Source organism: Paraburkholderia sp. GAS334, from assembly GCF_050436625.1.
In the GTDB taxonomy this organism is placed as follows: Bacteria; Pseudomonadota; Gammaproteobacteria; order Burkholderiales; family Burkholderiaceae; genus Paraburkholderia.
In genome coordinates this window covers 173,014-230,055 of record NZ_JBNDMO010000008.1, presented here as the reverse complement: position 1 = coordinate 230,055, position 57,042 = coordinate 173,014, and the positions used below count along the sequence as shown (strand labels likewise).

Annotated in this window: 52 protein-coding genes (2 of these 52 cut by a window edge); 35 read left to right on the top strand and 17 right to left on the bottom strand. The window is 64.2% G+C overall.

Features of this window, described 5'->3' with window-relative positions; translation table 11 throughout:
- Positions 1-435, top strand: partial view of an alkyl hydroperoxide reductase subunit C gene (ahpC, locus tag P3T21_RS17180; RefSeq protein ID WP_429257124.1) — the 3' portion only. It extends 129 nt beyond the left edge of the window; 435 of the gene's 564 nt are visible here — the last part of the coding sequence; its start codon lies off the left edge, out of view; the stop codon is at positions 433-435.
- A 156-nt stretch (positions 436-591) separates the two neighbouring features.
- Positions 592-2,187: an alkyl hydroperoxide reductase subunit F gene (ahpF, locus tag P3T21_RS17175; RefSeq protein ID WP_429257123.1), complete on the top strand. Its 1,596-nt coding sequence runs from the start codon at positions 592-594 to the stop codon at positions 2,185-2,187.
- 163 nt (positions 2,188-2,350) lie between these two features.
- Here the strand turns inward: ahpF and P3T21_RS17170 are convergent, their stop codons facing one another.
- Both P3T21_RS17170 and P3T21_RS17165 read right to left on the bottom strand, forming a co-directional pair.
- Positions 2,351-3,208, bottom strand: coding sequence for a 3-keto-5-aminohexanoate cleavage protein (locus tag P3T21_RS17170; protein WP_429257122.1), 858 nt, complete (start codon positions 3,206-3,208; stop codon positions 2,351-2,353).
- A complete protein-coding gene (locus P3T21_RS17165) occupies positions 3,205-4,062 on the bottom strand; it encodes a helix-turn-helix transcriptional regulator (protein ID WP_429257121.1) in 858 nt (285 codons plus the stop codon). Before P3T21_RS17165 ends, P3T21_RS17170 begins: the two co-directional genes overlap by 4 nt.
- 400 nt (positions 4,063-4,462) lie before the next feature.
- Between P3T21_RS17165 and P3T21_RS17160 the strand changes: the two genes are divergently transcribed.
- From P3T21_RS17160 to P3T21_RS17150, 3 genes are read left to right on the top strand one after another with little or no spacing between them, the layout of a single operon-like run.
- Positions 4,463-6,199 (top strand): FAD-dependent oxidoreductase, encoded by a 1,737-nt coding sequence (locus tag P3T21_RS17160; protein ID WP_429257120.1) that lies wholly within the window; start codon positions 4,463-4,465, stop codon positions 6,197-6,199.
- Between the two features lie 16 nt (positions 6,200-6,215).
- Positions 6,216-6,602, top strand: coding sequence for a c-type cytochrome (locus tag P3T21_RS17155; RefSeq protein ID WP_429257119.1), 387 nt, complete (start codon positions 6,216-6,218; stop codon positions 6,600-6,602).
- A 15-nt stretch (positions 6,603-6,617) separates the two neighbouring features.
- Positions 6,618-7,055: a nuclear transport factor 2 family protein gene (locus P3T21_RS17150; RefSeq protein ID WP_429257118.1), complete on the top strand. Its 438-nt coding sequence runs from the start codon at positions 6,618-6,620 to the stop codon at positions 7,053-7,055.
- Between the two features lie 271 nt (positions 7,056-7,326).
- On the opposite strand, the gene P3T21_RS17145 is transcribed toward P3T21_RS17150, so the two are convergent.
- The gene (locus P3T21_RS17145; protein ID WP_429257117.1) at positions 7,327-9,420 is read right to left on the bottom strand and encodes a pyridoxamine 5'-phosphate oxidase family protein; all 2,094 of its coding nucleotides are present in this window, start codon (positions 9,418-9,420) and stop codon (positions 7,327-7,329) included.
- Positions 9,421-9,637: 217 nt separating this feature from the next.
- Entirely contained in the window at positions 9,638-10,540 is a 903-nt protein-coding gene (locus tag P3T21_RS17140) for a LysR family transcriptional regulator (protein WP_429257116.1), read from the bottom strand.
- A gap of 201 nt (positions 10,541-10,741) precedes the next feature.
- On the opposite strand from P3T21_RS17140, the gene P3T21_RS17135 reads away from it, so the two are divergent.
- From P3T21_RS17135 to P3T21_RS17125, 3 genes are all read left to right on the top strand, one after another.
- Positions 10,742-11,134 (top strand): hypothetical protein, encoded by a 393-nt coding sequence (locus tag P3T21_RS17135; RefSeq protein WP_429257115.1) that lies wholly within the window; start codon positions 10,742-10,744, stop codon positions 11,132-11,134.
- Positions 11,135-11,180: 46 nt separating this feature from the next.
- Positions 11,181-11,561 carry a DUF5594 family protein gene (locus P3T21_RS17130; protein ID WP_429257114.1) on the top strand — a complete coding sequence of 127 codons (381 nt, stop codon included), beginning with the start codon at positions 11,181-11,183 and terminating at the stop codon, positions 11,559-11,561.
- 75 nt (positions 11,562-11,636) lie between these two features.
- Entirely contained in the window at positions 11,637-11,945 is a 309-nt protein-coding gene (locus P3T21_RS17125) for a hypothetical protein (RefSeq protein WP_429257113.1), read from the top strand.
- Between the two features lie 121 nt (positions 11,946-12,066).
- Here the strand turns inward: P3T21_RS17125 and P3T21_RS17120 are convergent, their stop codons facing one another.
- Genes P3T21_RS17120 through P3T21_RS17110 form a run of 3 tightly spaced genes read right to left on the bottom strand, consistent with a single transcriptional unit; the run spans position 12,067 to position 15,448 of the window.
- The gene (locus tag P3T21_RS17120; RefSeq protein ID WP_429257112.1) at positions 12,067-12,804 is read right to left on the bottom strand and encodes an SDR family oxidoreductase; all 738 of its coding nucleotides are present in this window, start codon (positions 12,802-12,804) and stop codon (positions 12,067-12,069) included.
- A gap of 23 nt (positions 12,805-12,827) precedes the next feature.
- Complete coding sequence (locus P3T21_RS17115) at positions 12,828-15,005, bottom strand: malate synthase G (protein WP_429257111.1); 2,178 nt, start codon at positions 15,003-15,005, stop codon at positions 12,828-12,830.
- Between the two features lie 38 nt (positions 15,006-15,043).
- Entirely contained in the window at positions 15,044-15,448 is a 405-nt protein-coding gene (locus tag P3T21_RS17110; protein WP_429257110.1) for a heme-binding protein, read from the bottom strand.
- A 492-nt stretch (positions 15,449-15,940) separates the two neighbouring features.
- Here P3T21_RS17110 and P3T21_RS17105 point away from each other — a divergent pair, with 492 nt between their 5' ends.
- Both P3T21_RS17105 and mctP read left to right on the top strand, forming a co-directional pair.
- Positions 15,941-16,138, top strand: a complete 198-nt coding sequence (locus P3T21_RS17105; RefSeq protein ID WP_429257109.1) for a DUF3311 domain-containing protein — start codon at positions 15,941-15,943, stop codon at positions 16,136-16,138.
- Complete coding sequence (gene mctP, locus P3T21_RS17100; RefSeq protein ID WP_429257108.1) at positions 16,135-17,628, top strand: monocarboxylate uptake permease MctP; 1,494 nt, start codon at positions 16,135-16,137, stop codon at positions 17,626-17,628. The genes P3T21_RS17105 and mctP overlap by 4 nt, the downstream gene beginning before the upstream one ends.
- Positions 17,629-17,735: 107 nt before the next feature.
- Here the strand turns inward: mctP and P3T21_RS17095 are convergent, their stop codons facing one another.
- The 3 genes from P3T21_RS17095 to P3T21_RS17085 form a co-directional block, all read right to left on the bottom strand.
- Positions 17,736-18,122: an SgcJ/EcaC family oxidoreductase gene (locus P3T21_RS17095; protein ID WP_429257107.1), complete on the bottom strand. Its 387-nt coding sequence runs from the start codon at positions 18,120-18,122 to the stop codon at positions 17,736-17,738.
- Between the two features lie 280 nt (positions 18,123-18,402).
- A complete protein-coding gene (locus tag P3T21_RS17090; RefSeq protein WP_429257106.1) occupies positions 18,403-18,564 on the bottom strand; it encodes a DUF1328 family protein in 162 nt (53 codons plus the stop codon).
- A 235-nt stretch (positions 18,565-18,799) separates the two neighbouring features.
- Positions 18,800-19,213: a diacylglycerol kinase gene (locus tag P3T21_RS17085; protein WP_429257105.1), complete on the bottom strand. Its 414-nt coding sequence runs from the start codon at positions 19,211-19,213 to the stop codon at positions 18,800-18,802.
- Positions 19,214-19,605: 392 nt separating this feature from the next.
- Here P3T21_RS17085 and bcsB point away from each other — a divergent pair, with 392 nt between their 5' ends.
- Genes bcsB through P3T21_RS17040 form a run of 9 tightly spaced genes read left to right on the top strand, consistent with a single transcriptional unit; the run spans position 19,606 to position 34,461 of the window.
- Positions 19,606-21,996, top strand: a complete 2,391-nt coding sequence (gene bcsB / locus P3T21_RS17080; protein ID WP_429257104.1) for a cellulose biosynthesis cyclic di-GMP-binding regulatory protein BcsB — start codon at positions 19,606-19,608, stop codon at positions 21,994-21,996.
- Positions 21,997-21,999: 3 nt separating this feature from the next.
- Positions 22,000-23,223 (top strand): cellulose synthase complex periplasmic endoglucanase BcsZ, encoded by a 1,224-nt coding sequence (gene bcsZ / locus P3T21_RS17075; RefSeq protein ID WP_429257103.1) that lies wholly within the window; start codon positions 22,000-22,002, stop codon positions 23,221-23,223.
- On the top strand, positions 23,223-27,113 hold the full coding sequence (locus P3T21_RS17070) for a cellulose synthase subunit BcsC-related outer membrane protein (protein ID WP_429257226.1): 3,891 nt from the start codon (positions 23,223-23,225) through the stop codon (positions 27,111-27,113). Before bcsZ ends, P3T21_RS17070 begins: the two co-directional genes overlap by 1 nt.
- 57 nt (positions 27,114-27,170) lie before the next feature.
- Positions 27,171-29,129, top strand: a complete 1,959-nt coding sequence (gene bcsE / locus P3T21_RS17065; protein ID WP_429257102.1) for a cellulose biosynthesis protein BcsE — start codon at positions 27,171-27,173, stop codon at positions 29,127-29,129.
- Complete coding sequence (locus P3T21_RS17060) at positions 29,129-29,335, top strand: hypothetical protein (RefSeq protein ID WP_429257101.1); 207 nt, start codon at positions 29,129-29,131, stop codon at positions 29,333-29,335. Before bcsE ends, P3T21_RS17060 begins: the two co-directional genes overlap by 1 nt.
- The gene (gene bcsQ, locus P3T21_RS17055; protein ID WP_429257100.1) at positions 29,332-30,102 is read left to right on the top strand and encodes a cellulose biosynthesis protein BcsQ; all 771 of its coding nucleotides are present in this window, start codon (positions 29,332-29,334) and stop codon (positions 30,100-30,102) included. Before P3T21_RS17060 ends, bcsQ begins: the two co-directional genes overlap by 4 nt.
- A complete protein-coding gene (gene bcsA / locus P3T21_RS17050) occupies positions 30,099-32,663 on the top strand; it encodes a UDP-forming cellulose synthase catalytic subunit (protein ID WP_429257099.1) in 2,565 nt (854 codons plus the stop codon). The genes bcsQ and bcsA overlap by 4 nt, the downstream gene beginning before the upstream one ends.
- Before the next feature lie 53 nt (positions 32,664-32,716).
- Complete coding sequence (gene bcsG / locus P3T21_RS17045) at positions 32,717-34,267, top strand: cellulose biosynthesis protein BcsG (RefSeq protein WP_429257098.1); 1,551 nt, start codon at positions 32,717-32,719, stop codon at positions 34,265-34,267.
- Positions 34,264-34,461 (top strand): hypothetical protein, encoded by a 198-nt coding sequence (locus tag P3T21_RS17040; protein ID WP_429257097.1) that lies wholly within the window; start codon positions 34,264-34,266, stop codon positions 34,459-34,461. The genes bcsG and P3T21_RS17040 overlap by 4 nt, the downstream gene beginning before the upstream one ends.
- A gap of 12 nt (positions 34,462-34,473) precedes the next feature.
- Here P3T21_RS17040 and P3T21_RS17035 read toward each other — a convergent pair whose 3' ends face one another.
- Positions 34,474-35,094: a LysE/ArgO family amino acid transporter gene (locus tag P3T21_RS17035; protein WP_429257096.1), complete on the bottom strand. Its 621-nt coding sequence runs from the start codon at positions 35,092-35,094 to the stop codon at positions 34,474-34,476.
- 98 nt (positions 35,095-35,192) lie between these two features.
- On the opposite strand from P3T21_RS17035, the gene P3T21_RS17030 reads away from it, so the two are divergent.
- Entirely contained in the window at positions 35,193-36,086 is an 894-nt protein-coding gene (locus P3T21_RS17030; protein WP_429257095.1) for a LysR family transcriptional regulator ArgP, read from the top strand.
- A 46-nt stretch (positions 36,087-36,132) separates the two neighbouring features.
- Here P3T21_RS17030 and P3T21_RS17025 read toward each other — a convergent pair whose 3' ends face one another.
- Together P3T21_RS17025 and P3T21_RS17020 are read right to left on the bottom strand one after the other, a co-directional pair.
- Entirely contained in the window at positions 36,133-37,377 is a 1,245-nt protein-coding gene (locus P3T21_RS17025; protein ID WP_429257094.1) for an MFS transporter, read from the bottom strand.
- Positions 37,374-38,444 (bottom strand): PRC-barrel domain containing protein, encoded by a 1,071-nt coding sequence (locus tag P3T21_RS17020; RefSeq protein ID WP_429257093.1) that lies wholly within the window; start codon positions 38,442-38,444, stop codon positions 37,374-37,376. The genes P3T21_RS17025 and P3T21_RS17020 overlap by 4 nt, the downstream gene beginning before the upstream one ends.
- A gap of 566 nt (positions 38,445-39,010) precedes the next feature.
- Here P3T21_RS17020 and P3T21_RS17015 point away from each other — a divergent pair.
- The 4 genes from P3T21_RS17015 to P3T21_RS17000 all read left to right on the top strand — a co-directional run bounded on the left by P3T21_RS17015 (position 39,011) and on the right by P3T21_RS17000 (position 42,026).
- Positions 39,011-40,393 carry an NCS2 family permease gene (locus P3T21_RS17015; protein ID WP_429257092.1) on the top strand — a complete coding sequence of 461 codons (1,383 nt, stop codon included), beginning with the start codon at positions 39,011-39,013 and terminating at the stop codon, positions 40,391-40,393.
- A gap of 140 nt (positions 40,394-40,533) precedes the next feature.
- Complete coding sequence (locus tag P3T21_RS17010; protein WP_429257091.1) at positions 40,534-40,953, top strand: ArsR/SmtB family transcription factor; 420 nt, start codon at positions 40,534-40,536, stop codon at positions 40,951-40,953.
- An 8-nt stretch (positions 40,954-40,961) separates the two neighbouring features.
- The gene (locus P3T21_RS17005; protein ID WP_429257090.1) at positions 40,962-41,291 is read left to right on the top strand and encodes an SRPBCC family protein; all 330 of its coding nucleotides are present in this window, start codon (positions 40,962-40,964) and stop codon (positions 41,289-41,291) included.
- Positions 41,292-41,312: 21 nt separating this feature from the next.
- Positions 41,313-42,026, top strand: coding sequence for a DUF899 domain-containing protein (locus P3T21_RS17000; RefSeq protein WP_429257089.1), 714 nt, complete (start codon positions 41,313-41,315; stop codon positions 42,024-42,026).
- A gap of 135 nt (positions 42,027-42,161) precedes the next feature.
- On the opposite strand, the gene P3T21_RS16995 is transcribed toward P3T21_RS17000, so the two are convergent.
- Together P3T21_RS16995 and P3T21_RS16990 are read right to left on the bottom strand one after the other, a co-directional pair.
- Positions 42,162-42,344, bottom strand: a complete 183-nt coding sequence (locus P3T21_RS16995; RefSeq protein WP_429257088.1) for a hypothetical protein — start codon at positions 42,342-42,344, stop codon at positions 42,162-42,164.
- A 136-nt stretch (positions 42,345-42,480) separates the two neighbouring features.
- Complete coding sequence (locus tag P3T21_RS16990) at positions 42,481-43,383, bottom strand: NAD-dependent epimerase/dehydratase family protein (protein ID WP_429257087.1); 903 nt, start codon at positions 43,381-43,383, stop codon at positions 42,481-42,483.
- 375 nt (positions 43,384-43,758) lie between these two features.
- Here P3T21_RS16990 and hutH point away from each other — a divergent pair, with 375 nt between their 5' ends.
- The 8 genes from hutH to P3T21_RS16950 all read left to right on the top strand — a co-directional run bounded on the left by hutH (position 43,759) and on the right by P3T21_RS16950 (position 52,959).
- Positions 43,759-45,279, top strand: a complete 1,521-nt coding sequence (gene hutH, locus P3T21_RS16985) for a histidine ammonia-lyase (RefSeq protein ID WP_429257086.1) — start codon at positions 43,759-43,761, stop codon at positions 45,277-45,279.
- A 12-nt stretch (positions 45,280-45,291) separates the two neighbouring features.
- Positions 45,292-45,987: a histidine utilization repressor gene (gene hutC / locus P3T21_RS16980; RefSeq protein ID WP_429257085.1), complete on the top strand. Its 696-nt coding sequence runs from the start codon at positions 45,292-45,294 to the stop codon at positions 45,985-45,987.
- 32 nt (positions 45,988-46,019) lie between these two features.
- Positions 46,020-47,708: a urocanate hydratase gene (gene hutU, locus P3T21_RS16975; protein ID WP_429257084.1), complete on the top strand. Its 1,689-nt coding sequence runs from the start codon at positions 46,020-46,022 to the stop codon at positions 47,706-47,708.
- A 3-nt stretch (positions 47,709-47,711) separates the two neighbouring features.
- Complete coding sequence (locus tag P3T21_RS16970; RefSeq protein WP_429257083.1) at positions 47,712-48,365, top strand: HutD/Ves family protein; 654 nt, start codon at positions 47,712-47,714, stop codon at positions 48,363-48,365.
- Positions 48,366-48,427: 62 nt separating this feature from the next.
- On the top strand, positions 48,428-49,648 hold the full coding sequence (gene hutI / locus P3T21_RS16965) for an imidazolonepropionase (protein WP_429257082.1): 1,221 nt from the start codon (positions 48,428-48,430) through the stop codon (positions 49,646-49,648).
- A 37-nt stretch (positions 49,649-49,685) separates the two neighbouring features.
- Positions 49,686-51,080: a formimidoylglutamate deiminase gene (locus P3T21_RS16960; protein ID WP_429257081.1), complete on the top strand. Its 1,395-nt coding sequence runs from the start codon at positions 49,686-49,688 to the stop codon at positions 51,078-51,080.
- An 80-nt stretch (positions 51,081-51,160) separates the two neighbouring features.
- The gene (hutG, locus tag P3T21_RS16955; protein ID WP_429257080.1) at positions 51,161-51,976 is read left to right on the top strand and encodes an N-formylglutamate deformylase; all 816 of its coding nucleotides are present in this window, start codon (positions 51,161-51,163) and stop codon (positions 51,974-51,976) included.
- Between the two features lie 314 nt (positions 51,977-52,290).
- A complete protein-coding gene (locus P3T21_RS16950; RefSeq protein WP_429257225.1) occupies positions 52,291-52,959 on the top strand; it encodes a hypothetical protein in 669 nt (222 codons plus the stop codon).
- Positions 52,960-52,974: 15 nt separating this feature from the next.
- On the opposite strand, the gene P3T21_RS16945 is transcribed toward P3T21_RS16950, so the two are convergent.
- Positions 52,975-53,826 (bottom strand): LysR substrate-binding domain-containing protein, encoded by an 852-nt coding sequence (locus tag P3T21_RS16945; protein ID WP_429257079.1) that lies wholly within the window; start codon positions 53,824-53,826, stop codon positions 52,975-52,977.
- 68 nt (positions 53,827-53,894) lie between these two features.
- On the opposite strand from P3T21_RS16945, the gene P3T21_RS16940 reads away from it, so the two are divergent.
- Positions 53,895-55,160, top strand: coding sequence for an aminotransferase class I/II-fold pyridoxal phosphate-dependent enzyme (locus P3T21_RS16940; protein WP_429257224.1), 1,266 nt, complete (start codon positions 53,895-53,897; stop codon positions 55,158-55,160).
- Positions 55,161-55,164: 4 nt separating this feature from the next.
- On the opposite strand, the gene P3T21_RS16935 is transcribed toward P3T21_RS16940, so the two are convergent.
- On the bottom strand, positions 55,165-55,713 hold the full coding sequence (locus tag P3T21_RS16935) for a hypothetical protein (RefSeq protein WP_429257078.1): 549 nt from the start codon (positions 55,711-55,713) through the stop codon (positions 55,165-55,167).
- Positions 55,714-55,831: 118 nt separating this feature from the next.
- On the opposite strand from P3T21_RS16935, the gene P3T21_RS16930 reads away from it, so the two are divergent.
- Entirely contained in the window at positions 55,832-56,725 is an 894-nt protein-coding gene (locus tag P3T21_RS16930) for a helix-turn-helix transcriptional regulator (protein WP_429257077.1), read from the top strand.
- Positions 56,722-57,042, top strand: the beginning of a protein-coding gene (locus P3T21_RS16925) for a DUF3857 domain-containing transglutaminase family protein (protein WP_429257076.1). The gene runs 1,575 nt beyond the window's last position; 321 of the gene's 1,896 nt are visible here — the first part of the coding sequence; its start codon is at positions 56,722-56,724; its stop codon lies beyond the right edge, outside the window. The genes P3T21_RS16930 and P3T21_RS16925 overlap by 4 nt, the downstream gene beginning before the upstream one ends.

Here is a 57,042-nt window from a genome sequence, read left to right as displayed (position 1 = left end):
ACGTTTGTGTGCCCGACCGAACTGGGCGATCTGGCCGATCGTTACGCCGAATTCCAGAAGCTCGGCGTCGAAATCTACAGCGTGTCGACCGATACGCACTTCACGCACAAGGCATGGCACGACACGTCGGACACGATCGAAAAGATCAACTATCCGATGATCGCTGACCCGACGCTGGCTATCTCGCGCAACTTCGACGTGCTGATCGAAGAAGAAGGCATGGCGCTGCGCGGCACGTTCGTGATCAACCCCGAAGGCGAGATCAAGCTGTGCGAAATCCATGACAACGGCATCGGCCGCGACGCAGGCGAACTGCTGCGCAAGGTGCAGGCCGCGCAATACATCGCGGCGCATCCGGGTGAAGTCTGCCCGGCCAAATGGACGCCGGGCGCTGAAACGCTGACCCCGTCGCTCGACCTGATCGGCAAGATCTAAGGCCGCCTGTGTTGTAACGCAGCACGCGCCGTTCAATGAACGGTGCGTGCCTGCGCGGGCCGCTTCGCGCTGTGTTACGAAGCGGCCCGCCCATCTTCGCCTTGCTCCGCGCAAGCGGACACCGCCAGCCACTCCTGTCACGGAATTCGTAGAACCATGCTCGACGCCAATCTCAAGACCCAGTTGAAAACGTACCTCGAAAAGGTCAGCCGGCCGATCGAGATCATTGCCTCGCTCGACGACAGCGCCAGGTCGCAGGAACTGATTGCGTTGCTGAGCGACATCGCTGCGCTGTCGGCTCGCGTCACGGTGATCGAACGTCGCGGCGATGCTGAACGCAAGCCGTCGTTTTCGATCGGCGAACCGGGCAAGGACACTGGCATCCGCTTTGCCGGCATTCCGATGGGTCATGAGTTCACGTCGCTGGTGCTGGCGCTGCTTCAGGTTGGCGGCCATCCGGTGAAGCTCGATGAACCCGTGATCGAGCAGATCCGCAATCTCGATGGCGACTATCAATTCGAAACCTATTTCTCGCTGTCATGCCAGAACTGCCCGGAAGTCGTGCAGGCGCTGAACGTGATGGCGCTGATCAATCCGCGCATCCGTCACGTCGCGATCGACGGCGCGCTGTTCCAGAACGAAGTCGAAGCGCGCCAGATCATGGCCGTGCCGACGATGTTCATGAACGGCGAAGTGTTTGGTCAGGGCCGCAGCGGCGTGAAGGAAATCCTCGCGAAGCTCGATAGCGGCGCAGGCGCACGCGCGGCGAAAGAACTGGAAAAGAAGCCGGTATTCGACACGCTGATCGTCGGCGGTGGCCCGGCGGGCGCGGCGGCCGCGATCTACTCGGCGCGTAAGGGCATCGTGACGGGCGTCGTCGCGGAGCGCTTTGGCGGTCAGGTGCTCGACACGCTCGCGATCGAAAATTTTGTGTCGGTGAAGGAAACGGAAGGACCGCAATTCGCGACCGCGCTCGAACAGCACGTGAAAAGCTACGAAGTCGACATCATGGACGTACAGCGTGCCGAAGCGCTCGTTCCGGGACGCATTCACGAGGTGCGTCTGGCGAACGGCGCGGTGTTGAAAGCGAAGACGATCGTGCTGGCCACCGGCGCGCGCTGGCGCGAAATCAACGTGCCGGGCGAGCGCGAATATCGCAATCATGGCGTGGCGTACTGCCCGCACTGCGATGGTCCGCTCTTCAAGGGCAAGCGCGTGGCCGTGATCGGCGGCGGCAATTCGGGCGTCGAAGCGGCGATCGATCTGGCTGGCATCGTGCGTGAAGTCACGCTGATCGAATTCGGCACGCAGCTGCGCGCCGACGAAGTGCTGCAACGCAAGCTGCGCAGCCTCGCCAACGTCACGATCGTGACGCAGGCACACACCATCGAAATCACGGGCGACGGCAAGAAGGTCAACGGCCTCGTCTATAAGGATCTGCGTTCGGGCGAACCGGCGCGCGTCGAACTCGAAGGCGTCTTCGTGCAGATCGGCCTCGTGCCGAATACGGAATGGCTGAAGGGCACAGTCGAACTGTCGAAGCACGGCGAGATCGTGGTGGACGCGAAGGGTGCAACATCGGTGCCGGGCGTATTCGCCGCCGGCGATGTGACGACCGTGCCGTTCAAGCAGATCGTGATCGCGGTCGGCGAGGGCGCGAAGGCATCGCTCGGCGCGTTCGACCATCTGATCCGCAACACGGTCGACGATGAAGTGGTGGTGCAAGGCGAAGAGGCCGCGCTCGTCGATTGATCGCGAAGCATATGAAGAACGCGGCGGGCTTCGGCGTGCCGTAACCAGGGCGTCTGACATGCGGTGGTGAACAACCATTGCATGTCAGACGCCTTTTTTCATGGCATACACCTTCATGCGGCCGCGCGGACGTTGACGCGAGCGAAACCGGCGAGCGTCCCTCTCACCTGGCGCCCGAGGCAGCGGATGCCTGATGCGCAGCCAGCCCTAACAGCGCGCGAGCCTGCGCTACGGTCGCGACGGTGCGCCCATGTTCCGGTAAAAGTTCAGCGACCTGCTGCACAAGCGCAGCATTGGATGGTGCGAGTGTATGTTTGTCGAGCCGCACATTGTCCTCGAGACCCGTCCGGCAGTGCCCGCCGAGTTCGAGCGACCAGCGCACGAGCGTGAGCTGATCGCGTCCAATGCCCGCGCCGGTCCAGGTGGCATCAGGCGCGAGCCGGTGTAGCGTGCGCACATAGAACTCGAACACGTCGCGATCCACAGGCATGGCGTTCTTGATGCCCATCACAAATTGCAGGTGCAACGGGCCGACGATCTTGCCGGCTTGCTGCATCGAAACTGCCTGAAAAATCATCGACAGGTCGAACGCCTCGATCTCCGGCTTGATGCCGTACGTCTTCATCTCTGCCGCGAGCCAGTCGATCAGGTCGGGCGAATTTTCGTAGACGCGCGTGGGGAAATTGACCGAGCCGGTTGCGAGAGACGCCATGTCCGGGCGCAGCGACAGCATCCCGCCGCGTTCATGGCCCGCTCCCGAGCGGCCGCCCGTGGATACCTGCGTAATGATCCCCGGCGCGTGTTTGCGGATGCCTTCGAGTACGCGCGCGAATCGCTCCGGATCGGAGGTCGGCGTCTCGTCGTCGTTGCGCACGTGCAGATGCACGAGCGTCGCGCCGGCTTCGAAGGCGGCCTGGGTGGACTCGATCTGTTCGGCCACGCTGACTGGCACGGCCTGATTGTCTTTCTTGCGCGGCAGCGAACCGGTGATAGCGACAGAAATAATGCAGGGTGTGGTCATGATTGATACCTCGCTTTCCGGACGCGCAGCGGCGTCATGCCCAGCCGTTCAGAGAACAGCGCCGTCATGTGTTGCTGCGATGAAAATCCACAGGAAACCGCCACGTCGCAAATCGAAAGACTGGTGTCACGCAGCAGCCGCTGCGCGAGGCTGATGCGCCGTTCCAGAACAAGCCGATACAGCGAATAGCCGGTTCGCGCCTTTACTCCGTCGAACACGACACGCACCGGCAGACCGAGCGCTGCCGCAATATCCGCGCACGTCACGCTGCACTCGAGGTTCTCGGAGAGGTATTCGTTGAGTCGCTCGAACTCCGCATCCGACATCTTGAGCTTGCGTTGCCCACCCGGGCCCTTCAGATGGCGGGTCGCCTCGAGATAGGTAAGCGTTGCGAGGCATTGCATTTCCCAAGGGCTAACGCCGCCGGCGGGTAGTGCCCGTCCGCGTGCATAGCGGACCAGATGCTTGATGCCGTCCCCACCGATGTTCTCGCGGCTTCCCGCGCAACGCAGCGCGCCGACGTCCTTGTCCGAGATGCCGCGCTGGAATTCGTCGGAGTAACTGAACGCGATGAACCCATGCCGGACGGTTTCGGCGTCGATGCGCATGCGGCTATATCGGGGATGAAACGCTGCGGTTTCCGAACGGAAGGTGAGCGGGTTCGCTGGACCGTCATCGTATTGGGTCTGCGAGACGATCTCGCCAAGGACGAGGCAGATCACGTCGGACGAATGCTCGAACTCGAGCGAATAGGGTTGCGCGCCCGAGACGCAATAGTCGAGGCCCGGTGCGCTGGCGACCATGCCGAATTGCTCCATCCCGCGGCGGTCTGCCTGGTGTGCGTTGTGACTCATCGTTGTCTCCTGCGATTGAGCCGCCTGTCCTCGATCTGCCGGGACGATGTCCGATGATGCCGCTCGCTTGAAGTATATGAGAGACCGCGGGCGCGCGGGTCGGCGGCAAACCAGCCGAGGGTCGGAATTCGCGAACGCGGCGTACGCCAAAGCAACGATAGTAGAAACACCTACATGGCCGCCCCAGCGGGCCTGCGGGCACCGTGACGCGCGCCGCCGGTCACGCCCGCGCACAGCCGCTTCATTCGTTGTGGCAGGAATCTGAAATCCCCGAAATCTGAAAGACCGGCCCGTGGCACACGGCTAGTCTGCGCTGCAAGGCCATAGCGGCGGACAAGATCCCGCGCTCACGCGAGCGATGCACGATCGATCGCCGCAAAACAGATCCCCGGAGACAATCATGACCCAGGACAACCGCTCAGAACAACGCGCCCACTCGCGCCGCACCTTCATCAAGGCCGCGGGCGCTGGCACGGTAGCGGCGGCATTCGGCGCCGTCACGCTGCCTGCCAGCGCCGCGGGCAACCTCAGGTTCGATGCCGAATACGACGTCGTCGTGTGCGGCGGAGGCGGCGGCGGCCTGCCTTGTGCACTCTTTTCACGCTGGCTCGGCAACCGCGTCGCGATCCTTGAGAAGGCGGGCAGCGTCGGCGGTACCGCGGCGAAGGCTGCTTTCTGGTACTGGGTGCCGAACAACGAGGCGATGAAGCGCGCCGGCATCGCCGACCCGAAGCCGGACTTCCTCAGGTATGTCGCGCGGCTGTCGCGGCCGGAACAGTACGACCCGTCGCTACCGAAGCTGGGCCTCTCGGACTGGGAGTATGAGATGTGCGAGGCCATTTACGACAGCGCGTCGCCGGCAGCGGAACTGCTCGCGAGCAAGGGCGCGCTGCCGTATCGCCACGAGGCTGCGGTCCCCGACTACTGGGCCGAACTGCCGGAGGACAAGGCGCCGCGCGGCCGTGTGCTGTTTCCGAAAGACGGGCTGCCGAGCATGTCCGACGGCGGCCGCGTCGCGATCCGGACGATGAGTACCGCAGCGAGACGGGACGGCGTTGAGATCCGCACCGGCTATCGCGTCCAGAAGGTGCTGCTGAACAGCGCGGGCGCCGTCATCGGTGTCGAGGCATTGACGGAAGAGGGTACGACGTTTCGTGCCCGGGCGAAGAAGGCCGTTGTCTTCGCGACCGGCGGCTTTACGCACGATCCTGAACTGCGAAAGAACTTTCTGCACGGCGCAGTGTACGGCGGCTGTGCGGCGCCGACCAACGAGGGCGACTTCGTGCGCATCTCCAGCGCGCTCGACGTGCAGTTGCGCAACATGAACTATTCGTGGATGGCGCCGATCTCGCTCGAGAAGGCAATCGCGAAGGACGGTTCGCTGTCAGGCATCTTCACGCCGACGGGCGATTCGATGATCTATGTGAACAGGCATGGCAAACGCGTGGTCAACGAAAAGCTCGCGTACAACGAGGTCTGCGCGACCTTTTCCGAATGGGATGGTGCAAAGGGCGAGTACCCGAACCTTGCGCTGATTTCGATCTGGGACCAGCAGGCGCAGGACAACTGCGCGAGCGACGACTACGGCAGCCTGATCGTGCCACCCGGCTCGAACGATCGTCACGTGATCCGCGGCAACACACTGGCGGAGCTTGCCACGGCGATTCGTGAGCGACTCGCCAAGTACCGGGGCGCGCTCGGCGGGCTGGACCTGAGCGACGCCTTCGTCGAAAACCTGCAGGTAACGCTCAAGCGATTCAACGGCTTTGCGCAGGCCGGCAAAGATAGGGACTTTCACCGCGGCGAACGCGTCGTCGAGAAGCTTTTCAACGGCCCGGTCAAAAAGAAGGCGAATCAGGGAAACGAAACGATGTGGCCCATCAGCGCGAAAGGACCGTACTACGCGGCGCTGATCGTCGCCGGCAATCTCGATACCAAAGGGGGGCCGAAGACCAATTCGAACGGGCAGGTGCTGGACGTCGGCGGCATACCGATCAAGGGGCTCTACGGGATCGGCAACTGCGTCGCGTCGGCCTCAGCGCGCGCCTATTGGGCTGGCGGCGGCACCCTGGGCCCGATCCTCGCATTCGCGTACCGGGCCGCCAACACCGCCCATACCGAATCTGCATCGACGTAACGACGGGAGACGAACCATGCGTCATATTCAAATCATGCCAATTGCGCTGGCGGCATGCCTTTCGCTCGCCACGGTCACCGCGCGTTCACAAGACGAGATCGCGCTGGGCAAAACACTGACGACGAACAACTGCGCCGTGTGCCATACGTTCGGTCAGGGCGAGCCGAACGGCCAGGGACCCAACCTGTTCGGGATCATCGGCAGGCCGTTCGCAGCGGTGCCCGGCTTCAAGTATTCGGCAGAGATGAAAGCTGCTGCAGCGGGCAGGGTGTGGGACGACAGGCTACTGGACCAGTGGCTCACGGACACGCAGGCGGTCGCGCCGGGCAACGCGATGACTTATTTTGAAGGCGACGAAGCAAGACGCACGAAGATCATTGCTTATCTGCGTACATTGCATTAACCGGGTGAGGTAATCATGGAAATCAGGACGATGACAGACGAGCAACGCAAGGCAATCGCACTCGAATACCTGCGCAGACTCGACCGCGGGCAATCCGTGTTCGATCTGTTCGACGATCATGCCGAGGTGTTCTTCCCGAAGTGGGGAATCGCCACGGGCAGGGCGGCGTTCGAAAAACTGTTTATGGACCTGGGCGCGATCGTAGCGAAATTCAAACACGACCTTGCCTATCTGAACGTGATCCAGCAAGGGGATACCGTGGTCGTCGAAGGCACCAGCTGCGGAACGAGCAAAGGCGGCGTCGACTGGCGCGCGGGCGTCACGCACGCAGGTCGCTGGTGCGACGTGTTCGAAATCCGCGATTTCAGAATCCAGCGCTGCTTTATATACCTCGACCCGGATTACGAAGACGCCGACACAGGACGATATCCGTGGCTTGCGGGCGGGCAGTAGGCGCTACAAATACCGACGCGCTTCGTTGTCTGGCGGCTGGGTTGAAGGCTGTGTTTTCGCCCGGTGCGGCGAGGTACACGAGATTGACGTCCGTACCTCGTCGCGCGGGCTAACGACGGTTGGCGTGTTTTCCGGGTTGTCGGCTCCCGCACGAAAAGGCAACTAACTGTCTACCTGGGCAAGCGCCCACCTTCGGGCGGCGACGAACAGGGGAGCGGTCAGACAGCCTTGAGTGCTTCGTTCACCGCAACCCGTCTGCCAGCGCCCCGGGTCAAAGATCGAGTTGAAGACGAACCGGTTCACCTGACCCGGATTCGGCCGCTGCGGGCACGGCACAGCAGATCAGCGCTTCATCGCTGGCCACTTCCGCGGACGGCGTCACGGGGTACGCGACCGCACCTTCCAGAATGCGCGTCGCGCACGTTCCGCAACTGCCGACACGGCAGCTGAATTCCGGCGCGAGACCACGCGCTTCCGCTAGTTCCAGCAACGTCCCCGATTCAGGTGTCCAGCGCGCTTCCTTGCCCGACTTCATGAACGCGACCGGCACGACGACCTGAGCCGGCCGCGTCGCGGGTGCAACCGGCGCACCCGCATCGGGCTTGCGCAGTAGCGAAGCGGGCCCGAACGCTTCCGCATGAACGCGTGCATCCGCAACGTTCAATCCGCGCAAGCCGTCATACACAGCCTGCATGAACGGCGATGGTCCGCACAGGTAAAAGTCGTAGTCGTTGAACCCAAGCGTGCGGCTCAACATCGCCATGTCGATGCGGCCGGCTTCGTCGTAATCCTGTGTTTCGACCGCATCGCCGGTCTGGCTTAGCACGCGGATCACGCGAACCGCGCCGTTGGCAGCGTGTTCGAGCGCTGCGATCTCGCGCTCGAATGCGCGTTCGGCTTTTGAGCGTGTGGCATAAAACAGGTACGTCGTCCGGATGCGTCGCGTGCGGATGCCTTCGTAGACGATCTGCCGCAGCATCGCGAGCATCGGCGTAATACCGACGCCCGCCGCAAGCAGCACGGCCGGCCGCCGTTCGGCGGCGTCGATCGTGAACCTGCCGGCGGGGGCGCGTGCTTCGATGACGTCGCCGATAGAAAGCGCGTCGTGCAGATGGGACGACACGCGTCCCTCGCGCTTCACGCTGATGCGATAGATGCCATCGGAAGGCGCAACCGAAAGCGTATAGGTGCGCCGAGCGGGCGTTGTTTCACCTGGCAGCGTCACGCGTACCGGCAGATGTTGACCCGCTACGTGCGGCACCAGCCCCGAGCCATCCGCCGGTTCCAGATGAAACGAACGGATCGTCGTACTTTCGTCGACGATGCGCGCGATCTTCATCGGCCGCCACGCATCGGCGAGCGATGCGGCCTTCAGACGGCTCGCGGCTTCGTCCCAGTTGCCCGTCAACAGCGAATTCGACGAAGCGCCGTCGCGACGCTTTTTCCAGCGCACCGGCAGCGCGCCGCTGCGAAACACCGCGCGCCGCGTCGTGAAGCGCCACAGGCGTTCGGCGCCCTGAAATGCGGCGATTTCCGGCGAGTCGAGCATGACTTCGGCATCGCCCGTCAGTTGCAGCAGGTCGCCGGTTTCGAAGTCGGCAAAGACGAGTCCCGCCTTCGGATTGACCAGAAAATTGCCGAGCGTGTTGAAGAACAGATTGCCGGCGAAATCAGGAATCGTCAGCACGCCGTCGTCGCCGATGCGCACGAAACCCGCCCTGCCGCCGCGATGCGACACGTCGACCTGCCGTTGCTTCACGCCGTCTTCATCGCGATCGACATACGAGGCGACGAAGAACGAATCGGCGCCGCGAATCAGGGCGCGGGCGCGGTCATCGAGGCCATCGGCGTAATCAGGCGCGACGGCAGCCGGGACGCCTGCGTCACGCGCGAACTCGTAATCGCGCAGCGTGATGTACTGCGGACAGTTGCCAAAACTCTGGCCGACGAGCAGATCGAACGCAGCCGCATTGTCACGCTGCACCGTGCCGTTCAGACGGTTACGTCGCCGTGTCGCGAGGTCGATGCCGAGCAGCGCGATGGCGTTGCCGTCCTCCATGCCGCTATCGGCCGGGTCCATCGCGTCGCGGGCGCTGCCGACGCGCAGACTGCCTTCGTCAGGCGAATGCATGAAGCCCGGCTTGCCGGCACGCAATGTCGCCCAGACGTCTCCCGCGGGATCGACCGCACCGAGCACGACGAACGGCAGGAGCGGATAGAACGCGCGATGCTGCTCCGGCAGAAAGTTGCGCAGAACACGTCGGCCGACATCGTCCATCCGTTTGTCGACACCGACCTTGCGCTGGATCGCAAGCTCACCGGCGTGCCACGGCGAGCGATGCTGCGTCTGGGCTGTTTCAGTCATGATGTCGGGTCCCGGCAAGGTGGGCGTTGCATGGGCGCGCGCCGCGCCCATGCTGGATGTGTCGAACGTGTCTGGTAGCGATTGCAGTCTAGGCGGCGTGACCGCGGGTTTGAATCCGTCGCGCGGAGAATTGATTATTCGCAAAACGAGAAGAGTGTGCGCAGCCCCGCTGGCGCTGGCGCTGCGGGCAGTGGGGCGGAGGAAACGGTCGGCGCGCCTACGTGTTTAGCGAGCGATCCGCCCGCAGCGTTTCGATCGCCAGGTCGAGAAAAGTCCGGACCTTGCGCGTGACGTGCCGTCCTTCGCGATGCATGACGTGGATCGGCAGCGGCGGCGGCTCGAAGTCCTCCAGCACGATCTGGAGCGTGCCTTCGCGCAGTTGCTGCGCGACCTGATACGAAAGCAGCTGCGTCAGCCCGAGACCGGCGACGACAGCGCCGATCGCCGAATCGTTGGTCGTCGTGGTCATGCGTGGTTTGACGCGCACCGACTGCCGGCGCTCGTCGGCGCCAAAACGCCATTCTGAAAGAGCCGACAGGCCGCTCGCCGATACGATCGCGCGCCTGGCCAGCTCGTCGGGATGCTGCGGCACGCCGTGCTGCGCCAGATACGCCGGCGACGCACACACGACGCGGCGAACCTGCCCCACACGCACCGCCTGCATCGACGAATCCGGCAGTTCGCCAAGCCGGATCGCTACGTCGATACCTTCGTCGACGATATTCACGATGCGGTCGAGAAACCAGCAGCTGATATCGACCTCCTGATAACGGCTGAGATATTCGGTGACGATGGGCGTCACGTAGATCTTGCCGAACAGCATCGACGATGTGATCGACAGCAGGCCGCGCGTAGTGCCGTGCATGCTGGTGGCCGACTGCTCGGCTTCCTCGATGTCGGCAAGAATGCGCCGGCAACGGTCGGCGTAATCGGCGCCGGTGTCGGTCACGCGCACCATGCGCGTCGTGCGGGTCAGGAGGCGCACGCCCATCGCGTCCTCGAGTTCGCCCACCATGCGCGTCACCACGGAAGGCGACACCTTCAGCTTGCGGGCCGCCGACGCGAAGCCACCGGTGTCCAGCACGGTCAGAAAGGCAGTCATGGCTTGCAGACGGTCCATAGGGTTCCTGTGGCAGCGCGGCGAAGGAAAGGGTTGGCAGGGCGCCCGATTTGAATTTCGCAAAGGATATCGCAGGCGGTGCCAGATCCGCGAGCCACGGCTTCCAGCGGAGCGATTGCGGCAACCCGGCGCCATCGTGGCGGTGCAGCAAAAACGTCATGCTACGATTTCCCGACCATCGCGCAACGCCGGAGGGCCGTCGTGACGAAAGACGACTTATGGAAGCAGTGGGACGCCGAAGGCGCGCCCGCCGCCCGTGCGCATATCGAATCTGCCGCGGCGAGCCCCGAATCGCGCGACTGGGCCCGCGAATGGATGTACCGGAAAATCGAGGCGCAACAGCAGGCAAAAGACAGCGAGCAGCGCGAACTGTCGTTCCGCTCACTGAGCGCGTCCGAACATTCGAGCGAAGCGGCGCGCGAATCCGCGCGGGCGTCTCATTCGGCGGCCGAGGCGTCGCAGCGTTCTGCGACGGTCGCGCGCTGGTCCGCGTTCTGGACGATGATCGCGGCGCTCGCGTCGCTGCTCGGTGTCGTCGTCAATGCGGCGCTCAACCTCGGCTGGCTCGACTGGGCGAAGCACGTTGCGCCCTGAGTCCCGATGAACGACACTGCCTGCCTGACGCCATGAGTGAACGCATATGAACCAGGAGACAGCGGCGCGCTTCGAACGCGAATTCGTGCCACGCATCACCGCCGCACTCGCGCGTTTTTTCAGTGAACGCGTACACCTCGAAGTGATTCCATACGGCGGCGCGCGGCATCCGACGCGGGTGCGTATCACCGCCGACCTGCTTTCGGCCGGCCACGGTTATACGTATCCGTTGAATATCTCGTTGACGTGGGATAGCGACGCCATTCAGGGGCTGCTGGAACCGGACGGCGAAGCCCGTTTTGCGCGCTATCTCGACGCCTTGTCGTGCAAACTCGGAAACTGGCAGGGTGGACGCGCGATCGATTTCGGGTCACGCTCGCAGGCAGAACCGTCCATACTGATTGGCGGCCTCGATTTCGATGCGTGACGGCCGGATGTTTCGCGCAGCCCGGCGGCGTGGCCGTCATGCTACGATTTCGTGGTCAGGACGATGGAGGTGGCTATGGCTACGTACGCTGTTGATGCCGTACGCATCAACCCTGCTAACGACCGCGTCACGCATGTGCGCTGGGCGCTCATCAACCCGAAAACGAACGAATGGCTGTCACAGCATGAGATCGTGGAGCTGGACGAAGTCGTCAGTGCGATCCGCGCGGGCAACCTCGTCTGGTCGCTCTACACGCTCGGCGGCATGCGGTTGCTCGGGCCGAAGATCAAGACCGTCTCGCACACGGACGGCCATGACGGCATCGATACTGACATCCCTGGCGGCCATGTCGAAAAATCGATCGACGATCTGCCGCGGGTCTGATCCTTCCGGTTTGACGATCTGGCTGGCCATCGCCGGCGTTGGGCGTCCGCGATGGCCCATCCTGCACTGGATCGTTGCCAACCGCCTGTTTAGCCGCCCGTCGAACCGCTCGTCGAGCTGATTAAAGCGCGCGGATGTCGGCGGTCGGTTCCTGCCCGAACGCCTCGCTCAATATGTAGTCGACCAGTTTCGCCGCCGAAGCTTCCGGCGACGCGAGCTGTCCGTTGCGCTTGAGGTCTTCGAACTTGCCGCGCAACGGAAACTTCTCCGTATCCACGTCGCGGATTTCCGCCTGCATACCCGTATCGACGACGCCCGGCGCGAGACTGCAGATGCGCAGTGCACGGTTCTCATCGAGCGCGACGGCGCGCGCATGATGATCGAGCGCCGCCTTGGTCGCGCAATAGATACTCCAGCCCGCATACGCATTGCGCGCCGCGCCGCTCGAGACATGCACGATCCGGCGATCGGTCGCGTCCGTGGCAGCCGCTGCGACCGCGCTTGCCATCATCAGCGGCGTCGCCACATTCAGGCTCACCGCGCTCGCAATCGCGGCAGCATCCTGTCCTTCGAGCGGACCGATCGGCTGCACCATGCCCGCATTGTTGACCAGCACGACGCGATCCGCACCTGCAACAAAGCTGCGCAACCCATCGCCCGCGATCCATGCGCCGACACGCGCGGTGTCGGCAAGATCGAGTTCGACCTGCGTGAGCGCTTCAGGAAAGCGTTGTGCGAGCGAAGGGTTCAGCGAGCGCGAGACGCCCAGCACGTCGATGCCGCGGCTGAGCAGTTCCGCCGCGAGCGCATCGCCGAGGCCACGCGTGTGGCCTGTGACGATGGCGCGGGTCGCAGACATCCCGGACTTCGTTGCCGATGCCGTCATGCGTGAGCCTTCTTCGCTTCGAGACGGAACTTGTGCAGCAGCGGTTCGGTGTAACCATTCGGCTGCTCGCGCCCTTCGAAGACGAGCGCGCACGCGGCCTTGAATGCCAGCGATCGATCGAAGTCCGGCGCCATCGGCTGATAGTGCGGATCGCCAGCGTTTTGCTGGTCGACGACCTTCGCCATCCGCTGCAGGGTTTCCTGCACGAGTTCGCGCGTCACCACACCGTGACGCAGCCAGTTCGCGATGTGCTGGCTGGAAATGCGCAGCGTCGCGCGATCTTCCATCAGACCGACATCATGAATGTCCGGCACCTTCGAACACCCGACGCCCTGATCGACCCAGCGCACGACGTAACCGAGAATGCCCTGCGCGTTGTTTTCGACTTCGCTGCGGATCTCGTCATCCGGCCACTGCGCCTTTTCGACGACCGGAATCGTCAGCAGGCCTTCGAGCAGTGCGTCGCGCGCGGCGGCGTAGGCGGTGCGTTCCATCTCCTGCTGAACGGCTTCTACGTCGACCTTGTGATAGTGCAGCGCGTGCAGCGTGGCGGCGGTCGGCGAGGGCACCCACGCGGTATTCGCGCCGGCCTTCGGATGCGCGATCTTCTGTTCGAGCATCGCGTGCATCAGATCGGGCATCGCCCACATGCCCTTGCCGATCTGCGCGCGGCCACGCAGGCCAGCGTCAAGACCTGCGAGCACGTTATTGCGTTCATACGCCGTGATCCAGCTCGACGACTTCATGTCGCCCTTGCGCATCATGGCGCCGGCTTCCATCGCCGAATGCATTTCGTCGCCGGTGCGATCGAGGAAGCCCGTGTTGATGAACGCGACACGCTCAGCGGCTGCAGCGATACACGCCAGCAGGTTCACGCTCGTGCGGCGCTCTTCGTCCATGATGCCCATCTTGATCGTGTTATGCGGCAGGCCGAGCAGCTGCTCGACGCGCGCAAACAGTTCGGCGGCAAACGCGACTTCCGCCGGACCGTGCATCTTCGGCTTCACGATATAGATCGAGCCGGTGCGCGAATTCAGCTTGTTCTGCAGATCGTGGATCGCGCAGAGCGTCGTGACGACGGCATCGAGAATGCCCTCGGGAATTTCACGGCCGTCGCGATCGGTGATGGCCGGGTTCGTCATCAGATGCCCGACGTTGCGCACGAACAGCAGCGAGCGGCCGTGCAGCTTGAACGTCGAACCATCGGTCTTGCGGTATTCGCGGTCGGCGTTCAGGCTGCGCGTGAACGTCTTGCCGTTCTTCGTGACTTCCTCGGTGAGCGTGCCCTTCATCAGGCCGATCCAGTTGCGATACAGCTGGACCTTGTCATCGGCGTCGACGGCGGCAACCGAATCTTCGCAATCGATGATCGTGCTCACCGCAGCTTCCATCAGCACGTCTTTGACATGCGCCGCGTCGGTCTTGCCGATCGGATGCGTGGCGTCGATCTGGATTTCGAAGTGCAGGCCGTTGTGCTTCAGCAGCACGGCCGAAGGCGCATTCGCCTCGCCCTGAAAGCCGATGAATTGCGCCGGTGTCTTGAGCGCGGTCGCGCCGTTCTTCAGCGTGACGACGAGTTCATTCCCTTCGACGCTGTAACGCGTTGCATCCTCATGCGAGCCGCTTGCGAGCGGTGCGGCCTCATCCAGAAACGCGCGTGCAAAGGCAATCACACGTGCGCCGCGCGCGGGATTGAACGTCTTCTGCTTTTCGGCGCCATCGGTTTCCGGAATCGCATCCGTGCCATAGAGCGCGTCATACAGGCTGCCCCAGCGCGCGTTCGCGGCGTTGAGCGCATAGCGCTGGTTCGACAGCGGCACAACGAGTTGCGGACCGGCCTGCGTGGAAATCTCGCTGTCGACGTTGCTCGTGGTCGCCTTGAATGCTGCGGGCGCGGGCACGATGTAGCCGATGCCTTCGAGGAACGTGCGATACGCGGCCAGATCGCGGACCGGGCCCGGATTCGCGCGATGCCAGTTATCGAGTTCGGTCTGCAGGCGGTCGCGTTCGGCGAGCAGCGCGCGGTTTTTCGGTGCAAGGTCGTGCACGAGTGCATCGAAACCTGCCCAGAACTGGGTGTTATCGACGCCGGTGCCGGGAAGCGCCTCGCTGTCGATAAAATTCTTGAGTGTGGCTGCAATGCGCAGCCCGCCTTGGTCGGTCATCTGGGTCATGAACTGCTCCGTCTGTCTGTATTGGGCCTCTCGCCCGTTCAAGCGTTGATACTGTGTGCGCCGGCACGCGCCACCTGGGCATCCTGGTCCGCCTTCACGCCCGACACGCCGACGGCGCCGATCACCTGACCGTCGACCACCACCGGCACGCCGCCTTCGAGCGTACCGGAAAGCGGTGCGCTGAGGAAAGCGGTGCGTCCGCCGTTGATCATGTCCTCGTACTGCTTCGATTCACGACGACCGAGCGCGGCGGTGCGGGCCTTGTCGGTGGCGATGTACGCGCCGATCGGCGCGCAGCCGTCGAGGCGCAGCAGCGCGAGCGGATGGCCGCCATCGTCGACGACCGCGATCGCGACCGCCCACTGGTTCTTCTCGGCCTCTACGCGCGCCGCATCGAGGATCTGTGTCGCTTCAACGACGCCCAGCATGGGTTTGCTCAGCATGATCGATATTTTCCTTGAGAGAGGGAAGCGTTGATGTAGAGGGCCGATCCAGTGACATACGTGTGCGTCCATGCGCATCGGGTGCACCTTCCGGGGGCGCGGGCTGGCGCGGAGGTGGAAGGGCGAAAAGCGGCGGACGCATCAGCCATGAGTGTGCAGCGTCATGCGGGCGTCGTCCAGAAACCAGAAATGCGGCTTGCGGCGCGTGCATCGGCGCACCCGCGGGCGCGCGGGTCGCGGCGCGCGAGGCGAAGGCTGACGGCCACGGGTTTGCATCGTGCGTGCGACCCGTTGTGCGACCGGGCCATGCCGGCCTCCGAGCAAACCCGACGAGATTCGCCGATAATTCCCCGGCGTCGGGACCGGAAGACATCCCGCCGCGCAGGAACCTTCATATCCATTTCCTCGCGACACGGCGTCACAAGCGGCGTGCAGCGGCGGTTTCGTTCCGTCGCGCCTGGAAGTTCCTTTCAGTTTTACAACATAACGACCATGACCTCATCCGACCAAACAAGTCGATCCTGGACCAAGGTTCTCCTTGTGATCCCCTACATTGCGCTGCTCTGGCTGCCGTTCTATAACGATGTCCGACCATCGCTCCTCGGTTTTCCATTCTTTTACTGGTATCAGCTGCTGTGGGTGCCGGTGACGTCGCTCCTGCTGTACGTCGTCTACAGGAGCTTCAAATGAATGATGTGAAACCAATCGATGGCGTGGCGATGGGCGTGTTCATCGCGTTCTTCGCGCTGGTCACGGTGCTGGGCTTCGTCGCGGCGCGCTGGAAGCGGGGCGACCTGACACAGTTGCACGAGTGGGGTCTGGGGGGGCGGCAGTTCGGCACGGTGATTTCGTGGTTCCTCGTGGGGGGTGACTTCTACACCGCGTACACCGTGATCGCGGTGCCCGCGCTCGTGTATTCGGTCGGCGCGTATGGCTTTTTCGCGCTGCCTTACACGATCATCGTGTATCCGTTCGTGTTCGCCGTGATGCCGAAGCTCTGGCAGATCGCGAAAGCGAAAAATCACATCACCGCGGCCGACTACGTGCACGGCGAATACGGCGGCAAGCTGCTGCCGGCGGCCGTTGCGCTGACCGGTATCGTGGCCACGATGCCGTATATCGCGCTGCAGCTCGTCGGCATGCAGGTGGTGATCAAGGGACTTGGCGTGGACGGTGAACTGCCGCTGATCGTCGCGTTCGTGATCCTCGCGGTGTACACGTATTCGAGCGGCTTGCGGGCGCCGGCGATGATCGCGTTCGTCAAGGACATCATGATCTACATCGTCGTGATCGCGGCGGTGTGGCTGATTCCGGCCAAGCTCGGCGGCTACGGCGCGGTGTTCGATTCGGCCGACAAGTTCTTTCAGGCGAAGGGCGGCGCGACCGGCATTATCCTGAAGCCGTCGCAATTCACCGCGTATGCGTCGCTTGCGCTCGGTTCGGCACTGGCCGCGTTCATGTATCCGCACACGATGACGGCGGTGCTGTCCTCGTCGTCGGCGAAGACGGTGCGCAAGAACGCGATTTTCCTGCCGGCGTACACGCTGCTGCTGGGTCTGATCGCGCTGCTCGGTTATATGGCGATTGCAGCGGGCATTCACGTGAAGTCGGCGTCGGATGTCGTGCCGGCGCTGTTCGGCACGATCTTCCCGTCGTGGTTCGTGGGCTTTGCCGCGGCGGCGATTGCGATCAGCGCGCTGGTGCCGGCGGCGATCATGTCGATCGGCGCGGCGAACCTGTTCACGCGTAACCTGTGGCGTCCGGTGGTGAACCCGAACATCACGCCGGAGAAGGAAGCCTCGACGGCGAAGGTTGTTTCGCTCGTCGTGAAGTTCGGCGCGCTGCTCTTTATCGTGTTCCTGCCGACGCAGTACGCAATCGATCTTCAACTGCTTGGCGGCGTGTGGATTCTGCAGATCTTCCCGGCAATCGTGTTCACGCTTTATACGCGACGCATGTCGACGGCAGGGCTGCTCGCCGGCTGGGCGGTGGGTCTCGTGACTGGCACCAGCCTTGCAATCGCGCAGGGGCTGAAGCCGGTGTATCCGCTGCATATCGGCGGCGCGACGTGGCCGCTGTATATCGGCCTGATCGCGCTGGTGGCGAATATCATCATCACGTTTGTTGTGTCGGCGATTTCGCCGAAGCGCGCGCAGGCGGGTGCGGTTGCACGCGGGTAGGGTGGTGAGCGGTTAGTGCTGGATGTTCAGGGGCGGCCTTTGATGGCCACCCCCGTTTTGCGGAAAAGCCGGCTATGTGCCGGCTTTTCTGTTTTCCGCGCGCAGCTTCAGTTCTTCACGGTCAGAAGATTCGCATCTCGCGCAAGCAGCCATCGACCGTCGGCTTCCTTGCGCAGGATCGTCAGCGTGTAGCCGGCGCGATGAACAGGCGCCGCGTTGCCGGGCGGTCTGATCGTCATGTCCAGATGGTTGCGCACGAAGGCCCAGTTGCCCTGGACCTGAAGCTCCTCGATGTTCGCCGTGCCTTCGATCCCAACGTTCTTCATCCCTTCGGACATCGCCGCGAAGGCTTCTTTACCGAAGGGCTCCTGCCCCGGTGCCATGAAAACCACGTCGTCGGTCATCAGGCTCAGCACGGTCGCCGTGTCGCCGTTTTTGCTGGCGGACATCCACGCGTCAATCAGTGTGCGGATAGCGCGTTCGTCGTCGCTCATGTCAGGGTTCCTCAAGTGGAAGAGGCGTTACAGCGGGTCTGGCCCGGTGTCGTATTGGCAATCCACCGCGGGCGCGGCAATTCTTGCAAGCCAGCGGGCAATTCTTGCAACAGCGAAGAGGCCTTCTGGTCAGCGACCGGGAGGCAAACCGGCGATGATCAAACCGCTCCATAAAAACAGATGCAAACAGGGCGGATCGCTCGTCACTGCAGGCGCAGTGACGCGATCCGCCGTCATGAGTGGTTCGCTGCGGGGCGACCCAGGGGACCTCGAGGCGTCTTTATCGCCTGATGACGCTCATCAACAGGGTCACAAGGAAGATCACGATGAAGATGAAGAACAGGACCTTTGCGATTTCAGCCGCGCCAGCGGCGATCCCGCCGAAACCGAAGACGGCGGCGATGATGGCGATGATGAAGAAAATGGCAGCATAACGAAGCATGAGGGCCTCCCACCGTTGAATTGCCGGATTGATTAAAGTCGTTGGACGGCGTCGTCTCGCAGGCCGATGAGGCCGGCGCCGCATGGGAAACAGCAACACCTGTGCCCAGTCTCCGAATGCGCCTCGACAGGCACCTACCGGCAACTACAGGCAGCGGCTGTCATCGACAGATTCGCCGCGTGCATCCAGCAGTGGGGCGCGCGTACGTCACCGCGCCCGATCCGGTGCCTGATATTCACGCACGGATCCATCGCAGCACGAGCGGGCCGCACAGCACGCCCCACGTCACGGCGCAGATCAGCAGGGCAATCATGACGGCGGCGCTCCCGCAATCCTTTGCGCGCCCCGAGAGTTCGTGCCGGTCGAGCGAGATACGGTCGATGGCGGCCTCGATACCCGAATTCAGCAGTTCCACGAGCAGCACCAGCAGCACCGAGACGATCAGCAGCACGCGCCCGACGGGACTGACCGGCACGAAGAGCGCAGCGGGCAGCAGGATCGCCGCCAGCGCGACTTCCTGCCGGAAGGCGCTTTCGACGCGCAACGTCGCGACGATGCCGTTCCAGGAATGGCGCAAGGCGAACAGGGCGCGCAAAGGACCGGTGCGCCTGGGTGGCACGGCGGGAGGGGACTCGGTGGAATGGCTCATGGGCGTTCGATCGTCGAGATGGGCACAGCATGCCCGAATGGTTACAAAAAGTCACAGAAACGTGCTATCGTTCGTCCGCGATTACGCGGGACGACCGGCGCGATCAAACAAAAAAACGCAAAAAAGAGAGCAGTCCGCCCCGCGGCTGAGCAACACAAGACGTCGCGCGCCAGTTTTCCTCAAAGCCTTGTATCGAAGCCTTGTCGCTACAGGCATCCCATCGCTCAAAGATTTCCGTAGACGGCCGTAAACCCGTACAGGGGTTGCGTGCGCGACCGCGTCGTCATCTGTTTTCTCCAGTGTTACCGCAGTGAAATGCGGCGGGCCGGATTCGCGAAGATGCCACTGGCAGCGACGGAATGGACGGCCAGTGTTCACGAGCTGATCCGCAAATGAAACCTGTCGTATCGTTTTGTCTCTCGCTGGCGGCCACAGCCGGCGTCCTCTACGCAGCCGCGTTGCCGGTTGCTTCGCTTGCGGCACAAGGTGCTGAGCGATCCGCTGCCGGCGCTGCCTTGTCGGCAAAGCCAGCTTCGGCTCCGGTTGCCGCGGCACGCGCGACTCTCGCCCCAGCCGCTGCCGCCCTCGCTGGCAACGCGCCCGTGGCCGCGCCCGCTGCGGCTGCCAGCGACGCCTCCGCGACGGGCCTCGGCCGCCCGTCCACTGTCCATGTCCCGTTCTCCGCGCTCGGCGCGTATCTGCCGCTGAACCTGCGCGGTCTCGAAGATGCGCGCACGGTCAACGTCGGCGTGCGGCTCGACCGGATCGTGACGGGCGCGCGGCTGCGCCTTCGCTACACCTACTCACCGGCGCTGGTGTTTCCGGTCTCGCACATCAAGGTGTCGATCAACAACGAAGTCGTCGCGACCGTGCCGTTCGCCGCCGATCACGCCGGACAGATGGTCACGCAGGACGTGCCGCTCGATCCGCGTTTCTTCACCGACTACAACCAGTTCGACCTGCGCCTGATCGCGCATTACACGCTCGATCACTGTGAAGACCCGGGCAGTTCGGCACTGTGGGCCGACGTCAGCCCGACCAGCGAATTCATCCTCGACACCGCGCCGATCCGGTTGCCCAACGATCTCGCATTGCTGCCCGCGCCGTTCTTCGACCGGCGCGATGTGAGCCGGCTGCGCCTGCCGTTCGTCATGTCCGCAACGCCCGACAACGCTACGCTGAAAAGCGCCAGCGTGCTGGCATCGTGGTTCGGATCGCTTGCGGACTACCGGCAGGCGCGGTTCCCCGCGATGTCGACGCTACCGGCGGACGATCAGGCTGTGGTCGTCGGTACGATCGCGCAGATCGAGCAGCTGCATCTGCCGGCGAGCCTGGAGTTGCCGCCTGTGACCGGGCCGATGTTGATCGTCGCGGACAATCCGGCGTCGGCGGATCGCAAGCTGCTGATCGTGACCGGCCGCACCGGCGCCGAAGTCGACGACGCGGCCTACGCGCTCGTGCTCGGCAAGGCTGCGATGTCCGGCTCATCGGCGCAGGTCACGCACGTCGATATCGGCGTGCCGCGCAAGCCCTACGACGCGCCGCGCTGGATACCGGTGGACCGTCCGGTCGCTTTCAAGGAACTCGTCGACAATCCGAACCAGCTGCAGGTGAGCGGCGGTTCGCCTGACGCGATCCGCGTGAACCTGCGCGTGCCCGCCGATCTGTATTCGTGGAGCGGGGCAGGCGTGCCGCTCAACCTGCGTTACCGGTATACCGCGCCGACGGTCGCGAACAATTCGGCGCTCGCCGTCGAGATCAACGAACAACTGGTGAAGTCATACCGTCTGCAGCCTGCGGGCGCCGAAGACGCACATGGCCGCCTCCAGTTACCGCTCCTGTCCGGCACAGGCAGCCGTTCGAGCAACGCGCTCGATATTCCCGCGTTCCGCGTCGGCAGTTCGAACCAGTTGCAACTGCGCTTCAATCTCGATTCACAGAAGACCGGATTGTGCGCAGCCGTCGCGTCGAACCCCGCACAGGCCGCGGTCGATCCGGATTCGACGATCGACTTTTCGAATTTTGTCCATTACGCGCAGATGCCGAATCTCGCGTACTTCGCGAACAGCGGCTTTCCGTTTACGCGTTACGCCGACCTTGCCCAGACCGCGGTCGTGATCTCCGACCATCCGTCGCCCGAGGAACTCGAAGCGATGCTGACGATGATGGGCCACATGGGACAGTGGACCGGCTTCCCGGCGTTGCGCGTGCAGATCGCGCGTCCGTCCGAAGTGCCGCAGTTCGCAGACAGGGATTTGCTCATGATCGGCGGCGCGGCGACATCACCGGTACTCGACGGCTGGCGTCACGCGTTGCCGCTGACGATCGGCGCGGCCGACGGCATCACGCACGCTTCGTTTTCGGTCAAGGAGCGTTGGCGCAACGGCACCCAGTTGACCGACGGCAGTGCGCGGCTCGACGAAAGCGGGCCGCTCGCCGCGCTGCTCGGCTTCCAGATGCCTGGCAGCAAGGGGCGCAGCGTGGTTGCGCTGGCGTCGACGGATCGTCACCAGCTTGCTGACGTGCTGGACATACTGGAAAAGGCGGACCTCGTCTCGCAGGTGCAGGGCGATGTCGCGCTCGTGCGGCACGGCGAAGTCGAGAGCATGCGCGTGGGCGAATCGTATCTCGTCGGCTATGTGCCGTGGTATGCGCGCATCTGGAGCAAGGCAATCCAGCATCCAGTGCTGCTCGGGGTGCTCGGCACGCTCGCCGGCCTGTTGCTCGCGATCGGCGCGTTCACTGCATTGCAGGAGCTTGCCGCACGCCGTCGGGGGATCTGACGGATGGCGGGGGTGAACCGGACTGCGCGCAGGCGGGTGCTCGGCTGGACGTTGTGCAGTCTGCTGGCGGGTAGCGTGACGGCTGTTGCAGCGAACGCACGGGCCGCTTCGCCCGTGACGGGCAGCGGCGCGCAGGCGCCTGGGTGTCCGTCTGCGCCGGCTGCCGGGTGGCCGCGCTGGGAGCAGTTCAAACGCGACTTCGTCTCGAAGGACGGTCGCGTGATCGATGCCGGCTCCGCCGATTCACGCACCGTGTCCGAAGGGCAGTCGTACGGTCTTTTCTTCGCGCTCGTCGCAAACGACCGCGTGACGTTCGACGCGATTCTGCAATGGACCGAGGTCAATCTCGCGCGCGGCGATCTGACTTCGCATTTGCCGTCATGGCTGTGGGGGCGGGGCGAGAACGGGCAGTGGGGCGTGCTCGACACGAACGCGGCTTCCGACGCCGATCTATGGATCGCATACGCGCTGCTCGAAGCAGGCCGCGTGTGGAACGAACGCAGTTACACCGCGCGTGGCGCGCTGCTCGCGCGGCGTGTGCTCGACGAGGAAAGCGCGACGGTGCCGGGCCTCGGCCTCACGCTGCTGCCCGGCCCCAGCGGTTTTCATTCCGCGGACACGTGGCGCGTGAACCCGAGCTATTCGCCTGTGCAGGTCATTCGCGGTATCGCCGCGCACCTGCCTGACGATGCGCGCTGGCCGCGGCTGCTCGCTTCGACGGGACGCCTGCTGACCGACACCGCACCGCACGGGTTTGCGCCGGACTGGGCGCTGTACCAGACCGGCCGCGGCTTCGTGCCCGATGCCGATACGCACGCGGTCAGCGCATACAACGCGATCCGCGTGTATCTGTGGGCCGGCACGTTGAACGCGCAGGACCCGCTCGCGCAGACATTGCTGACGCGCTTCGCGCCGTTCGCCGGTTTTATCGCCACGCACGGTGCGCCGCCAGAAACCGTCGATGCGACGACAGGCGTGGTCGGCGCCAATATGGGCAACGCGGGCTTTTCGGCGGTCGCTGTGCCGTTCCTCGATGCAGGCGGACAGACGGCGCTCGCGGATGCGCAGGTCGCACGCGTTGCGCAACTCGACCGTGAGACGCCGCCCGGGTACTACACCGGCGTGCTGACGCTGTTCGGTCTCGGCTGGCGCGATGGGTACTACCGCTTCGCCGCCGATGGCACACTCAACCTGCGCTGGAGTTCGCCGTGTTCCGCCGCGCAGTGATGCAACCGCTCGGGCGTGGGCTGGCGTCGCTCGTCGTCGGCGTTGCGTCGCTGACCTCGCTGACTTCGCTGACCCTGCCGGGCAACGCGCACGCGGCGACGGCTGCCCACGCCACGCCGCCTGTCGCCGGCTCGCGCACGGCGCCAGCGATGCAGCAGAACGAAGCTGCGCGACGTCTCTACGAAACCGCGCGCACGTGGTCGACGAAACATCGCGACGATCTCGCATTGCAGGCGATCCAGAAAGCGCTCCTGATCGCGCCCGACGATCCCGCGTTGCTCGCGAGTCTCGTGCGTATCCAGTTGAGTCTCGGTCAGGCGCAGGCTGCGCTGGCGACGCTCACGCGCCTGCAATCGAAAGCGCCCGGTGCGATCGCGACGCAGCAGATCGAAGACGAATTTCGCGTGGCGACGAGCGGCCGCCAGGAAATGGCGACGATCCGGTTGCTCGCGCGCAGCGGCCAGTCCGCGGAAGCGTCGCGCCGGCTGGTCGCGCTGTTTCCGCATGGCGCGCCAGCGGGCTCGCTCGGCGCGGAGTATTACCAGATCATCGCCGGCACGCCGGAAGGGCGCGGTCTGGCGATCGGCGCGCTGCATCAGCGCATCGCCGCCGACCCTGGCGACGTCAATTCCGCGCTCGTGCTGGCCGGGCTGCTGAACGCGCGCGGCGAGACACGCGCCGAAGCGAACCGCCTCGCGTGGAATCTGGCGACGCGGCCCGATGCGGACCACGGCGCGTCGATGGATACGTGGCGTCATGTGCTGCAGTCTGCCGGCGCGGACCCGGCGTATCTCGACGCGCTGCGCGCGTATCTCGTGCTCGTGCCTGACGACACCGAATTCAAGGAACGCGTCGGCGTGATCGAAGCGCAGATCGAAGCACAACGCAAGCTCGAACGCGATCCCGACTACATCGCGCAGCAACGCGGCTTGCAGGCGCTGGCGCGTAATGATCTCGCCGCCGCCGCGCCGTTGCTCACGCGCGCCGCGCAGGCACGCCCCGACGACGCCGAGGCGGTCGGCGGCCTGGGCGTGCTGCGCATGCGTGAAGGACGCCGCGACGAAGCCCGTGCGTTGTTCCGGCGCGCGGCCGCGCTCGCGCCCGACAATCGCGGCAAATGGGACAGCCTCGCACGCACGGCGCAGTTCTGGGGCACGCTCGCAGAGGGCCGCGACGCGGCCGCCGCCGGCCGTCCGCAGGACGCCGGGCGCGCCGCGCGCGCGGCGCTCGCGATGGAGCCGGGCAACGCCGATGCGAAGCTGCTGCTCGCCGACGCGTTGCTCGCGCAGCAGAACTGGAGCGCAGCCGAACCGCTGCTGCGCGAACTGACGACGGCGCGCGAGCCGAGCCTGCCGGCCGTGCGCAGCACGCAGACGCTCCTCGAGAACACCGGTCGCGCGGATCAGGTCGGACCGTTCCTCGACGCATTGCAAAGCCGCTTCACCGCCGCAGACGACAAACAGGGCCTCGCGCAACTTCGCGCCGGCATTCTGGTGGCTCAGGCCGGGAAACTCGTCGCGGCCGGCAAAAATGGACCCGCCGCCCAACGCTACGAAGCCGCGTTGCGCCTCGCACCCGATGCGCCGTGGACGCGTTTTGCGCTGGCGCGTCTGTATCGCGATCTCGGTTTGCCGCAAACAGGCCGCGTGGTGATGGACGATGGTCTCGCTGTTTCCGCGTCGCCGGAAATGCGTTACGCGGCCGCGATCTATCGCAACTCGATCGACGACGTGACCGGCGCGCAAAACGTGCTCGGCGCGATCCCGGAGCGCGATCAGACCGGCAGCATGCGCGCACTGGCGCGTAACCTCGAAGCGCAACAGTCGCTTGCAGAGGCGCGCGATGCGTTTGCGCGCGGCGATGCGGCCAGCGCATCGCACTCGCTGGAAACGGCGCGCACCCTCGGCGCTGACGATCCGAACATCCTCGCGTCCATCGGGTCGTTATGGATCGACCACGGGCAGCCTGAGCGCGGGCTCGCCCTGCTGCAGGACTGGATGTCGGCGCATCCGCAGGAGACCGATGCCGACGTGCGTCTGCGCTATGGCGATCTGCTCGGGAGCGCGCATCGCGACGATGAACTCGGCGGCTGGCTCGCGTCGCTGCGTCGCGAGAAGGATCTGACAGCACGGCAGGGCGCGCGTCTGGAAGACCAGTCGCTGCGTCTTGTCTTGCGCGAAACCGACGCGGCGATCGACCAGCAGGACTATGCGCAGGCGCGCAGGCTGCTCGATCACGTGAGCGCGGCGGGCAGGCGAGACACGCGTTATGCACTCGAAGTCGCCGATCTCGAACGGGTGCAGGGACACTACGCTGCGGCGCGCGCGACGCTCGCGCCGCTCATCGCGAAGTCGCCCGATGACGCCGACGCGCAGCTCGCGCTCGCGCGCGTGCTGGAGCAGAGCGGCGACCGTCGCGCGGCGCTCGCGATCGTACGGCACGTGCTCGACACGGCATCGCCCGACGATGTCGATACGCGTCTGTCGGCCGCGCGCCGGCTCGCGGCATTGCGGCGTCTCGATGATGCCGCGCAGGTAACGTCGGCATTGCGCGTCGCGTATCCGGGACGGCCGGATGTGACCGTGCAGGCCGGACGCATCGCCGAAAATCGCGGCGAGTACGAAAGCGCTGCGTCGCTTTATCGTCTTTCGCTAACGCAGGAAAGCGCCGCGGGCGTCACGCCGGGCCGCGATGGAACACCCGCGCAATCCGCGCTCGACGATCTGCAGCAACGTCGCAATCCGGAAATCGAAAGCGCCTGGATTCCCGAATACAAATCGGGCGACGCGGGCGTGTCCGACTATCACGCGCAGCAGGTGCCGGTGTATGTGCAGATTCCCTATCGCTATGACGGCCACTTCTTCGTCCATCTCGATGCGGTTCACGTCGACGCGGGCACGCTCGATACCAGCCGATCCAATTCCTTCGTCGTGAAGACGTTCGGCACGTTCGCGGCATTCGCCGACCCGGGGCCGCAAGCGCACGGCGATCTGCATCAATCGGCGACGGGCGTGGCGCTGGGCACCGGCTTTACATCGGACGCGTGGCGTTTCGATATCGGCACGACGCCGCTGGGTTTTCCAGTGCATTACCTCGTCGGCGGCGTGCGATATCGCTTCGACGCGGGCCCGGCGAGTTTTTCGGCAAGCGCGTCGCGGCGGCCGGAAACGAGCAGTGAACTGTCGTATGCAGGTCTGCGCGATCCGTGGACGAATGCCGTCTGGGGCGGCGTGCGGCGCGACGGCATCGACCTTCATTCGGCAGTCGATATCGGTCAGGTCAGCGCGTTTGCGGACGTCGGCGCAGGTGAGCTGACTGGACGCAACGTCGCGAGCAATCAGGAATTCATCCTGCGCACGGGTTTTACCGTGCCGGTCTATGAACGGACGAACACACGCGTCAGCACGGGCCTCGTCGGCAACGCGTGGCACTACACGCAGAACCTGCGCTTTTACACGTTTGGGCAGGGCGGCTATTACAGCCCGCAACGGTATCTGTCGATCGGGGTGCCGGTCGAATGGGCAGGCCGACGCGACAACCTGACGTGGGATCTGACAGCGACGGTCGGCGTGTCGAACGCGTACGAGAAAGACTCGCCGTATTTCCCTGATGGCGTGCCGAACGTGTCGAATCCGGCGACGGCGGCGCAACTGGCGGGCGACGTGTTCGGCGGAAGTTCGACGCGCGGCGTCAGCTTTTCGTATGGAGTCTCGGGCATCGTGCAGTACCGCTTCAATTCGAAGCTCGTTGCGGGCGCGCGGATCAACATCGACCGCTCGCACGATTACGCGCCGAGTTCAGCGATGGTGTACGTGCGTTATGCGTTCGACGGCCGCAAGCCCGACAGCAGCCTGTCGCCGACGCCGGTGCGACTTTATTCGAGCTATTGAGCGGGCCGCCAGCCAGCGATTCCATCCAGCGATACAACCCTTTCAGGACAACGACGCGTGAGTACCGATTCGAACCGAACCAGCATCGCACCTGCCGCCTCCGGGTTGCGCCGGTGGCTGCGCGTCGCCGGATGGCGGGGAGCCGGCGGCCGCACGCGTCAGCCGGAGCGACTCGCGGTCGACGGTCTGCCCGACGAATGGGTGACGCTGGCGGCGGGCAAGCTGTACGCGATCTACATGACGGCGCGCACGCCCGCGAGCGACGCGCTGATCTGGACCAGCGCGCGCGAAGCGCGGACGAAGCACGTCACCGTCGTGCTGGCGCGGCCACGTGCCGAAGTGGCAAAGCGGCTGCGTGAACTCGGCTTTGCCGGCGACGGTCCCGCGCGCGGCTGGCCGCGTGGCCTGAACGTGCTGGCGATGCCCGCTGCCGATTTCTTCGGCGCGGATGGCGACGCGTCTCAACCAGTCGCGTTCGCGCGGCTCTTCGGTGGCCTGCGTGCGCTCAAGCGGTTTGGCTTTCATTCGAACGCGCTGTATTTCATCGAAGGCGCGGAGCGCTGGTTCAGCGTGGCCGATCCGGTCGCGCTGGCACGCGAAGGGCGCATGCTCGCCGACTGGTGCAAGGCGCGCAACATCACGCTGGTCCTGATGTTCGGCCCGACCTCGCGCGTCGATGATGATCCCGATAGCGACGATGAACGCTTCGCCGACGAAACGCTTGACGGCCAGGCGACGCCATCGGGACGCCTCGAATTTCATGGCGCATGCGCGGGCGTCGCGCGCCTGCAGCGCACGCACGGCGAACTGCTGTGGCACGTCGATTTCTGGCGCGCGGGGCGGGCGCTCGTTACGGGCGCCGTGCGCTCGCTGCGCTTCACCGACGGCGGTCGTCTGACGGTCGCGCCCGATTCGCCGGACGCGTTGGGTGCGGGGGTCGGCGCGCGTCTCGCACGCGACGAAGACCGCGTGGTGGCGAGCCGCGCCGTGGTGGGCAACGAAGCGTGGGTGCCGCGCGAATGGGACATCGTCGCCGACCAGCGCGCGGCACTCGCAGCATGCGAAGGGGCGCAGGCGGCCACCGTCCTGCTCGAATACACGGGCGGCGCGCAACTCGAAGCACTGTGCGCCGCGGTGCATACGTTGCGCCGCCGCTGTGGCCGGGCGCTAAAGATCGTGGTCGTCGAACGCGGCGAAGTGCTGCGGCATCAATACGAACTGCTGGTGCTGAACCTGGGTGCGAATCTAGTGATCGGGCGGCATCTGCCGTTTTCACGTATCCAGTCGCTGCTGCAATCGTTGCAGGGACAACTGCATACACGGCCAGTCGCCGACGATTACCGCACGGCCCTGGCCGCTGCGCTCAGCGACGATGTGCTCGGTTATCTGCCGGTCACTGCATTCAGCGAGCGAACGCGTGCCGTGCTCGAACGCAGTGCCGCGCTGCGTCTGCCGCATGCGCTCGTGAAGCTCACGCTGCTGCCGTCGCTTTCGCATGTCGACGCGCTGCGGCACTGCACGCCGCGCCGCGCGGGCGACGTGTTCACGATGGACGCCTCGCATATCTACGTGTTCCTGTTCGCGTGCCGGCTTGCGGATGCCGGCGCGGCGCTCGCACATGTCTTCGATGTGCCGGTCGCGCGCCTCTCGGACCGTGTCGTGTATCTGGCCGAAGAGGGGATCGCCGAAGAACTGAAGTCACTCGAAGCCGCGCAACGTCGCGCGCCGGTGGCGGACTACAGCGATCTGTTTCCGGCGACCGCTGCGGCCGCTGCCGTCGTTACGGCCGCGGTGCACGAATCGCCGAACGCATTGAACGGGGAGAACGCATCGAACGTGGGCGAAATGTTGCAAACGATCGCCGCCGCCGCGCAACTTGACGCGATCGAGCGCGCGCTCGCAGATGCACGAAGCGAGAGCACGCACACGGGCGCGATCGACGGCGCAGACGATACGCCGCGCGTGCGTCACGCCGAGCGCTGTGCGATGCCGCTGCGTACAACGGAGAACCACTAGTGGAATTTTTTCTGACGTGTTTTGTGACCGGTCTGATCCTCGCAGTTCCGGCATGGATCGTCTGGCAACGCAGTGGCGCACGGCGCGGTTTCGTCGCGGCGCGACACTTCGATCCGAACGATGCCGTGCCGTGCGAAATCGAACCGGTTGCGCTGCGGGCGCGGCTGCTACCGGACCCGGCACGGACTGACGAGGTGTCGTCATGAAGTCGATCGCGGTGGTGTCGACGGCGGGCGGTACCGGACGCACAACCCTGACGGCCGCGCTCGCCATGCTGCTTGCGCGGCGTCGGCGCCCGGTCGTCGCAATCGATTTCGATCCGCAGAATCTGCTCGGCGCGCATCTGGGCCTCGATACGCTGTCGCACACCGGCATCGCGAGCGCAATTGCCGATAGTACGTTTGCCTGGCATGCGGGTACATGGCGCAACAGTGAAGGTGTGCTGTTCGTGCCGCACGGCCAGCTGACGCTCACGCAGCTCGCGGCATGCGAAGCGCGGCTCGCGTCCGCGCCGCGATGGCTCGCGGACGCAATCGCGCAGATCGATCTGCCCGAGAACGGCGTCGTGCTGATCGATACGGCGCGTTATCCGTCGCAACAGGCGGACCACGCAGTGCGTTGCGCGGATCTCGTGCTGTGCGTGACGCCGCCCGAACCGGCCGCGTGCGCGACGCTGATCGCGCGGCTGGGCGACCTGCGCGCGGCGTGTGCGAACGTCAAGGTCATCGTCAACCGGATGAACCCCGCGCGCGACATGCAGCGCGACGCGCTGGCGATGCTGCGTGCAGCGCTCGGCGATTCGGTGTCGCTTGCGCAGCGGGTGCATCTGGACGCCGCATTACCCGAGTCGCTCGCGCGCGGCACGTGGTTTTTCGACGATGCGCCGCATTCGCAGGCATCGCACGATCTGCAGGGCCTTGCCAACTGGATGGACGCGTGGCTCGATCCGCGCAGAACCGGCGAGCGGACATGACACAACCTGCAAGCAGTCACGACCGTCACCCCTCGCCGCGCAACCCGCGTACTTTCCGCGCGCGCGCGATTGACTGGCTCGCGCGCGGCCTCGGTTTGCCTGCCCAACGCTCGGCGCTCGACTGGTGTGTGCGGCTCTTCTTCCAGCCGCCGGCGGCCGGCAAGCGGGATGTCGTGCGTGACTGGATCCGCGCGGCCGTGTTGCATCTGGCCGCGCAGTGGGGCGTTCTCGAACCGCGCAGCCTGCGCGAATGGCTGTGGCGCGCATTCGTGAAACCGCCTCGCGTCGCGTCGCGGCGCGGCGTTTCGTGCGCGAGTGAATCGTTTGCGTGGGTTGATCGCTGGCTTGTGCCGATGGCCGTCGCCGTGCAGCGTGTGCTGCGACGAATCGATGCGATGCTGGCGATGCTGCCGTGGGCGCGCTGGGGCGATCGGATCGAGCGCGGCACGACCCGCGTTGGCCATATCCGCTGGCTGCTGCCGCTCATCGTTGTGACGGGCGCGGTGCTGTGGATGACGGTGGGCACGTCGCCCCTGTCGCCGGATGGACAGTTCGAATTCTTTGCGGTGCTGGTGGTCGTCGCGCTGATCATCCGCCGTTTTCCGGGGCGCCTGCCGGTGCTCATGCTCGCGACGCTCTCACTGCTCGCGATGGCGCGCTATGTCTGGTGGCGCACGACGCAGACGCTCGATTTCCGTACACCGGGCGAGGGCGTCGTCGGCTATGCGCTGTTCGCCGCCGAAGCGTACACGTGGATCATTCTGCTGCTGGGCTTCGTGCAGACCGCGTGGCCGCTCAACCGGACGGTCGCCGAACTGCCGGACGATCCTGCAGCGTGGCCCACGGTCGATATCTATATCCCAACGTACAACGAGTCGCTTTCCATCGTGAAGCCGACGGTATTCGCCTCGCAGGGCGTCGACTGGCCCGCGGGCAAACTGCGCGTCTACCTGCTCGACGACGGCTGCCGCCCCGAGTTCGAAGCATTCGCGCGCGAGGCCGGCATCGGCTACATTACGCGCGACGATAACCGGCACGCGAAGGCCGGCAATATCAATCACGCACTGGCGCTGACACAAGGCGACTACATCGCGATTTTCGACTGCGACCACGTTCCCACGCGCTCGTTTCTGCAAACCACGATGGGTACGTTTCTGCGCGACGCCCGATGCGCGATGGTGCAGACGCCGCATCACTTTTTCTCGCCCGATCCGTTTGAGCGCAACCTCGATACCTTCGGTCGCGTGCCGAACGAAGGCAACCTGTTCTACGGTCTCGTGCAGTCGGGCAACGATCTGTGGAACGCTTCGTTTTTCTGTGGCTCGTGCGCGGTCATCAAGCGCGCGCCGCTCGAGGAGATCGGCGGCATTGCGGTGGAAACCGTCACCGAAGACGCCCACACCGCGCTCAGGCTGCACCGTCGCGGCTACACCACCGCGTATCTGCCGACGGTACAGGCGGCCGGACTCGCGACCGAAAGTCTCGCGAGCCACATTCGTCAGCGTACGCGCTGGGCGCGCGGCATGGCGCAGATTTTCCGCGTCGATAATCCGTTCCTTGGACGTGGCCTCGGTTTCTTCCAGCGTCTGTGCTACGGCAACGCGATGCTGCATTTTTTCTACGGCATTCCGCGGCTCATCTTCCTGACGATGCCGATGGCCTACCTCTTTTTCCAGCTTTACTTCATCAACGCATCGGCGATGACCATCGCCGGTTTCGTGCTGCCGTATCTCGTGCTCGCGAGCATCGCGAACTCGCGGATGCAGGGCAAGTACCGTCATTCGTTCTGGGCCGAAGTGTACGAATCGGTGCTGGCGTGGTACATCGCGCTGCCGACGACCATCGCCTTTTTCAGCCCGAAGCACGGCAAGTTCAACGTCACCGACAAGGGCGGCAGGACCGATGAGAGTCATCTCGACTGGGCCGTGTCGAAGCCTTATATCGTGCTGCTCGTGCTCAATGCGGCTGCGATGCTGGCCGGCATTTACCGGCTTGTGTTCAACGCCGGCGACGAAACACCGACGATCCTGATGAACGTGTTCTGGACGCTCTACAACCTGGTGATGCTGGGCGCCGCCGTGAGCGTGGCGCGCGAGGCGAAGCAGGTGCGCGTGACCCATCGTATTGCGATGGAGATGCCCGCGACGCTGCTGCTCGCCGACGGCACGACCGTCGCCTGCCAAACCGGCGACTACTCGACGGGCGGTCTCGGGCTCGACGTCGAGCCGGGACTCGATCTGAATACGGGCGATACGCTGGGTGTCGTCGTCAGTCGTGGCGACAGGCAGTTTCACTTCCCGGTGCGCGTGAGCCGTCTTGCGGGACGTCATCTCGGGGTGCAGTTCGACGGCCTGACGCTCGAACAGGAGCGACAACTCGTGCAATGCACGTTCGGACGCGCCGACGCCTGGCTCAAATGGGGCGAGCGCACGATCGAAGATGCGCCGCTACGCGGCATGAAGGACGTGCTGTCGACGGGCGTCGAAGGTTATTCACGCATTTTGAAGGGTGCATCGCGATCGTTGCAGGCGTTGCTCGCGCTGGACCGGACACGTTTTTGAATGCCGGTTGAGACCGGCCGCGCGGTCCGCCGCGCAACGAAGGAATATTGTTCATGACACTCTGGAATCTCTACTTCATCGGCAAGCTGTATCTGTTCGCGGCAGGGCATCTGAAGCCGCTGTGGATCGCCAACATCGCGTTCGCGGTGGTGCTCGCCGCAAGCGCGACATTGCGTCATCGCGGGCTGCGGGTGCTGCGTCTGGTGACGGGGCTCGCGATCGGGTTGCCGCTGATGTATTACGAAGCGAACGTGCCGCCGTTTGCGCGGCTTGTCGAGGAGTTCGGCAATCTGCGAACGTTCAGCTTTGGGTACTGGCTCGAGCTCGCGCAGCGTTTCGTGCCGCCCATGTTGCCGCTTGCCGTGCTCGGCGCCGTGATCGCGTATCTGATCGTGAACCGCTGGCTGCGCGTGGCGACCTTCGTGATGATCGCGCTGATTGCATTGCCGGTATGGCAGGCGGGCAGTGCGGTGCTCTCGCGCGTCGAGACGGCGGTCCCGGTTGCCGCGACAGCCGATACGATCGTCGCGCAGCCGCAGGACCACAACGCGGCGCTGGCCGCGTTCCGCTCGCAGGAATCGCAACGGCAGGTCACATTCGGCCGTCTTGCGTCCGATGCGAGCCAGCAGTTCGACGTGATCGTGCTGCATATCTGTTCGCTGTCGTGGGACGACCTCGACGTGGCGAAGGCGCGCAATCATCCGATGCTGAGCCACTTCGATTATCTGTTCACGAACTTCAGTACCGCGGCGAGCTATAGCGGACCGGCGGCGATCCGTGTGCTGCGCGCGACGTGCGGACAGGAAGCACATTCGGATCTGTACAAAGACGCGCCGCAGCAGTGTCATCTGATGGCGGACCTCGCACAGGCCGGTTATACGCCGCAGACGATGCTCAATCACGACGGCCACTTCGACAACTTCCTGCAGCTGATCAAGGACAACGTCGGCGTACCGGGCGTACCGATGATGTCGAACCTGGCGGCGCCCGTCGCGATGCACGCATTCGACGGCTCGCCGATTCACGACGACTACGCGACGCTGGCGGGCTGGTATGCGCAGCGTGCGCAGACGCCGGGACCGGTTGCGCTGTACTACAACACGATCAGCCTGCACGATGGCAACCGCTTGCCGGACAGCAAGCTGTCGAGCCTCGATTCCTATCCGTTGCGCGTCAACAAATTGATGAGCGACTTCGATCGCTTCGCGGATCTGATCCAGGCATCGGGGCGGCGCGCGGTAATCGTATTCGTGCCGGAGCATGGCGCGGCGTTGCGGGGCGACAGCAACCAGGTAGCGGGTTTGCGTGAGATTCCGACGCCGAACGTCGTGCATGGACCGGTTGGTATCCGGCTGGTGGGCTTTCAGGGCAACCACGGCCCGACGACGGTAATCGACAGCCCGACGAGCTTTCTGGCGGTGTCGCAATTGCTGTCGAATCTGGTGTCGAACAGCCCGTTCAAGCCGGGCGTGACGTTGTCACAGTACGCGGCGAATCTGCCGCAGACGCAGATGGTCGGTGAGAACGAGGGCACGGTGACGATGCAGACTGCGTCTGGCTACGTCGTGAAGACACCGGATGGCGTGTGGGTGGACGAGAAATGACGACATCGAACATCGAGACGGGCGGCTGGCCGGTGAACGACATCACCGGGCTGGCACGCCGCCTGCCGGAGCTCGATCCGACGGCGTACCTTGATGGCCAGGCGAGCGAAGCGTACGAGAGCGCGCTGACGAAGTGGCCGGTGCTGGCGAAGCTGATGGGACTGACGACGGGGAAGGCGGAGCCCGCGGAATAAACGGGCGGTGCGTCACCGCACCTGCACGAAGGCAATCAACAAGACCATCCCGCCGATAGCGCCATCGAGCACGCGCCAGGCGGCGGCACGCCGAAAGAGCGGCGCGAGCGCGCGGGCCCCATACCCGAGCAGAACGAACCAGACGGCACTGACAGCCATTGCGCCGAGCGCAAAAGCGACGCGGCCGGAGGGCACTTCACGCGCACCAGCAGTGCCGATGAGTAAAAAGGTATCCAGATAGACGTGGGGATTTAGCCAGGTCAAGGCGAGCGTCATGAGCAAAACCGGCAAGGCACGTTGCCTCGGCACAGAAACTTCGCCCGACGCGGTATCCATCACAGCGTGCCCAGGCTTCACCGCCCGCCGCAGCGCGCCGATCCCGAACCACACGAGATACGCCAGTCCGACATACAACATCGCGTGCACAAAAGCCGGAAACCGCTCAACGAGCGCCGACGCACCACCCACGCCAGCGGCGATCAAAATGAAATCCGACAGCATGCACAGCACAACGATCTTCCCAACGTGCGAGCGCATGATCCCCTGCCGCAAAACAAAGGCGTTCTGCGCACCGATGGTGACGATAAGCGACGCACACAACGCCGCGCCGTGCGAAAAAGCGAGCCAGTCCATAGCCTGATCCAGTAGACGGTTGAAACGAACAGCGCTAGTCTGCGGTTTCGACGATCATAAGAGAAGCTAATTCACGTAATGCGGATTAAGGAACGCTAATGCTCGACTATGCCTTGCTGGATGCGCTCGCGGCCGTCGTGCGCCACGGCTCATTCGACCGCGCCGCGAGCGAACTCAACGTCACGCCATCAGCGGTATCGCAACGCGTGAAGCTGCTGGAAGAGCGCGTCGGCAGCGTGCTGGTGAAGCGCGGCCAGCCATGCGTCGCGACGACATCCGGTGCGCTGCTGTGCCGTCACACCGAACGCGTGCAATTGCTCGAGGCGGAGCTGGGAGGCCGCCTGCCGACGCTGCCCGGCGCGCTTGTCGAGTCGTGGCCCACGTTACGGGTCGCCGTGAACGACGACAGCGTCGGCACGTGGTTCATCGACGCCGTCGCGGGTTTCTGTGTCGAGCGTGAAATGCTGCTCGACCTCGTGATCGACGACCAGGACCACACGGCGCAGCGCATCCGCGACGGCAGCGTGCAGGGCGCCGTGACAACCCAGGCCGAACCGGTGCAAGGCTGCCGTTCGACGCGGCTGGGTCGCATGCGCTACCTGGCCGTCTGCGCGCCGCAGTATTTCGAGCGGTATTTCGCAGAAGGCGTCACGCGCGAATCGCTGCGCGGCGCGCCGTGCGTCGACTTCAATCCGAAGGATCAGTTGCAGAAGCGCTTCATGCGGCGCGTGACGCGCGCGGAGATCGATCCGCCGCTGCACTGGATTCCGCACGTCGCGGGTTTTCTGCGTGCGTGCGTCACGGGGATGGGGTGGGGGATGTGCCCGGAGCGGATGGTCGCGCAGCATCTGGCGAGCGGCGAGCTGGTCGAGATGACGCCGGGCAAGCATCTCGACATTGATCTTTACTGGCAGAGCTGGCGCCTTTCGATCGGCTGGCTCGACGATTTCAGCGCCGTGCTGCGCAAGCGTGCGACGGAGTTCCTCGACTGAGGCGGCCCGGGCCGTCGGCCATGGCCCGCCCACAGCGCATCACACCCTAACGCACCTCCGGCACGCCCGCCGTTTCGCCGTTCGCCGCGGTGTCGCGCGTCTCAGGCATCGCCGCCCACACCAGCAGCACAGCGAGCGCGCCCGCCGCGGCCAGTCCGAAGAAGCTGAACGTGTTGCCGAAGCGATCGGCGACAAAACCCGCGACCGCCGTGCTCAACGTCGCGCCGATGCCGGCCGCGAGACCGAAGAGCCCGATGCACAGGTTGTAGCGTCCCTTGCCGCCGGCGACGTCGGCGGCGATCAGCGGCAGCATCACGCCGAACACGGCGGCGCTCAGCCCGTCGAGCATCTGCACCGGCACCAGCAGATACGGGCTGCTCACGCCGGCAAACAGCAGCGCGCGTAGCGGCAACGCGGAAAAGCCGAACAGCAGGATCGGCCGGCGCCCCCAGCGTTCGGCCGAGCGTCCGACCCACGGCGAGAGCATCGCGACGATCGCCTGCGGCACGATGATGCAAGCCGCAATCACGAGCTGCACGTAGTCGCCCATGCCGGCGGTGACTTCGCCCGCGGCCAGGTTGAGCATCGCGGCATTCGACAGGTGGAACAGCACAATACATGCTGCAAAAATCAGCATCCGCCTGTCGCGTAGCAGTTCACGCAGCGTTTCGCGTTCTTCCTTCTCCGGTTTGGTCTTGTGTTTGACCGCGACCGGCGTCGGGTTCGGATTCGTGTGAATCATGCTGAGCGCGAAGAGCGCGGGCAGCGCCAGCGCGCCCGTCAGCCAGAAGACCGCGCGCGGCGAATAGTATTCGCCGAAGAGGCCCATCAGGCCCGCCGCGACCGCGCTGCCAATCGACGCCCAGCGCGCATTGCGGCCGAGCCGGTCGCCGAGATCGTGGCGTCCGACGAGCGTGATCGAGATCGCCGCCATCGCCGGCACGAGCATGCAGCTCGCGAAACCGTGGAAGACTTCCGCGATCATCACCGGCAGCACGGTCGGGCTGCTTGCCAGCAGCACCGCGCTCACGATGATCGCGATGATCGCCCAGGCGGCCGCGCCTTTCTTGTTGCGCAACGCGTCGACGGCTGCGCCGCCGGGTACCTGGCTCACCATCGCGCTGATCGTGCCGACCGACAGCGCGAGGCCGATTTCGCCCTGGGTCCACTTGTGCGACGCGAGGTAGGACGCAATGAACGGCCCAAAGCCCGTCTGCACATTCGCGACGAAAAAATTCAGCCAGTCGAGGGCGAGCAGACTTCGCGCGTCAACTTTAAGTCGGTTCGTCATCGGGCAGGCCGTACAGAAGAGGCCGTAGCCGTGGATGACGATGCACCAGCGGCTGCCGGAGCAGCGGGTGCAGGCGGTGCCGCGGGTGCAGGCGGTGCCGCAGGAGCAGGCGATGTAGCGGACGCAGCAGTCGGAGCCGGTGGCGCGGGCGGAGCAGGCGAGACCGCGCGAATCGGCCCGTCCGTCGTATACGAAGGCGAAGCCTTGATCTGCGCATCGTTCAGCTCGATCAGCGGCGTCAATTCCTTGTTCTTCGTGATGAAATGCATCGCCGACCAGTTCGCCGCAATCGTGCGCCGGTCCGGGCTGATGATGCCGCTGACGTCCAGCACGACGGCCTGCGGCTGCGCGCTGCCGTCGATCAGCACGTCGATGATGCGTCCGACCTTGCCGCCATTCGCGCGCTCGACGTCGGTATCGAGCAGCTGCAACTGTCCCGGACTGACGGGCGTCGGCGACGTGCCCGCGAGCGGCCCGGCCAGCTTCGGCCGGATCGAGAAGGGCAGCTTGCCCTGCGGCATGTTGATGGTGATCGGCGCGCCCTTCGCGGCGGGCGCGAAGCGGAACGCGGACCACGGGAAGTTGGCCTTGCGGTCGCCGATGCCGAGAAAGCCCAGCAGATTCACGACCATTTCGCGCGGCGTGCCGCTCGCGTCGGTGATCAGATCGACCGCGCGGCCGACGACCTTGCCGTCGGGCCGCTGCACTTCGCTGTCGAGCAGACCGTGCGCCGCGTTGCGGTCGAGGGTGCGCGTCGTGATGATCGGCGGGGGCGGCGGCGGGGGCGGCGGGGGCGCAGGCACGGGCGGCGGCGGTTCCTCCACCTTGTGCGGTTTCACGACGGGGCGCTTCGGCTTCTTCGGCAGCGGATGGCCGGTGTTGTCGGTCTGCTCGGGCTCGTACTCTTCGGCGACGGGCGGCGGTTCGGGCACGACGGGGATCGCTTCGGCGTCACGGATCGGCGCGGGCGATTGCAGTTGCAACAGGCTGCAGCCCGACAGAAACCACGCCGCAAGGACGATCAGGATCGCGAGACGGAAGGCTGGACGTCGGAAACCGCCACTCATCTAGAAGAACTCCATGGGCGCAGACGGGCACGTTGCCGTGCGCCATCGATACAGTTGGTCGCGTGTCAGGGCGAGAGTTTAACCCGCGCGGCCAGTCGCGCCCGGGTTGGATTCCCGTTGCACGCAGGTTGCGTCGGCCAGTCGCCATGCGACCACCAGACTTTTTCGCCGCGAATCCGCGATCGGGACGCGGCCCGCCACGCTTTTCCAGGCCCCGAAAACCGTAGGTGTAAACACGCGGCCCGCAGTGCTGCCAGACCGTCCCCTTAACGATATAAGGACCGCGACATGTCCGGCATGCCGCGCATGCGATGGGAGATATGTTTGTGTTCACCTACATTTCGGGACAACACAGGAAAGAACAGAGCGTCACGCGTGGATGGCCGGTTGCAGACAGATCGTCAGCAAGGGTTCGACCGCGTGACAGGCCCGCAAAACGGATGCGCGTTCGACCCTGCAAACGAAGCCCCTGGCGCACCAGCGGGCACACAAAAACGTAACGAGACAAACCTGATGACGGCCGGCGTTCGGACCGTTTCAGCATGCTGATAAAGGAGTCGCTTACCATGATGGAACCCCAGGCCCAGCCGATTGGCGAAGTCGGTGCCCAGTCTTTCGACGGAAAGGGCATTCTCGACCGCTACTTCGAAATCACCTCGCGCGGCAGCACACAGCGTCAGGAAATCATTGCGGGCATCACGACATTTCTCGCGATGGTCTATTCCGTGTTCGTCGTGCCGGGCATGTTCGGCAAGGCGGGCTTCGATACGAGCGCGGTGTTCGTCGCCGTGTGCCTGACGACTGCATTCGGCTCGCTGCTGATGGGCGTCTGGGCAAAGCTGCCGATCGCCATCGGCTGCGCGATCTCGCTCACCGCATTCACCGCGTTTGGCCTCGTGCTCGGTAAAGGCCTGCAACCCACTGTCGCGCTCGGCGCGGTCTTCCTGATGGGTCTGGTGTTCACCGGCATCTCGGTGACGGGCGTGCGCTCGTGGATCCTGCGCAATCTGCCGTCGGGCATCGCGCACGGCACCGGGATCGGCATCGGCCTTTTCCTCCTGCTGATCGCGGCGAACGACGTGGGTCTCGTCGTGAAGAATCCGGGACCGGGATTGCCCGTGCAGCTGGGGCATATCACGTCGTTGCCGGTGATCATGTCGGTGGCGGGGCTTGCGGCGATCTTCGGTCTCGTGCGCCGTCGCGTGCCGGGTTCGATCCTGCTCGTGATCGTTGCGATCTCCGCGATTGCGCTGATGATCGATCCGGCTGTCGCGTTTCATGGCGTCTTTGCGGTGCCTTCGCTTTCCGCACCGGGCCATGCTTCGCTGATCGGTTCGATGGATATCAAGGGCGCGTTGTCGCTCGCCGTGTTGCCTAGCGTGCTCGCGCTCGTGATGACCGCCGTGTTCGATGCGACCGGCACGATTCGCGCCGTCGCGGGGCAGGCCGGTCAACTCGACGCGAATGGCCGCATCATCAACGGCGGTCGCGCGTTGACGGCGGATTCGCTCAGCTCGATCTTCTCCGGTTTCATGGGCGGCGCGCCGGCGGCGGCGTATATCGAATCGACCGTCGGTGTCGCGGCCGGTGCGAAAACGGGTCTGGCCGCAGCAGTGGTGGGCCTCGCATTTCTCGTCGTGATGTTCTTCTCTCCGCTCGCGGGCCTCGTGCCTTCGTATGCGACCGCGCCCGCACTGATGTATGTCGGCCTGCTCATGTTAAGCAGCGTCAGCAAGCTGGATATGAAAGACATGATCGACTCGATGTCCGGTCTCGTGTGCGCGGTGTTCATCGTGCTGACCGCGAACATCGTCACTGGCATCATGCTCGGTTTCTGCACGCTGGTGATCGGCCGCGTCGTGAGCGGTGAATTCCGCAAGCTCAACGTCGGCACGGTGGCGATCGCGGTCGTGCTGGCCGTGTTCTATCTCGGCGGCTGGGCGATCTGATGCACGCATGAAGGGCTGATCGCCCGACGTTTTAACCCGCTACGCAAGGCGCTTCACGGCATTTCGCCGTGAAGCGCCTTTTGTTTGCGTGCGTGACAACTTCTCTTGACATGCCCTGTCGATCGCCTATTCTTAACTTCATGGTTAAGTATCAGGACGCGGCTCTGGACCGCACATTTTCCGCGCTTGCGGACCCGACACGGCGCGCGCTGCTCGCGCGTCTTTCCGGTCAGCACGACCTGTCGGTGAGCGAACTCGCAGAGCCGTTCGAGATGTCGCTACCGGCGGTGATGAAGCACCTCGACGTGCTGTCGGAGGCAGGTCTCGTCACACGGACGAAAACCGGACGCACCGTTGCGTGCCGGCTCGCGCCCGCGCCGATGGAGGAAGCGATGCAATGGCTCACCCGCTATCAGCGCTTCTGGACTGAACAGCTCGATCGCCTTGCTGCCTTTGTGGAGGAAGACGCATGCCCACCCGACCCAGTCTCACGCTCCAGCGTCGCCTCAACGCCTCGCCCGAAAAAGTCTACGGTGCCTGGACGGAACCGGCGCAAATAGCGAAGTGGATGCACCCCGCGGACAACGATGTCGTTCACGCCGAAATGGACGTGCGCGTGGGTGGCCGGTTCCGCGTGATCTTGCACGCGCCGGATGGCGAAAAGCACGATGTCAGCGGTGTGTATCGCGAGGTCGTGCCCGGCGAAAGGCTGGTCTTTACATGGGCGTGGCACAGCACGCCTGAACGCGAATCGCTCGTTACGGTTGCGCTGCGACGCGATGGCGATGCAACCGTTCTCACGCTCACGCACGAGCAGTTCTTCGACGAAGCCGCGCGTGACAATCACCGGTCCGGCTGGACGGACGCGCTCGACTGCCTCGAACGCCTGTATGCCTGACCTGACATGGAGGTAGTGCAGATGGAACCGCACACGATCGTCTCAAGGGAAGAGTGGGTGGGCGCACATCGTGCGCATCTCACAGACGAAAAGGCCTATACGCGCGCACGCGATGAACTGAACCGCAAGCGGCTCGCGCTGCCGTGGGTGAAGGTCGAGAAGACCTATACGTTCGATACGTCGCAGGGTCGCAAGACACTTGCAGATCTGTTCGATGGACGCAGCCAGCTGCTCGTCTATCACTTCATGTTCGGGCCCGACTGGGAAGAGGGCTGCCCCGGCTGCTCGTTCGGCATGGATCACGTGGACGGTGCGCTACAACATATCGAGCACCACGATGTGTCGTTTGTCGCGGTGTCGCGTGCACCGCTCGCAAAACTCGATGCGTTCAGGAAGAGGATGGGCTGGCAGTTCAGATGGGTATCGTCGGCGGATAGCGATTTCAATTTCGACTACCACGTGTCGTTCACCGAAGACCAGATCAGGGACGGCAAGGTCTTCTATAACTTCGACACGCATGATTTCGAGTGCGACGAGATGCATGGCATGAGCGCGTTCTACAAGGACGAGAACGGCACGGTCTATCACACGTTCTCGCGATATGCGCGCGGTGACGAGCCGCTGATGGGCGCATACGCGCTCCTCGATATTGCGCCGAAGGGGCGTAACGAAACGAGCAGCATGATGGACTGGATGCGCCATCACGATCGATACGAAGACGACGGCCGGCAGTAGAAGGCGGGCCGTGCGTGAAGCGGGCTCATGCTGTCCGGAGACGTCGCGCGGGAAGTGAGTGCGCTGACGGGTCAGGAAGACGCCGGGAAGACGCGGGAGAAGAAGGAGAAGCGGCGCGTTACACCGCGCCGCTTCTTACAGCGACATTTCGAAAGCGGGCTTGAGAAAGAATTCGATGGCCATCACGATGAGACCCATCGCGGCGGCTGAGAGCGTCAGCGTGCCGTATTCGTCGTGGCGCACGTCATAAAGACACGCGACGACGAAAAGGATCGCGAGCAGGTTGGTCAGCCAGTCGAAATTGAGTGCGAGAAACATCAGGGATCCGGGCCCGGCGAACACAATGCGCCATCTATTGGGCGCGATTCTATCGAGCCGAGCTTACGGATCCGCTACATGAATGTGCGTTGTTGCACACACGTCACGACATCTTTCATTTCACGCCGCATCCGGCTTACGACGGTCTCACCATCTCCTTACGGATCCAGTCGATCACCGACGTGCGCTGCGGCTTCCAGCCCAGCAGCGTGCGCGAGCGCTGGCCGCGTACGCGGCTGTTCGAGCCGAGTCCATACGACGCCATTTCGTAGCCCCATTCCTGTTTCGCTTCTTCGAGCGGCCAGTCCTGCGGCTTGCCCATGTTGAGCGCGTCGGCGATGGCGGCCGTCATGTCGCGGAACATCGCTTCGCCGCTTTCGACGAAATAGAACGTGCCGGCCGGCGACTTTTCCAGCGCGAGGCGATAGAGCTCGACGACTTCGTCGATATGCACGTTCGACCAGATGTTGCCGCCGCTACCCACATGACGCACAACGCCGCTTTTCTTCGCCTGACGCAAGAGACGCGGCAGTTGCACGCTTTCGGCGCCAGGTACGGCGCCATGTCCATAGATCAGGGTGTTGCACAGCACGCTCGCGCGGATGCCCCTGTTCGCGGCGTCGAGCACGAGGTTGTCGATCGCGACGCGCGGTGCCTTGTCGGCGGTCGGCTCGGGCAGACGGTCTTCGTAATAGATGGCGTCGGTGCCTTCGCCGCCGGACGCGTCACCGACGATGCTCGATCCGCTCGTATGCAGAAACGGCTTGCCGGAGCCGGCGAGACATTCGATCAGCGCTTCGACGGCGCCGCGGTGGTCGCTACTGGCTGCGTTGATGACGCCGTCGGCGGCCTGCGCCTGCGCGATCAGCAACGCGCGGTCGTCGAGATCGCCCATGACGGGCTCGACGCCGAGACGCTTCAGCGCGTCGGCCTGCTCGGGGCGGCGTACGAGGCCGGTCACCTGATGTCCGGCGCGCACGAGGCCCGCTGCAATGGATCCGCCGATAAAACCGGCTGCGCCTGTGACAAAAACTTTCATGACGTCCTCCTGCTGGTTGATTCAATAAGAGGCGCTCAGTATCCGTCGGCGTGACTTTCTCAAAAAGTGGGTGGGTATCAAATGAATGTTGATGTGAAGTCAATAATCACTGTCTTTTCGAGGTGAGCGCGCGCCGAAGACCTTTTTGTCCGGTTGCGAGGAGAGGTTTCTGGCGTGTATATACAAGTTATGGTGTCGTCTCATGAGGTAACCGGCCGATGCCAGCGCACTCGCCGGTGACATTGGGAGCCTCTAGATCGGGTATCAGTGCGCCTCTACTGGAAACCCCTAATCCCAATCTTTAAAAAACAAGTTGTATAGACAAGAACGCGACGCTAAACTTCAAACTCAATTGTATAGACAGGATTCTTCATCATGATTCTTACGCCCGGCAGCCTCACCCTTCCGCAACTGCGCGAAATTGCCCGCGAGCAGGTCACGCTCGAACTCGACCCGGCCAGCTTCGCGGCCATCGACGCCGGCGCGCAAGCCGTCGCGGATATCGCCGCGAAGGGCGAGCCGGCGTATGGCATCAACACCGGCTTCGGCCGTCTCGCCAGCACGCACATTCCGGCCGACCAGCTCGAACTGCTGCAACGTAACCTCGTGCTGTCGCACGCGGTCGGCGTGGGCGAGCCGATGTCGCGCCCGGTCGTGCGTCTCCTGATCGCGCTGAAGCTGTCGAGCCTCGGCCGCGGTCACTCGGGCATCCGCCGCGAAGTGATGAACGCGCTGATCACGCTCTTCAACGCCGACGTGCTGCCGGTGATCCCGGTGAAGGGCTCGGTCGGCGCATCGGGCGACCTCGCGCCGCTCGCGCATATGTCGGGCGTGCTGCTCGGCATCGGCGAAGTGTTCATCCGCGGCGAACGCGCTGCGGCAACCGAAGGCCTGCGCGTCGCCGGTCTGAAGCCGCTCACGCTGCAGGCGAAGGAAGGCCTCGCGCTGCTGAACGGCACGCAGGCATCCACCGCGCTCGCGCTCTACAACATGTTCGCGATCGAAGACCTGTTCCGCACGGCGCTCGTGTCCGGCGCGCTGTCGGTCGATGCGGCGATGGGTTCGGTCAAGCCGTTCGACCATCGCATTCACGCATTGCGCGGCCATCAAGGTCAGATCGACGCAGCGGCGGCGTATCGCTCGCTGCTGGAAGACTCGGCAATCAACGTCTCGCACGCCGATTGCGACAAGGTGCAGGATCCGTATAGCCTGCGCTGCCAGCCGCAGGTGATGGGCGCGTGTCTCGACCAGATGCGCCACGCTGCCGACGTGCTGCTGATCGAAGCGAACGCCGTCTCCGATAACCCGCTGATTTTCCCGGACACGGGCGAAGTGCTGTCGGGCGGTAACTTCCACGCTGAACCGGTCGCATTCGCCGCCGACAACCTCGCGCTCGCCGTCGCCGAAATCGGCGCGCTGGCTGAGCGCCGCATCGCGTTGCTGATCGACGCGACGCTGTCGGGTCTGCCGCCGTTCCTCGTCCGCGATGGCGGCGTGAACTCCGGCTTCATGATTGCGCACGTCACAGCCGCTGCACTGGCATCGGAAAACAAGACGCTGGCGCATCCGGCTTCGGTCGATTCGCTGCCGACGTCCGCGAATCAGGAAGATCACGTTTCGATGGCCACGTTCGCCGCACGCAAGCTCGCCGACATGGCGGAGAACACGGCGAACATCCTGTCGATCGAACTGCTCGCTGCTGCGCAGGGTATCGACCTGCGCGCACCGCACAAGACGAGCCCGAGCCTGCAACGTGTGATGCAGACCGTGCGCAGCGAAGTCGCGCATTACGAGCTGGATCACTACTTCTCGCCGGACATCGTGGCGATTACGCGCCTCGTGCAGAACGGCACGATCGCAGCGCACGCGCCGCTCTCGTTCGCATCCGAACAGTAAAGCCGACGCGACATGAACGCACCGGCTTATCAGGGGATCAAGGACTTCATCCTCGGCCGCATTCACGCGGGCGAATGGGCTGAAGGCGACCAGGTCCCATCGGAAAACGAACTTGCGCGCGAATTCAACGTCGCACGCATGACGGTGAACCGCGCGTTGCGCGAACTCACGTCGGAGCAGGTGCTGACGCGCGTGCAGGGTTCGGGCACGTTCGTCGCGCGGCCGAAGTACGAATCGACGCTGGTCGCGATCCGCAGCATCTCCGACGAAATCGTCGCACGCGGTCATCGTTATCACGCGAGCGTGCTGAACGTCGGTGCGACGATTGCGGACGAGATGCTTGCCGAAGAGATGCAGGTCAAGGCAGGCAATCCGCTCTTTCATTCGCGCGTGCTGCATTTCGAAAACGATGAGCCGGTGCAGCTCGAAGAGCGCTGGGTCAATCCGTCTGTCGCGCCCGAATACGCATTGCAGGATTTCACCAGCACGACGCCGAACCAGTATCTCGTACGCGTCGCGCCGCTACAGCGTGTCGAGTACCGGATCGAGGCGCTCGCCGCCGACGCCGATACGCGCACGCTCCTGACGATGGATCAAATGGAGCCCTGTCTCGTGCTGCATCGACGCACGTGGTCGCAGGGCCTGGTCGCTTCGGTGGCCAACTTATGGCACCCCGGCAGCCGTTATCGCTTCACCGGACACTTCTGAACTTTCTCTCTGGGCATTTGAGGGCCACCACCATGAACAACCCGAAACATATCGATCCGCGTCTCGACCCGACCCGCACGATCCGCGCGCCGCGCGGCAGCGAAAAGACCTGCAAGACGTGGATCGCGGAAGCCGCGTACCGCATGATCCAGAACAATCTGGATCCGGAAGTCGCCGAGCATCCGCACGCGCTCGTGGTGTACGGTGGTATCGGGCGCGCCGCGCGTAACTGGGATTGCTTCGACCAGATCCTCACGTCGCTCAAGGACCTGAACGAAGACGAAACGCTGCTGATTCAATCGGGCAAGCCGGTCGGCGTGTTCCGCACGCATGCTGATGCGCCGCGCGTGCTGCTCGCGAACTCGAACCTCGTGCCGCACTGGGCGACGTGGGAACACTTCCACGAACTCGACCGCAAGGGCCTGATGATGTACGGCCAGATGACGGCCGGTAGCTGGATCTACATCGGTAGCCAGGGCATCGTGCAGGGCACGTACGAAACGTTCTTTTCGGTGGCGAACCAGCATTTCAACGGCGATCCGTCGGGCCGCTGGATCCTGACGGGTGGCCTCGGTGGCATGGGCGGCGCGCAGCCGCTGGCCGCGACGATGGCAGGCTTCTCGATGATCGCCGTCGAATGCGATGAGACGCGTATCGACTTCCGTCTGAAGACGCGCTACGTCGACAAAAAGGCAGCGACGCTCGACGAAGCGCTCGCCATGCTCGACGAGGCGAAGAAGGCCGGCAAGCCGGTGTCGATCGGCCTGCTCGGCAATGCGGCCGACGTGTTCGCGGAATGCGTGACGCGCGGCATTACACCGGACTGCGTGACCGACCAGACCAGCGCGCACGATCCGATCCACGGCTACCTGCCGCAGGGCTGGAACGTCGAAGACTGGCGTGAGCGTCAGAAGACGGTGCCGGACAGCATCGTGCTTCCCGCCAAGCAATCGATGGCGAAGCAGGTGCAGGCCATGCTCACGCTGCAGGAACGTGGCGCCGCCACGCTCGATTACGGCAATAACATCCGCCAGATGGCGCTGGAAATGGGCGTCGAGAACGCGTTCGATTTCCCGGGCTTCGTGCCGGCGTATATCCGTCCGTTGTTCTGCGAAGGCAAGGGGCCGTTCCGCTGGGTCGCGCTGTCGGGCGATCCGGAAGATATCTACAAGACCGATGCGAAGGTCAAGGAACTGATTCCGGACGATCCGCATCTGCACAACTGGCTCGACATGGCGCGCGAACGTATCGCGTTCCAGGGCCTGCCGGCGCGGATCTGCTGGGTTGGCGTGAAGGATCGTTATCGTCTGGGTCAGGCGTTCAACGAAATGGTCAGGAACGGTGAGCTGAAAGCACCGATCGTGATCGGTCGCGATCACCTCGATACGGGTTCGGTCGCAAGTCCAAATCGCGAAACGGAATCGATGAAGGACGGCTCGGATGCTGTCAGCGACTGGCCGTTGCTCAACGCACTGCTGAACACGGCAGGCGGCGCATCGTGGGTCTCGCTGCATCACGGTGGCGGCGTCGGCATGGGTTTCAGCCAGCACTCGGGCGTCGTGATCGTCGCCGACGGCACGGACGAAGCGTCGAAGCGTCTTGGCCGTGTGCTGTTCAACGATCCGGCGACGGGCGTCATGCGTCATGCGGATGCCGGCTACGAACTCGCGCAGGAAACGGCGCGCGAGGCCGGTCTCAATCTGCCGATGCTGGGCCGCTGATCGATGGCCGATGCAGTCAACGCGACGCTGATTCGTGGCGTCGAACTCGTGGCGTCGCCGTGGAAGAACGGCGGCGGCGTCACGCGTGAAGTCGCGGCGTTTCCCCTCCAAAGGGGACTTCCTTCGGGGCGCCCCCCAAGGGGGCTTCCTTCGGGGCGCCCCGAAGGCGCCGCGCTCGATACCTTCCTCTGGCGCGTGAGTGTCGCCGACGTGGCGCAGCCCGGCCCGTTCTCGCGCTTTGCGGGCGTCGACCGGACGCTTGTGCTGCTGTCGGGCGCGGGCATGCTGCTCGACGACGCCGAAGGTCACACGCATGCGTTGACGCAGCCGCTCGACATCGCACACTTCAAGGGTGAAGCGTCGATCGACGCGCGGCTCGTCGACGGCGCGACACGCGACTTCAACCTGATGGTGCGTCGTGGGGCCGCCGCAGGCGACGTCGAGGTCTGGCGCGGCGAAACAGAGCACTCGTTGACGGCGGACGTCGTGTTGCTGTTCTGCGCGGCGGGGCCGGTTGAAATCACGCTGGATCAGAACGCCCCGGTTCATCTCGCGGACAACGACACGTTGCGCATCGACGCCCCACGAGGGTTGCGCTGCGCAGCGAAAGCTGCAAACGCGGGCGCCGTGCTCGCGATCGGCATTCGCTACACATGACGGACGCGCCTCGATATATCGGGGCCGCGTTTTTTTCGCATTTACATTGCAATGAGCAAGCGATGAAGCAAACCGTCTGGCATCACCTGAAGCTCTGCGCGCAGGGCGATCCGAATCAGACCCTCGACGACGCGGCGATCGCCGTGCGCGACGGCCAGATCGCCTGGCTTGGCGCGTCGCATGAACTCCCGAAAGAATACGAATCCTGGCCGCGCGAAGACCTGGGCGGCGCGTGGGTGACGCCGGGCCTTGTCGATTGCCACACGCATCTCGTGTATGGCGGACAGCGTGCTGACGAATTCGCGCAGCGGCTTGCGGGCGTGAGCTACGAAGAGATCGCGAAGCAGGGCGGCGGCATCGTCTCGACGGTACGCGCAACGCGCGCCGCCGACGAAGACGCGCTGTTCCAGCAATCGGCCGCGCGTCTCGAACCGCTGCTGGCTGAAGGCGTCACAGCCGTCGAAATCAAATCCGGCTATGGCCTCGATCTGGCCAGTGAGCGCAAGATGCTGCGCGTCGCGCGACGTCTTGGCGAGCGTTATCCGGTATCGGTCTACACGACGTTTCTCGGCGCGCACGCGTTGCCGCCGGAATTTGCCGGCCGTGCCGACGAGTACATCACCGAAGTCTGCGAACGCATGCTGCCGGCGCTCGCCGACGAAGGCCTCGTCGATGCAGTCGACGTGTTCTGCGAGCGCATCGGCTTTTCGCTTGCGCAAAGCGAGCGCGTGTTCGAGGCGGCGGAGCGTCGCAAGCTGCCAGTGAAAATGCACGCTGAGCAGCTGTCAAACAGTGGTGGTACGGCGCTTGCCTCGCGGCATCGCGCGCTCTCCGCCGATCACCTGGAGTTTCTCGACGAAGCGGGCGTTGCCGCGATGAAGGCGTCCGGCACGGTCGCCGTGCTGTTGCCGGGCGCGTACTACTTCATCCGCGAGACGCAACTGCCGCCGATCGATCTGCTGCGCCGTTACGAGGTGCCGATCGCGATTTCCACCGACAGTAATCCCGGCACATCGCCCGCCACCTCGCTGCTGCTGATGATGAATATGGCGACGACGCTTTTCCGCATGACCGTACCGGAAGTACTGCAAGGCGTGACGACTCATGCAGCGCGTGCGCTGGGCAAGGCAGAGCGACATGGCATATTGACGGTGGGACGTCCGGCGGATTTCGCAGTGTGGTCCGTCGATACGCTCGCGGAACTCGCGTACTGGATCGGCCGTCCCTTGTGCGCGCGTGTCGTGCGCGCGGGCGAGACGGTCTACACACGACGCAGCGCCTGACGTTGCAGAGCGCAAGCATCCCTCACAAGGTTCGAAGATGACACAATCCAGTCAATCGCTGTTCGCCGAACACGCGTATCTGCCAGGCGGCTGGCGTCGCAACGTGCTGCTCGAATGGAACGCCGAAGGCACCTTGACCACAGTGGCGCCCGACAGCACCGCGGCGACGCCCGGTGTTGCCCGTGCCGCAGGGCCCGTTGTGCCCGGCATGCCGAATCTCCATTCACACGCGTTCCAGCGCGCGATGGCGGGTCTCACGGAATACCGCGCCAACGCCACCGATACCTTCTGGAGCTGGCGCGACCTGATGTACCGTTTCGCCGCGCGCATCTCGCCTGATGGGCTCGCTGCAATCGCGCAGTGGCTGTACATCGAAATGCTGAAAGCGGGCTACACGTCCGTGTGCGAATTTCACTACGTGCATCACGCGCCTGATGGCAGCCGCTACGCGAACACCGCTGAACTGGCCGAACGCGTCGTCGATGCGGCGAAAGCGAGCGGCATCGGCATGACGATGCTGCCGGTGTTGTATCAGTACAGCGGCTTCGGTGCACGCGCGCCGCGTGACGACCAGCAGCGCTTCATCAACACGCCCGAGAGCCTGCTCGATCTGCTCGGCCGCTTGCGGACCGCGCGTGCCGAAGACGCATCGTTGCGTTATGGCGTCGCGCCGCATTCGCTGCGCGCGGTATCCGGGGATTCGTTGCGCGCATTGATCAGCGGCCTCGATACGATGCTGCCGGGCGCGCCGGTGCATATCCATATCGCAGAGCAAACCGCCGAAGTCGACGCGTGCCTCGAAACCGAAGGGGCGCGGCCGGTGCAGTGGCTCCTCGACCGCTTCGACGTCGACGCACGCTGGTGCCTCGTGCATGCGACGCACGTCGATGCTGCGGAAACCGCGGCACTTGCGAAGAGCGGTGCGGTCGCCGGCTTGTGCCTCACGACCGAAGCCAATCTTGGCGATGGCATTTTCCCCGCGCAGGAATACCTTGAAGCAGGCGGGCGCTTCGGCATCGGATCGGATAGCCACATTGGCGTCGACTGGCGTTCGGAATTGCGGCTGCTCGAATACGGGCAGCGTCTGTCGCGGCGCCAGCGCAACGTGCTGGCGTCGGCGGATGCTACGCATGTGGCCGATCGTCTCTTTGCCGCGTCACTCGATGGCGGTGCGCGCGCAACCGGTCGCGCGGTCGGCGCGTTGCAGACCGGCCACCGTGCGGACTGGCTCGTGCTCGATGCCGACCATTCGAGCGTCGCGGAGCACGCGCCTGACGCATGGCTCTCAGGTGTCGTATTCTGTGAACATGGCGAAACGCCGATTCTCGATGTGTATGCAGGCGGCGAAAAAGTCGTCGACAACCGCAGGCATCGTGACGAGGAGCGCGCATATTCGCAGTACCGTATTGCGCTCGCTGAACTGCTGAAATGATCCGCGAATCGCAGGGCCGGTTCACGGACCCGAACAACGAACCCGAATACGGCCCAGAACCGAACTGACCCTGGACTGACATGACTGCATCGAACTCCACGCCGGTTTTCTCGCTGCATCAGGGAAGCCTGCCGCTACTGATCTCGATTCCGCACGTCGGCACGCGCATCCCCGACGACATCGCCGCGACGATGACGCCGGTCGCCGCGCGCACCGACGATTGCGACTGGCATCTCGACCGTCTGTATGCATTCGCGAAGCGCCTTGGCGCATCGATCCTGATGCCGGCTTACGCGCGCTATGTGATCGACCTGAACCGTCCGCCCGATGGCGCCAACCTGTATCCGGGCCAGGACACGACAGGACTGTTGCCTGTCGATACGTTCGACAAGGAGCCGTTATATCGCGACGGTCACCTTCCAGACGAGGCCGAAATCGCACGTCGTCGCGATGCCTACTGGAAACCGTATCACGACACCATCGTGAGCGAACTCGCGGCGCTCAAGGCAAAACACGGCAAGGTGCTGTTGTGGGAGGCGCACTCGATCCGCTCGCACGTGCCGCGTTTTTTTGAGGGACGTCTGCCGGATTTCAACTTTGGCACGTCGAACGGCGCAAGTGCGGCACCGGGGCTGGCGGATGAACTGGCTGCCATCGTCGGGAAGCACGGGGGCTATACAGGCATTGCTAACGGGCGGTTCAAGGGCGGCTACATTACCCGTCACTACGGGCAGCCCGAGAAGGGTGTGCACGCGATCCAGCTTGAACTGACGCAGATCACGTACATGCAGGAAGAGATGCCGTATTCGTATGACGAAGCACTTGCCGCAAAGGTCGAACCCCTGCTTGAAACGCTGATGAAAGCCGCATTGGCGCGTGTGCTGGCCGCGACCTGAGCGCGCGCTACAGTCAAAAATCAAGCATATAACGCGCCAGGCATCTACGCCTGGCGCTGTCAGGCCTCGTGCGCGTTCGCGCGGTTCCTCGAGGCTTCATTTTCACGCGCAAGGAACGCAGTCCCATCGCATGGGTCAACAGAAAACGTCATGCGTCCCGGGTCGGGATGCAATGCATAAGTGCAACGCCCGCCCGCACGCGGGTTGCGCGCAGCACGGCGAAGCGACTACCCTTCAGGAAGATGACGCGCGCGGCACTGGCCGCGCGGTGGCGTGACGACGACATCGGGGGAGAAAAGATGGATGACCCGGCGATGGAAGATTCTGACGAAGCTCAGCTCACGGTCTGGCGGGCCAACCTGGTTCTGTTGACCCGCGAAGTGGGCGCAGCGTCGCGTCTCGCGCGGATGATGACCTTTTCCGCGAGCTATCTGAAACTGATGCTGGCCGGCCAGCGCGAATTCAGCGAGGAATTCGTGCGCGGTGTCGAAGCCGTGACTGGCCTGCCATCCGGCTGGATGGATTCGCCGCACGCGGCAGGCGATATTCCTGCCGGCGCGCGCTCGGCGATCGACAACGAATCGCCGCTCGCGCGCTTTCGCGGCACCGCGCATCCGGTACGCAAGAAGTCGGTGCTGCGTCCACCCGAACCGATCTTCGGGCAACCGGCGCCTTCGAAACGCGTCGAAGAGGAAGCGCTCGACGCGGAAGTGCATCGTCGCCAGGCGCATTTTCGCAAGGTGCGTGATCTGGCGATGCAGGACGTACGGCGTTTCGAGCGTTACCTGAGCCATCCGCCCATTGAACTGGCCGCTGTCCGCGCGAAAGTGGAAGACGTACTGGCCGCGACCGATATCGATGGCCACGTGCATGCCGATCTCGCAGGGCGGCTCGAACAGATCGAGAAGCATCGGCATCTGTTGCTGCGGCATGTCGAAAAACTGCAGGAATTGCTGGCGCTGCTGGGCGAAGGGGGTGAATAAACGCCGGGCTGGGTGCTACCTGTGCAGTTCAGTCAGAATCTGCCCAGCGAGAAAGTCGCAGGGCGGTCTGTTCGAACGTGCGCTGCGCGCCAGCACGATTTCGAGGTCGGGCAGCTTCGGCAAGCCGTGCAGTCGCCCTAGCTGCACGAGATGCTGCGGCACCGCGCAGCGCGCAAGCGGTGCGACCGCAAGGCCGGCTTCGACCATGCTGAAAAGCCCCATCAGACTCGGACTTTCATACGACGTGCGATAGGCGATTTTCGCGCGCTGCAATGCGTGGATCGCATTGGCGCGCGCCACGCTGCCCACACCAAATACCGCAATCGGCAACGGCCGTTCCTTCCAGATCTCGCGTCCACTCGCGGCGCCTGCCCACACCATCGGCTCGAAGCGGATGAAATCGCCGTTCAGGCCTTTCACACGCGTCATGCACGCAAGATCGATCTTGTTGTCGCGTACCAGTGGCGCGAGCGCGCTGCTCGGCAGACCCATCACCTGAATCTCGACCTTCGGATACGTAGCCGAAAATTTCCGCAGCACCGCAGGCAGCAGCGACGCAGCATAGTCATCCGGCACGCCGATCGATACGCGGCCCTTCACCTCGGGATGAACCATTGAAGCCCACGCTTCGTCGCGCAATGCGAGCATCTGACGCGCGTACGCGATCAGCACGAGGCCGTCCTGCGTCGGCGTGACGTTGCGTGGGCCACGTACGAAGAGCGGCTTGCCAAGCGCTTCTTCAAGCGAACGGATCTGCATGCTCAAAGCCGACTGCGAGCGATGCACGAGCACCGCACCGCGCACGAAGCTGCCGGCGTCGGCGATCGCGACTACCATCGAGAGAACATCGAGATCGAGTGCTTTCATCGGTATCAGAAAATCTGATCGAAACGTTCAATATAACGCGTTTGTCTGAACGCAGGGTGGTCGGCATACTGGCGACACTTCAACCACGTGCCGCTGCGCGGCCGGAGACCGACGTCATGCCGATGACTTACGACGACTTCAAAAAACTGGGAATGCGCCTCGACATGTCGCGCGGCAAACCAGCGCCTGAGCAACTGGATCTGTCGCGCGCATTGCTCGATGAAGCGGGCACGGTGGGATTTTTATCGCGTGACGGCATCGATTGCCGTAACTACGGACACGGTCTGGGCTTGCCCGAGGCGCGCGAGTTCGGCGCGGAACTGCTGGACGTGCCGGCTGCGCAGGTCGTCGCGGGCGGCAACTCCAGTCTCGAACTGATGCACGATGCGCTGGCCTTCGCGATGTTGCATGGCATGCCGGATGGAGACGCGTGGTGCAAACAGAACGGTGTTTCATTTCTTTGCCCGGCACCAGGTTATGACCGCCACTTCGCGATCTGCGAGGCGCTCGGCATTCGCATGATTACCGTGCCGTTCAACGACGACGGCCCCGATATGGATTTCGTCGAAGCACAGGTGCGTGACGATGCGTCGATCAAGGGGATCTGGTGCGTGCCGCTTTATAGCAACCCGACGGGCACGCTCTGGTCGGCGGAAGTCACGCAGCGCCTTGCATCGATGCCCGCGGCAGCAGCGGATTTTCGTGTGATGTGGGACGACGCGTACCGCTTCCATCATCTGACCGACACACATCACGCGACGCCGAACCTGATCGAGGCCTGCTCGCAGGCCGGTCATCCGGATCGCGCGCTGGTGTTCGCGTCGCTGTCGAAGGTGACGCTCGCGGGCGCTTCAGTTGCATTTCTCGCGTCATCGCAGCGGAATATCGCGTGGTGGCAGAAGCACGTATCCGTGCGTACGATCGGGCCGGACAAGCTGAATCAGTTGCGTCATGTGCGTTTTCTGCGTGACCGTGCCGGGCTCACGCGTTTGATGGTGCGGCACCGCGCATTGCTGAAGCCGAAGTTCGATGCGGTCGCAACCCTCTTCGGCGAACTGCTTGGGAACGTGCCGGAGGTGTCGTGGAATGAGCCCGAAGGTGGCTACTTCATCAGCCTGTACGCACCGCGTGGCCTCGCGAAGCGTACCGTCGAGCTCGCGGCCGATGCCGGCCTTGTGCTCACGCCGGCAGGCGCGGCCTACCCATACGGCGTCGATCCGGATGATCGGCACCTGCGCATCGCGCCGTCATTTCCATCGCTCGATGAAGTGCGGCAGGCGGCGCGGGGCATCGCACTCTCGTTGTTGCGCGCGATCGAGGAAACCCGTCGCTGAACGATCAGCGCATACGGCGGCCGAGAAACGCCGCCTCGAGCCGCCACGTCACACCATCCGGTTCCAGCGCGACGCCGGTCCAGCGGAACGAATCGTCCGTGATATCGGTGAAATTCCAGCGGATCGGCGTGCCGTCCGCATGCGTGCCGATCTGGACGATATCGCGACCCACGCGCCGGCCAGTCAGTTCGTTGCGCTGGCCGGTGACGGGATTGAAATACGTGACACGCCACGCACGCAGCGCAGCATCCCAGATGCGCAGGGTCGTGCCGTACATGTTGTTGTCGGCGCCGGGTGCCGGTATGCGCTGGCTGCGTCGCGGCATGATCCAGACATCCTGCACCGCACGGCCTTCGAGTACCCAGGCGAAATGCACTTCGCCCGTCATCCGCCGTGCGCTCATGTCGACGCGATAGTGGAGCACGTCCAGTTCCCAGCTCCCGACCAGCCAGCCGTAGGCGTCATCGGATCCGGTGATTTCTGCTGCGCGGCCATCGGCAACCAGTGCCGGGGAAAAGCCCTGTTTCAGGTGCGCTTCGGTAACGTTCATCATTCGTTCTCCGGTATTCCATCCCTAACGTCGATCGGGTGTCGATCGGGTCACGCGCAGCAAAACCGCGTTTGCTGCCGATGTGATAAAACAAGAATACCGACCGGGACGAGGTGAAATCTTGGGGAAAATTGCCGCAGAACTGGAAGAGGCGCTGATGCAGCGCGCGCTAGAAGGCGTGCGCGGCCAGACGGTCCCACGCACGCTGGCGACCGGCGATGGCTGGGAAATCCGCGACATGCTGTGCACATTCGGCCCGCAGGACCGCCCATTCGAAGAGCGGCATGAGGGCGTGTGTATCGCGATGGTCGTCGCCGGATCGTTCGGTTATCGCGCGGATGCTGGCCGCGAGTTGTTGACGCCCGGTTCGCTGCTGCTCGGCAATGCAGGCGAATGCTTCGAATGCGGCCATCGGCATGGCGCGGGTGACCGATGCCTGTCGGTCAGTTATGCACCCGCTTATTTTGAGCAGCTCGCTGCCGACGCGGGTGTGCGCCGCAGCGAACGCGCATTCCGCCGTGTACGCGTGCCGCCGCTGCGCGCGCTCTCGCCGCTGGTCGCCCGGGCATGCGCGGGCGCGGGCGGAGCAATGCCTACGCCGTGGGATGAATTCGTCGTTGAGCTTGTGGCCAGGACCCTGAACGTCCTGGCAGAAAGCAGGCGAAGCGCGGTGCAGCCATCCGCAGCAGCATGGTCGCGTGTCGCGCAGATCGTGCGGATGATCGACAGCGAGCCCCACGCCACGCACACGCTGGGCGAACTTGCCCGCGCGGCGAACATGAGCGAATTCCACTTTCTTCGTACGTTCCAGCGCGTGACCGGCGTCACACCGCATCAGTACGTGCTGCGTGCACGTCTTCGTGCGGCGGCGCTGCGTCTTGCTGACGATGCAGCGAAGATCGTCGACATCGCGCTCGATTGCGGCTTCAACGACGTGTCGAATTTTAACCACGCTTTTCGCACGGAGTTCGGCGCGAATCCGCGCGCGTATCGAGCCGGCGTGCAACGCGTATGAGCAGCCGTGGCGCGTTGCCGAGGCGGGCAGTCGCAGCTTGTCTGATCTTTTGCTGTGCGCTTTCTGCCGCGCATGCGGAAGACTCTGCGAACATCAAGGACATTCCACCTTCGACGCTCGAAAGTGACGTTCATCTGTTTATCGTGCAGAAGGACGGCTCAATCGAGGAACGCGACGACTCGATCCTGCGTGCCAATACGACGAGCGGCGTCGACGATATCGCGCAGCGTTACGTGTGGTTCAACAGGGACATCGAGCAGATCCAGTTGCTGACAGCGGAGACGATCGGGCGCGACGGCGTAGCGCGTCCGGTAGGA

Excerpts from the sequence above, each read along its gene's own strand:
- ahpF (WP_429257123.1), top strand. The coding sequence starts at position 592 with ATGCTCGACGCCAATCTCAAGACCCAGTTGAAAACGTACCTCGAAAAG.
- P3T21_RS17170 (WP_429257122.1), bottom strand. The coding sequence starts at position 3,208 with ATGACCACACCCTGCATTATTTCTGTCGCTATCACCGGTTCGCTGCCG.
- P3T21_RS17165 (WP_429257121.1), bottom strand. The coding sequence starts at position 4,062 with ATGAGTCACAACGCACACCAGGCAGACCGCCGCGGGATGGAGCAATTC.
- P3T21_RS17160 (WP_429257120.1), top strand. The coding sequence starts at position 4,463 with ATGACCCAGGACAACCGCTCAGAACAACGCGCCCACTCGCGCCGCACC.
- P3T21_RS17155 (WP_429257119.1), top strand. The coding sequence starts at position 6,216 with ATGCGTCATATTCAAATCATGCCAATTGCGCTGGCGGCATGCCTTTCG.
- P3T21_RS17150 (WP_429257118.1), top strand. The coding sequence starts at position 6,618 with ATGGAAATCAGGACGATGACAGACGAGCAACGCAAGGCAATCGCACTC.
- P3T21_RS17145 (WP_429257117.1), bottom strand. The coding sequence starts at position 9,420 with ATGACTGAAACAGCCCAGACGCAGCATCGCTCGCCGTGGCACGCCGGT.
- P3T21_RS17140 (WP_429257116.1), bottom strand. The coding sequence starts at position 10,540 with ATGGACCGTCTGCAAGCCATGACTGCCTTTCTGACCGTGCTGGACACC.
- P3T21_RS17130 (WP_429257114.1), top strand. The coding sequence starts at position 11,181 with ATGAACCAGGAGACAGCGGCGCGCTTCGAACGCGAATTCGTGCCACGC.
- P3T21_RS17125 (WP_429257113.1), top strand. The coding sequence starts at position 11,637 with ATGGCTACGTACGCTGTTGATGCCGTACGCATCAACCCTGCTAACGAC.
- P3T21_RS17120 (WP_429257112.1), bottom strand. The coding sequence starts at position 12,804 with ATGTCTGCGACCCGCGCCATCGTCACAGGCCACACGCGTGGCCTCGGC.
- P3T21_RS17115 (WP_429257111.1), bottom strand. The coding sequence starts at position 15,005 with ATGACCCAGATGACCGACCAAGGCGGGCTGCGCATTGCAGCCACACTC.
- P3T21_RS17110 (WP_429257110.1), bottom strand. The coding sequence starts at position 15,448 with ATGCTGAGCAAACCCATGCTGGGCGTCGTTGAAGCGACACAGATCCTC.
- P3T21_RS17105 (WP_429257109.1), top strand. The coding sequence starts at position 15,941 with ATGACCTCATCCGACCAAACAAGTCGATCCTGGACCAAGGTTCTCCTT.
- mctP (WP_429257108.1), top strand. The coding sequence starts at position 16,135 with ATGAATGATGTGAAACCAATCGATGGCGTGGCGATGGGCGTGTTCATC.
- P3T21_RS17095 (WP_429257107.1), bottom strand. The coding sequence starts at position 18,122 with ATGAGCGACGACGAACGCGCTATCCGCACACTGATTGACGCGTGGATG.
- P3T21_RS17090 (WP_429257106.1), bottom strand. The coding sequence starts at position 18,564 with ATGCTTCGTTATGCTGCCATTTTCTTCATCATCGCCATCATCGCCGCC.
- P3T21_RS17085 (WP_429257105.1), bottom strand. The coding sequence starts at position 19,213 with ATGAGCCATTCCACCGAGTCCCCTCCCGCCGTGCCACCCAGGCGCACC.
- bcsB (WP_429257104.1), top strand. The coding sequence starts at position 19,606 with ATGAAACCTGTCGTATCGTTTTGTCTCTCGCTGGCGGCCACAGCCGGC.
- bcsZ (WP_429257103.1), top strand. The coding sequence starts at position 22,000 with ATGGCGGGGGTGAACCGGACTGCGCGCAGGCGGGTGCTCGGCTGGACG.
- P3T21_RS17070 (WP_429257226.1), top strand. The coding sequence starts at position 23,223 with ATGCAACCGCTCGGGCGTGGGCTGGCGTCGCTCGTCGTCGGCGTTGCG.
- bcsQ (WP_429257100.1), top strand. The coding sequence starts at position 29,332 with ATGAAGTCGATCGCGGTGGTGTCGACGGCGGGCGGTACCGGACGCACA.
- bcsA (WP_429257099.1), top strand. The coding sequence starts at position 30,099 with ATGACACAACCTGCAAGCAGTCACGACCGTCACCCCTCGCCGCGCAAC.
- bcsG (WP_429257098.1), top strand. The coding sequence starts at position 32,717 with ATGACACTCTGGAATCTCTACTTCATCGGCAAGCTGTATCTGTTCGCG.
- P3T21_RS17040 (WP_429257097.1), top strand. The coding sequence starts at position 34,264 with ATGACGACATCGAACATCGAGACGGGCGGCTGGCCGGTGAACGACATC.
- P3T21_RS17035 (WP_429257096.1), bottom strand. The coding sequence starts at position 35,094 with ATGGACTGGCTCGCTTTTTCGCACGGCGCGGCGTTGTGTGCGTCGCTT.
- P3T21_RS17030 (WP_429257095.1), top strand. The coding sequence starts at position 35,193 with ATGCTCGACTATGCCTTGCTGGATGCGCTCGCGGCCGTCGTGCGCCAC.
- P3T21_RS17025 (WP_429257094.1), bottom strand. The coding sequence starts at position 37,377 with ATGACGAACCGACTTAAAGTTGACGCGCGAAGTCTGCTCGCCCTCGAC.
- P3T21_RS17020 (WP_429257093.1), bottom strand. The coding sequence starts at position 38,444 with ATGAGTGGCGGTTTCCGACGTCCAGCCTTCCGTCTCGCGATCCTGATC.
- P3T21_RS17015 (WP_429257092.1), top strand. The coding sequence starts at position 39,011 with ATGATGGAACCCCAGGCCCAGCCGATTGGCGAAGTCGGTGCCCAGTCT.
- P3T21_RS17010 (WP_429257091.1), top strand. The coding sequence starts at position 40,534 with ATGGTTAAGTATCAGGACGCGGCTCTGGACCGCACATTTTCCGCGCTT.
- P3T21_RS17005 (WP_429257090.1), top strand. The coding sequence starts at position 40,962 with ATGCACCCCGCGGACAACGATGTCGTTCACGCCGAAATGGACGTGCGC.
- P3T21_RS17000 (WP_429257089.1), top strand. The coding sequence starts at position 41,313 with ATGGAACCGCACACGATCGTCTCAAGGGAAGAGTGGGTGGGCGCACAT.
- P3T21_RS16995 (WP_429257088.1), bottom strand. The coding sequence starts at position 42,344 with ATGTTTCTCGCACTCAATTTCGACTGGCTGACCAACCTGCTCGCGATC.
- P3T21_RS16990 (WP_429257087.1), bottom strand. The coding sequence starts at position 43,383 with ATGAAAGTTTTTGTCACAGGCGCAGCCGGTTTTATCGGCGGATCCATT.
- hutH (WP_429257086.1), top strand. The coding sequence starts at position 43,759 with ATGATTCTTACGCCCGGCAGCCTCACCCTTCCGCAACTGCGCGAAATT.
- hutC (WP_429257085.1), top strand. The coding sequence starts at position 45,292 with ATGAACGCACCGGCTTATCAGGGGATCAAGGACTTCATCCTCGGCCGC.
- hutU (WP_429257084.1), top strand. The coding sequence starts at position 46,020 with ATGAACAACCCGAAACATATCGATCCGCGTCTCGACCCGACCCGCACG.
- P3T21_RS16970 (WP_429257083.1), top strand. The coding sequence starts at position 47,712 with ATGGCCGATGCAGTCAACGCGACGCTGATTCGTGGCGTCGAACTCGTG.
- hutI (WP_429257082.1), top strand. The coding sequence starts at position 48,428 with ATGAAGCAAACCGTCTGGCATCACCTGAAGCTCTGCGCGCAGGGCGAT.
- P3T21_RS16960 (WP_429257081.1), top strand. The coding sequence starts at position 49,686 with ATGACACAATCCAGTCAATCGCTGTTCGCCGAACACGCGTATCTGCCA.
- hutG (WP_429257080.1), top strand. The coding sequence starts at position 51,161 with ATGACTGCATCGAACTCCACGCCGGTTTTCTCGCTGCATCAGGGAAGC.
- P3T21_RS16950 (WP_429257225.1), top strand. The coding sequence starts at position 52,291 with ATGGAAGATTCTGACGAAGCTCAGCTCACGGTCTGGCGGGCCAACCTG.
- P3T21_RS16945 (WP_429257079.1), bottom strand. The coding sequence starts at position 53,826 with ATGAAAGCACTCGATCTCGATGTTCTCTCGATGGTAGTCGCGATCGCC.
- P3T21_RS16935 (WP_429257078.1), bottom strand. The coding sequence starts at position 55,713 with ATGATGAACGTTACCGAAGCGCACCTGAAACAGGGCTTTTCCCCGGCA.